The sequence below is a fragment of the Streptomyces sp. NPDC015130 genome, assembly GCF_043080005.1.
GTDB lineage: Bacteria > Actinomycetota > Actinomycetes > Streptomycetales > Streptomycetaceae > Streptomyces.
Map to the genome: position 1 here is coordinate 35,729 of NZ_JBIBVC010000025.1, position 54,879 is coordinate 90,607.

Here is a 54,879-nt window from a genome sequence, read left to right on the forward strand (position 1 = left end):
CGGGTAGGGGACGCGCCCGCTGGGGCGGCCGTTCACGTCCTCCGCGCCCGGGTAGGGCACGCGTCCGCTGGGGCGGTCGCCGAGGTCGCCGGAGCCGGTGCGGGACACGCGGCCGCTCGCGCGGTCGGTCAGGTCGTCGGCAACCGGGTAGGGGACGCGCCCGCTGGGGCGGCCGTTCACGTCCTCCGCGCCCGGGTAGGGCACGCGTCCGCTGGGGCGGTCGCCGAGGTCGCCGGAGCCCGTGCGGGACACGCGGCCGCTGGGGCGGTCGGTCAGGTCGTGCGCGCCCTGGTCGGTGTCGTCGCCGACGCGGAGGGTGCGGCCGCTGGGGCGGCCGTTCAGGTCGTTGGCGCCGGGGTACGGGACACGTCCGCCGGTGCGGGCCCCGAGGTCGTCCGCGCCCGGGTACGGCCGGCGTCCGGCGGTGCGGCCGTTCGGGTCGTCCGTGGCGGAGTACGTGATCCTGCCGCTCGGGCGGCCGCCGAGGTCGCCTTCGGCGGTGCGGGCGCCGTGCGGGCTCGGCAGGGCGCCGATCGTGCCGTCGCCCGTGCGCAGGGTGCGGCCGCTCGGGCGGTCCGGCACGTCGCCCTGGTCGGAGACGCGGACGGTCGCGCGGGCGCCCTGGGGCACGGATTCCGCCGCGCTCGGGGAGCGCTGGCCGATCAGCCGGTCGGCGGCGGTCTGCGCGCCACGCGACCCGCGCCGGTCGGCGAAGTGGCCGTCGCCCAGGATCTCCGCCCGGCGCTTCAGCTCGGCGCCGAGAGCCTGGGCGAACTCCCGCATCCGTACCGGGTCGGAGGCGACGAGGTGCTCCGTGACGTGCGGCAGCTCCGTACAGACCGCGAGGCCCTCGCCGCGATCGCCGCCCGCCCCGTCCACGAGGAGCAGGCCCAGCCGGTCCGGGCGTCCGCCGGCCGCGAGGGACGCGGCGATCGAGCGGAGCAGCTCCGTCCGGCCGCTGCCCGCGGGGCCCTCGATCAGCAGGTGGGGGCCCTCCTGGGTGAGGTCCACCGACAGCGGGCCGCGCGGGCCCGCGCCGAGCACGGCCGTCCCGTCCCCGGCGGAGGCCCAGCGGGCCAGCAGGGAGGCGGGGGTCGCCCGGGCGAGGCCCAGCTCGTCGAGCAGGCGGGCCGACGGGGGCAGCGCGGCGGCCCGCCCGTGCGGCGCCGCGGCCGTCTCGGTGCGCAGCGGGGCGAGGGCGCGGCCGAAGCGGTCGGCCCAGGCGACGGAGACCGCATCGACGACACCGACGGTGCCGTGGCCCGCGACCCGTCCGCCGGAGGTGCGGACCAGGCGCAGCGCCGTCGCCACGTCGCCGCTCAGGAGCGCGGCGGCCCCGCACTCGCGGAAGGCGAGGGAGGCGGCGCAGGCGGCCTCGTAGGTGGCGGCGACCGGGGACTCCGGGGTGGCGGAGGGCGCCTCGGCGAGGCACAGGAGGTGGATGCCCGCCGCCGCTCCGGCACCCGCGAGCCGTGCGACCGTCTCGCGCAGCGCGGCGGAACCGGGGTCGCCGTCGACGATCACGACCGTCGCCGTCCCGGTGTGGCGCGCGGCGGCCTCGGCGACGGACGCGCGGTCGGCGCTGGGCCAGCCGGGCCCGAGGGGGCCGTCGTCGAGCCGCCGGGTCAGCTCGGTCGTCCGGGCGTGGGCCTGCTCGCGGTCGTACGCCAGGAGCAGCCGGCAGTCCTGGCCGTGGGCCGGGCGGACGTGCGGGAGCCAGCCGAGCCAGCCCCAGGCGCGGCGCCGCTCCTCCAGGGGGCGGTTCCGGTCGGCGCTGATCAGCACGATCTCCAGATCGGAGGGGGAGTGCAGGGCGGCGAGCTGGGCCACGACCGAGCGGGCCAGGCCGGCGAGCCGGTCGGCGGGGCCGGCGAGGCCGAGCGACCCGACCTCGCGCAGTCCGACGGTGACCGGTACCCCGGAGAGCTCGGCGCGGTCGGTCGTGCCGAGCCGGACCACCAGGGACTCGGCGTGGTCCTCGGCCCGCTCCCAGAGGCGGGGGCCCGGGCCGAGGGCGGTGAGCAGGACGGTGGCCGGGTCGGGCCAGGTGTCCGCCCCGGGGCCGGGACGGAGACCGCCGCCGGGGGCCGCTTCCGGTCCGGCGCCGGGCCCGGTCGCGGTGTCCCGTCCGCCGGGGCCGCCGAGGGCGCCGGCGGGGGTGCCCGCGTGGGTGTCCGGGGAGGTCCTGGAGCCGCCGTCCTGGGCCGGGAGCTCCTCGCGCCCGCCCGTGAGCCGCCGGGCCCACGCGCCGAGCCCGCGCTTCCCGCCCGCGCGGCCGGACGCGGGAGCCGGTGCGGCGCCCTGGGGGCGGGTCCTGCGGGTCCGGCTGTGGGCCTCGCCGCCCGTGTGGTCGTGGGTGTCCCCGGGCTCCTCCGCGCGCGTGTGGCCGGGGGCGCCGGCGGTCGCGGGGCGGTCGCCGTGGGCCTCGGAGGCGTACGGCCGCGTGTACGGGGCCGGGTGGCCGTCGTCGGGCCGGGTGTCCTGGGACGCGGGGCGAGCGGAGTGCGGGGCGTGGGAGGAGTCGTACGCGACACCGCGCGCGCCCCCGTGCGTGGCGTCGTCGGCGGCGCGTCCCGGGGGCCCGGCGGGCGTCGGCTTCGCGCCCGAGGGCCCGGCCGTCCCGCGCGCGACACGCAGGTGGCCCTCGCCGTCGGGTGCCGTCGCCACCGCCTCCGTGCCGCCGGGCTCGTCGCCGGGGCCGGTGAGGCGGAGGGCGGACTCGCCGAGGCGCAGCAGGGAGCCGGGGAGGAGCCGGACGGGGCGGTCGCCGACGGGGGCGCCGTCGAGCGTCGTCCCGTTCGTCGAGCCCAGGTCGGCGACGGTCACGCGGCCGTCGCCGCCGACGGTCACGGTGCAGTGCGCGCGCGAGACGTCCGGGTCGTCGAGCGGCACGTCGGCGTCGACGGAGCGGCCGATTCTGATCGGTCCGCCGTGCAGCAGGTGCACCCCGCCCGCGTCCGGCCCCGCGACCACGTGGAGCCGGGCGGACGCGGCCTCGTCGACCCGCTCGTCGGGCCCGGGGACCTGGAGCGAGAGGACGGCGCCGTCGACGAGCGGGGGCTCGCCGAGCACGCTGCGCCGGCTGTCGAGCCGGTCCCCGCCCGCGTAGAGCACGGTCGCGCCCGAGGCGGAGGTGTCGGGGCCCGTGACGGCGGCGGCGAGCTGGGAGGCGACGGCGGCGAGCGCCGTCCCGGCGGGGGCCGTGACGAGCACGTCGCAGGCGCGCGCGGCGCCGTGGCCGCCGTGGCCGCCATGGCCCGTGTGCGGCGCGAGGACGGTCAGCCGGATCTGCATCGCCGTCAGCGGTCCCTTCTGCGCGGGGATGCCCGGCAGGGGGACTGCCCTGTGTGACTCCCCCCACCCGGCACGGACGCGTCGTCCGGTACAGGTCGGCACGGCGCGGGGGCTCCCGACCCCACCGATGCGACGTGCTGTAGGCATCCTCGCACCTGCCACCGACAACCCGCCCCCGGGTCGGCCACAAGTGATCTTGATTGGTCGGCTGTGGTCCAAAAAATGCCTGGTTGGGCATGCCTCAGGAGCATGCCGGGCAACCGTCGCACGCCGTGGAGCGTCTTCTTCCGGACAAGTTCCGGGCAAGTTCCGCCTGTGGACGAGCGGCCTGTGACCCGTTCGGCGGCACTAAAGTGGGTCGGACACCCGGACGGGTCACAACAGAGAACAGGGACCCCGGGGACCCATACGAGACCACCCCAGGACCACGATCAGCAGGGAGCGCGTGACGTGCGGCCTATCGGCAGCAAGTACCTGCTCGAGGAGCCGCTCGGACGCGGCGCCACGGGCACCGTCTGGCGAGCCCGCCAGCGGGAGACGGCCGGCGCCGAGGCGGCCGTGGCCGGCCAGCCCGGCGAGACCGTGGCGATCAAGGTCCTGAAGGAGGAGCTGGCCAACGACGCGGACATCGTGATGCGCTTCCTGCGCGAGCGGTCCGTGCTCCTCCGGCTCACCCACCCGAACATCGTGCGCACCCGCGACCTGGTCGTCGAGGGCGATGTCCTCGCCCTCGTCATGGACCTCGTCGAGGGCCCCGACCTGCACCGGTACATCCGGGAGAGCGGCCCGCTCACGCCGGTCGCCGCCGCCCTCCTGACGGCCCAGATCGCCGACGCGCTCGCCGCGAGCCACGCCGACGGCGTCGTCCACCGCGACCTCAAGCCGGCCAACGTCCTGCTCGCCGAGCAGGGCGGCCAGATGCACCCGATGCTCACCGACTTCGGCATCGCGCGCCTCGCGGACTCCCCGGGCCTCACCCGGACCCACGAGTTCGTCGGCACGCCCGCGTACGTGGCGCCCGAGTCCGCCGAGGGCCGCCCGCAGACCTCCGCCGTCGACATCTACGGCGCGGGCATCCTGCTGTACGAGCTCGTCACCGGCCGGCCCCCGTTCGCGGGCGGCACCGCCCTGGAGGTCCTCCACCGGCACCTCAGCGAGGAGCCGCGCCGGCCCTCGACCGTGCCCGGGCCGCTGTGGACGGTCATAGAGCGCTGCCTCAGCAAGAGCCCCGAGCGCCGCCCGAGCGCCGAGAACCTGGCCCGCGGCCTGCGCGCCGTCGCCGCCGGCATCGGCGTCCACGCCACACCCGCCCAGATCGAGGCGGCGGAGGGCGTCGGGGCGCTCCTCGCCCCGGACCCGGCGCCCGCGCCGGTCCCCGAGACCCCGGGCGTGGACCCGGCCGGGGCCACCCAGGTGCTGCCCAGCACCGGCGCCGGTGCCCCCGCGCAGTACGACCCGGCCGCCGCGACCAGCGTGATGCCGACCAGCGGCCCGGCGGGCGGCGCCGACCCGACGGCCGTCATGCCCCCCGTACCGTCCCAGCCGCCGCAGTCCGAGGACCCGCACCCCTGGCAGAGCCAGCTGCGCGCGGCCCGCGACCGCAACGAGCAGACGCAGGTGCAGTACCTCGACCCGAGCGAGGACCCCCTGCGCCGCCGCCCGCAGCGCCCCCAGCAGCAGCCGGGCCAGCAGGGCCAGTACGGCCAGCAGGGCCAGCAGGGCCAGCAGGGCCGGCCCGGTCAGTACGGCCAGCAGGGCCGGCAGGGTCAGTACGGCCAGCAGCGCCCCGCCCCGCCGCAGCAGTACCAGCAGCAGCACCAGCCGCAGCAGTACGCGCCTCCGCCGCCGCCCCCGCAGCAGTACGCCCAGCCCCAGCAGCCGCCCCAGCAGCAGTACACGCCGCCGCAGCCGCCGCCCCAGGCGCCCGCACCGCGTCCGCCGCGCGAGCCGCGTCCGCCGCGCCAGCGCGGTGCGAACCCGATGCGGATCCCCGGCCTCGGCTGCCTCAAGGGCTGCCTGTTCACGATCGTCCTGTTCGTGGTCGCGGGCTGGCTCATCTGGGAGCTGACCCCGCTCCAGGGCTGGATCGCCGAGGGCAAGGGCTACTGGGAGGCCATCGGCGACGGCATCTCGAAGGTCACCGACTGGATCTCCACGATCGGCGAGGCCACCGGCTCCGGGGGTACTACCGGCGGTACGGGACAGTAATACTGCCGATTTATCGACTTCCGAGGGGTGATTTCCGTTCGGAAGTGACGACCGGCGGCTGCGGACGCGTAGCTTTGACGCGCGAACCGCAGCCGCTGAGGGAGCAGTCTTGGCACGGAACATCGGCAGCCGCTACACCACCCACCAGATCCTCGGGCGGGGCAGCGCCGGAACGGTGTGGCTCGGCGAGGGACCCGAAGGGCCCGTCGCCGTCAAACTGCTGCGCGAGGACCTGGCCTCCGACCAGGAACTCGTCGGCCGCTTCGTCCAGGAGCGCACCGCCCTGCTCGGCCTCGACCACCCCCGGGTGGTCAAGGTCCGCGACCTCGTCGTCGACGGGAACGACCTCGCCCTGGTCATGGACCTCGTGCGCGGCACCGACCTGCGCACCCGTCTGGACCGCGAGCGCCGGCTCGCCCCCGAGGCCGCCGTCGCGATCGTCGCCGACGTCGCCGACGCCCTGGCCGCCGCGCACGCCGCCGGGGTCGTCCACCGGGACGTCAAGCCGGAGAACATCCTGCTCGACATGGAGGGCCCGCTCGGCCCGGGCGGCGCACACCCCGCCCTTCTCACCGACTTCGGCGTCGCCAAGCTGATCGACACCCCCGGCCGCACCAAGGCCACCCGGATCATCGGCACCCCCGACTACCTGGCCCCCGAGATCGTCGAGGGCCTCCCGCCGCGCGCCGCCGTCGACATCTACGCCCTCGCCACCGTCCTGTACGAGCTGCTCGCCGGCTTCACGCCCTTCGGCGGCGGCCACCCCGGCGCCGTCCTGCGCCGTCACGTCACCGAGACCGTCGTCCCGCTCCCCGGCATCCCCGAGGAGCTGTGGCAGCTGATCGTGCAGTGCCTGGCGAAGGCCCCCGCCTCCCGGCTGCGGGCCTCCGAGCTCGCCGCCCGCCTCAAGGACGTCCTGCCGCTCCTCAAGGGCATCCCGCCGCTGGACGTGGACGAGCCCGACGCGGAACCGGCCGCGGCGTCCGCGCAGGCCTCGGAGCCGTACGAGGAGGACGCGTACGCGACCGGCACGGGCACCGGCGAGCCCGGCCCGCGCCGCGCCGCCGTCCCGCTCGTCCCCGGCGCCTCCGCCGACTCCAACCGCGACACCCACACCTCCATGCGGGTCCCGGCCCCCGACGAGCTCTCCGGCGGCCCGCTCGGCACCGCCCGGGCCCCCCGCTCGGCGGGCGCCCCGCGCCCCGGCTCGGCCCGCCACAAGGCGGGCGTGGTCCGCAAGCGCAGGATCACGCTGGCCGTCGCGGCGGTCGTGGTCGCCGGAGCGCTCGGTGCCGGCGGCTACCTGGTGGCCTCCGGGGACGGGGACGCGCCGCCGCAGGACTCGAAGCAGTCGTCGCAGCCGTAGCGGGCAAAGGTTCGGCTCCTGGCCCGGAGCCGTTACGCTGGACGCGTGGCAGTCGTCGACGTATCCGAAGAGCTGAAGTCCCTCTCCTCGACCATGGGGTCGATCGAGGCCGTCCTGGACCTCGAGAAGCTGAGGGCCGACATCGCCGTGCTCGAAGAGCAGGCCGCGGCCCCGTCCCTGTGGGACGACCCGGAGGCGGCGCAGAAGATCACGAGCAAGCTTTCGCACCTGCAGGCGGAGGTCCGCAAGGCCGAGACCCTGCGCGGGCGCATCGACGACCTCGCGGTGCTCTTCGAGCTCGCCGAGGAGATGGACGACCCGGACACCCTCGCCGAGGCCGAGACGGAGCTGGGCTCCGTCCGCAAGGCCCTCGACGAGATGGAGGTCCGCACGCTCCTCTCCGGCGAGTACGACGAGCGCGAGGCGCTGGTCAACATCCGCGCCGAGGCCGGCGGCGTCGACGCCTCCGACTTCGCCGAGCGGCTCCAGCGCATGTACCTGCGCTGGGCGGAGCGCCACGGCTACGCGACGGAGATCTACGAGACCTCGTACGCGGAAGAGGCCGGCATCAAGTCGACCACCTTCGTGGTGAAGTCGCCGTACGCCTACGGCACGCTCTCCGTCGAGCAGGGCACCCACCGCCTGGTCCGCATCTCGCCCTTCGACAACCAGGGCCGCCGCCAGACCTCCTTCGCGGGCGTCGAGGTCCTCCCCGTCGTGGAGTCCTCCGACCACGTCGAGATCGAGGAGTCCGACCTGCGCGTGGACGTCTACCGCGCCTCGGGCCCCGGCGGCCAGGGCGTCAACACCACCGACTCGGCGGTGCGCATCACGCACATCCCGACCGGCATCGTGGTCTCCTGCCAGAACGAGCGCTCCCAGATCCAGAACAAGGCGAGTGCCATGAACGTCCTCCAGGCCAAGCTCCTGGAGCGGCAGCGCCAGGAGGAGCGCGCGAAGATGGACGCGCTCAAGGACAGCGGCAGCTCCTGGGGCAACCAGATGCGTTCGTACGTCCTCCACCCGTACCAGATGGTCAAGGACCTCCGGACGGAGTTCGAGGTCGGCAACCCGCAGTCGGTCCTGGACGGCGAGATCGACGGCTTCCTCGAGGCCGGCATCCGCTGGCGCAAGCAGCAGGACAAGTAGCCTTCCCGGCTGACCCGTTCAGCCGTACGAGTCCGGGCCCCGCACCTCCTCGGTGCGGGGCCCGGACTCGTTCCGTACCGGGGCGCGGATTCGCTGACGCAAGCGGAAGCGGGGCCGTCGGGGCGCTTTGTCGACAAGGGAACTGGTCCCGTCGGGCCCGGAGTTACGCGTTTACGTCACAGTTGCATCGTCCGATGCCAGGCACTTGTGGATCTTTCGGGCATCGCACGCGCAACGGCCTTGACGCTTTATCGGAAACTCGGAAGGGTGACGTACTGGCATGCGCATTTCTGGGGCGCGTGTGAACGGGGGCCGGCCCAGTCGTGCGCCGCCCCTGCCGCGCAAGGCCCCGAGCGCTGCCCCATGACGAGTTTGAGCTACTGGGGGTAGCAGCCAGATGACCAAGCAGATGCGAATCCGATTCGCGCGCATCGCCGCCGGAGCGGTGATCGCGGCCGGAGCCTCGCTGACCGCGGCCGGTGCCGCGCAGGCCGTGGGTGCCTTCAACGAGAACGAGCCGACCCCGACGGACACGTGCCTTCCCGGCACCGCCGGTTGCGAAGCCACGCTGCCGCCGACGACCCCGCCGGTGGAGACCACGCCTCCGGTGGAGACGACCCCGCCGGTCGAGACGACCCCGCCGGTGGAGACCACTCCGCCGGTCGAGACCACGCCTCCGGTGGAGACGACCCCGCCGGTCGAGACGACCCCGCCGGTGGAGACCACCCCTCCGGTCGAGACCACGCCTCCGGTGGAGACGACCCCGCCGGTCGAGACCACCGAGCCCGGCACCGGCGAGACCACCGAGCCCGGCCCGGGTGAGACCACCCGGCCCGGCAACGGCAACAACGGCAACGACAACGGTGGCAACGACAACGGCGGCGACATCGGCGACGGCGGCACCGACCCGGGCGCGACCGACAACCCGGTCACCCCCGAGGACGAGTCCGACAGCGGTTCCACCGACTCCGGCTCCGGCGACCCCGGCACCTGCACCGTCGACCTCGACGGCGCCGAGTGCGTGGACACCGGCAACAGCAACACCGACACCAACAACGCCGGCTCGCAGCCCGTGCAGCAGGGCCAGGCCAAGGAGGAGCTCGCCGAGACCGGTGCGGCCGAGACCTCGTTCCTGGTCATCGGCGCCGCGACCATGATCGCCGGCGGCATCGGCTTCCGCATGCTGCCGCGTCTCGTCGGTGGCGGCAACGCCGCCGTCTGATCGAACCGCGGGAGCGCCTGACCGCGCATGCGTGACGAAGGGCCGGGGAGATCGCTCTCCCCGGCCCTTCGCCGTGCTTCCGGCTCGTGTGTGGCGTCCGCCCGGCCCGACGGGGGCTCCGGGGCGGCGAGACCCGCCACAGCAGGCCCTAGGCCGCCTGGACCGCTGCGAGCAGCGCGATCGCGGCCAGCAGGGCGATCGCCAGCGTCAGCAGCATCGCGGGGGTCAGGCCCTGGGGGGTCAGACGCTCCCGGTTCGCGCGGCAGACGGGGCAACGGCCCTCGGCGACCGGGGCCGCGCAGTTGGCGCACACCAGTCGGTCATAGGTCATGCGCTCTCCTCCTCCCGCACAGGGATCCACACCAGGACAACGTCCGGAGGGATCCGGACGTTCCCCCTACCACTCTGCCAGCTCCGGCACGTTTCGGCGCGCCCCACCGGAACGCCCACCGCCCGTCCGAAAGGGCGAAAAGGATAAAGCGCGCAAGCCAGGACCGCGACTGCGCGGGCCTTCCCCGTTCGCGTAAGGTCACGCACACCTACTCCCGGCCGACCGTGGTGCATCCGTGATCCGATTCGACAACGTCTCCAAGTCCTATCCGAAGCAGAACCGCCCCGCGCTCCGGGATGTCTCCCTGGAGATCGAGAAGGGGGAGTTCGTCTTCCTCGTCGGTTCGTCCGGCTCCGGAAAGTCGACCTTCCTGCGACTGCTCCTGCGAGAGGAGCGCGCCAGTCAGGGCCAGGTGCACGTCCTCGGCAAGGACCTGGCCCGGCTCTCCAACTGGAAGGTGCCGCACATGCGGCGCCAGCTCGGCACCGTCTTCCAGGACTTCCGCCTGCTCCCCAACAAGACCGTCGCCGAGAACGTGGCCTTCGCCCAGGAGGTCATCGGCAAGCCGCGCGGCGAGATCCGCAAGGCCGTGCCGCAGGTGCTCGACCTGGTCGGGCTCGGCGGCAAGGAGGACCGGCGTCCGGGCGAGCTCTCCGGTGGTGAGCAGCAGCGCGTGGCCATCGCCCGCGCCTTCGTCAACCGCCCGATGCTGCTGATCGCCGACGAGCCCACCGGCAACCTCGACCCGCAGACCTCCGTCGGCATCATGAAGCTGCTCGACCGCATCAACAGGACAGGGACCACCGTCGTCATGGCGACCCACGACCAGAACATCGTCGACCAGATGCGCAAGCGCGTCATCGAGCTCGAGAAGGGCCGTCTCGTCCGCGACCAGGCGCGCGGCGTCTACGGATACCAGCACTGAGCGGGCCGGCGAAGAACAGGTAGGGGAAGCAGTCACCATGCGCGCTCAGTTCGTGCTCTCCGAGATCGGCGTCGGCCTCCGGCGCAACCTGACGATGACCTTCGCCGTCATCGTCTCCGTGGCCCTCTCGCTCGCCCTCTTCGGCGGCGCGCTGCTCATGCGCGAGCAGGTCAGCACGATGAAGGACTACTGGTACGACAAGGTCAACGTCTCCATCTTCCTGTGCAACAAGACGGACGCGGCCACCGCGCCCAAGTGCGCCAAGGGCGCGGTCACGGCACAGCAGAAGGAGCAGATCGAGGCCGATCTGCGCGACATGACCATCGTGGAGGACGTCCACCACGAGTCCGCCGACGAGGCGTTCAAGCACTACAAGGAGCAGTACAGCGACACCGCCATCGCCTCCGTCATCACGCCGGACCAGATGCAGGAGTCGTTCCGGGTCAAGCTCAAGGACCCGGAGAAGTACAAGGTGGTGGCCACGGCCTTCGCGGGCCGGGACGGCGTGGAATCGGTCCAGGACCAGCGGAACATCCTGCAGAACCTCTTCGACCTGATGAACGGCATGAACATCGCCGCTCTCGGCGTCATGGGTCTGATGCTGGTGATCGCGCTGATGCTGATCGTCAACACCGTCCGCGTCTCGGCCTTCAGCCGCCGCCGCGAGACGGGCATCATGCGGCTCGTCGGAGCGTCCAGCTTCTACATCCAGATGCCGTTCATCATGGAGGCCGCCTTCGCCGGACTCCTCGGTGGCGCCGTCGCCTGTGTGCTGCTGCTCGTCGGCCGGTACTTCCTCATCGACCACGGCATCGCGCTCGCCGAGAAGATGCAGCTGGTCAACTTCATCGGCTGGGACGCCGTCCTCGCCAAGCTGCCGCTCGTGCTCGCCATCGGCCTGCTCATGCCGGCCCTGGCCGCCTTCGTCGCACTGCGCAAGTACCTGAAGGTGTGAGAAGACACCCCTGACAGCGGATGGCGTCGTGCGGGCAAAGCCCGTGCGGCGCCATTGCCTTGTCCTAGAGTGGGCGCCATGCCGGCCGGCGGCGAACGCCACTTCTGTATCCGGCCCCGCGGAGTGCTCCGTGGGGCCGTTCTGTCGTTGGTCTTCACCGGCGTCCTCGCCACTGCCGCCGCCACGGGGTCCCTGCCCCGGCGGGACGTCGCGGGCGCGGAGTCGTCGGACCCCGCCCGTACGGCCACGGTGGACCGCGCCGCCCTGAACCGGGCCGCCGCCGCGGCCATGGCCGACGGGAAGTCGGGCAAGCAGGCCGCCGAGGAGTTCGTCAGCCGCAGCGGCGACCGCTGGGGCGCGGTGTACGACAAGAAGGAGTACGCCGAGTTCGAGCAGGCCCTCGACGGCGCCTACACGGGCGTCGGCCTCTCCGCCGGCCGTGCCGGCGAGGACGGGGTCGAGGTGACCCGGGTCCAGGCCGGCGGCCCCGCCGAGCGGGCCGGGCTCAAGGCCGGCGACCGGCTCCTCTCCGTCGACGGGCGCGCCGTCGGCGGGCTCTCCGTCTCCGAGGTCGTCTCCCTGCTCCGCGGCGACGGCGTCCCCGGCTCGGCCGTCGCCCTCCGGGTCGGGCGCGACCGGTCCGCCTGGACCGAGACCCTGCACAGGGCCCGGCTCGCGACGGACCCGGTGACCGTCCGCCGCCTCGACGACGGGGCCGTACTGATCAAGGTGGCCGCCTTCACCAAGGGCGTGGGCGCGCGCGTGCGGGACGCGGTACGGGACGCGCCCACCGGCGCCGGAGTCCTCCTGGACCTGCGGGGCAACTCCGGCGGCCTGGTCGCGGAGGCCGCCGTCGCCGCCTCCGCCTTCCTCGACGGCGGCCTGGTCGCCACGTACGACGTCGAGGGCGAGCAGCGGGCCGTCTACGCGGACCGGGGCGGCGACACCGGCAGGCCCCTGGTGGCGCTGATCGACGGCGGCACGATGAGCGCGGCCGAGCTGCTCACCGGCGCCCTCCAGGACCGGGGCCGGGCGGTCACGGTCGGTTCGCGGACCTTCGGCAAGGGCTCGGTGCAGATGCCGAGCGCGCTGCCGGACGGCTCGGTGGCGGAGCTGACCGTCGGCCACTACCGCACGCCCGCCGGTCACGCGGTGGACGGCCGGGGCATCACGCCCGACCTGACGGCCGCGGAGAAGGCCGAGGAGCGGGCCCGTACGGTATTGAGTGGCCTCGGAGGGGGCTCGTAGTGCGAAAATGACCGCACTATGGCAAAGGGACTCGTGAACGTGCAGGGCAAGCCTGCGAAGAAGACGACGGACAAGGCGCCCGAGCGCAAGCTGATCGCGCAGAACAAGAAGGCGCGCCACGACTACCACATCATCGACACCTACGAGTGCGGTGTCGTGCTCATGGGCACCGAGGTGAAGTCGCTGCGGATGGGCCGGGCCTCGCTGGTCGACGGCTTCGTCCAGATCGACAACCACGAGGCGTGGCTGCACAACATCCACGTCCCGGAGTACATGCAGGGCAGCTGGACGAACCACTCGGCGAAGCGCAAGCGCAAGCTGCTGCTGCACCGCGCCGAGATCGACAAGCTGGAGTCGAAGGCCTCGGAGACGGGTCACACGATCGTGCCCCTCGCGCTGTACTTCCTGGGCGGCCGGGTGAAGTGCGAGATCGCGCTCGCCAAGGGCAAGAAGGAGTACGACAAGCGCCAGACGCTCCGCGAGAAGCAGGACACGCGCGAGACGAACCGGGCCGTCGCGGCGGCGAAGCGGAGGCAGCGGGCGGCCCAGGCGGCCGAGCGCGGCTAATCGGCTGGCACGCGCGCCCGTCGGTCACGTACGATGGGCCTGCACCCCACAGAGGGTGCGACCTTTGAAAAAACAACATGGGGATGATCGGTTTCGACAGCGGATGCCGAAGCAGTGGGAAGCGTGTCGAGGAAGCGGCAATGATCTCGTAAACCATATGTCGCAACCAATAATCGCCAACACCAAGAGCGATAACTCCCGCTTCGCCCTCGCTGCCTAATTTTAGGTAACGAACAGAAGCCTCTGTGAGGAGCGTCAGCCCGGGGGTGGTCCCGACCCGGATCCTGGCGTCATTAAGGGATCTAAACCTCTAGCCCCGGTCACGGGGGTTGGAGGGAAATCAAACAGTGGCTGAGCCCGTTCCGGACTTGTCTGGGTGATCCGGAGGGCTGAGAAACTCGTACCAGACTGCACACGGAGAAGCCCTGATTCCGCACCGTTGGACGCGGGTTCGATTCCCGCCATCTCCACTCATCCCATGTGGGCGCAGGCCCGGCAGTCGTCACCGACCGCCGGGCCTTCGTCATGTCCGGGCGGGGATGCGCCGGCCCACGCCGGTCGTGGCGCACAGGGCCAGTGCCAGGCTCGCCGCCGCGATCGGGACGAGGAAGCCGAAGGCGGGGAAGGGGGCGTGGTCGGCGGCCCAGCCGCCGGTGGCGGAACCCGCCGCGACACCGGCGAGGAGCGCGGTCACCGCGAGCGTCATGCCCTCGTTGAGCTGGGACGCGGGTGTCAGCCGCTGGACCAGGCCCATGCCGGTGAGCATCGTCGGGGCCGTCGCCATGCCCGCCACCAGCAGGCCGCCCGCGAGCGCGAGGAGCGAGCCGGTCGTGGCGGCGAGCAGCGGCATCGCCATCAGGACGGTCAGTGCGGCCAGGCAGGTGCGGAGCCGGGCGGTGCGGCGGGCGCGGCCGTAGAGGAGGCCCGCCGCGCAGGAGCCGGCGGCCTGGAGGGCGAGGACGGGGCCGGCGACGGGGCCGTCCACGAACGCGAGCGCCACCACCTCCATCGAGCCGAAGATCGCCCCGGTGGCGAGGAAGACCGCGAGGAGCGGCACCATGCCCCGGGTCCGCAGCGGCGAGCCCGCCGCGGTACGGGGAGCGATCGGCGGCTCCGTCGCGCGCTGCCTCGTGAGCAGCAGCGCGCCGCCGAGGAGGAGGGCCGCGGCCACGAGGGTGCCGGCCTCCGGGAAGAGCAGCGAGCAGAGGAACGCGGCGAGCACCGGGCCGAGCATGAAGCAGAGCTCGTCGAGGGCCTGCTCGAAGGCGTTCGCGGTGTGCAGGGCGTCCGGGTCGTCCCGGAGGAGGTGCGCCCAGCGGGCCCGGGACATGCCGCCCATGTTCGGGGCGGTGGCCGTGGTGGCGGTGATGAGGAAGAGTGTCCAGACGGGGGCCTCGCCGTGGACGCAGAGGAGCAGGAGCAGCTGGCCCAGGGCCATGTAGGCCGCGGCCGGGACGGCGACGCGCGCCTGGCCGCGGCGGTCGACCTGCCGGGCGATCCAGGGGGCGGTCAGCGCCCCGGCGGCCAGGCCGGTCGCGGTGACCGCGCCGGCCAGGGCGTAGGAGTCGTAGCGGCCCGCGATCATGATCACGGCGCTGATGCCGAACATGCCGCTGGGCATCCGGGCCATCAGGTTCCCGGCGGTGAAGCCACGGGTGCCGGGAAGGGCGAAGAGGCGGAGGTAGGGGTTTCGGGGGAGGGGCCGGGGGGCGGCGGGGCCGCTGTGCGCGGCCGGGCGGTGGTTCGTCGGGCGGTGGTCGGTGGTCCCGGAGGCGGCGGGGCGGTGGCCGGCCCGCGGGTCGTCGTAGCGCGGGGCGAGGGCCGGGCCCGCCGGGGTGAGGGTGAGGTCCGGTTGCGGCATGGACCAAGGTTCGCGGGCGCGGTCCCCGCCGGTCCAACACTTGATCGGTGGCCATTCACGCATCCGTGTTGTTAAATGCGGCGATGCCCTCCTCGTACGACACCGACCCCCGCCTCCTGCGCGCCTTCACCGCCGTCGCCGAGGAGCTGCACTTCACCCGGGCCGCCGCCCGCCTCTACCTCGCCCAGCAGGCGCTGAGCCGTGACATCCGGCGGCTGGAGCGGGAGTTGGGCACCGAGCTCTTCGTGCGGACCACCCGGCAGGTCGCCCTCACCGCCGACGGCGAGCGGCTCCTCCCGTACGCGCGCAGGGTGTTGGCCGCCCACGACGAGCTCGGCGAGGCCTTCCGCGCCGCGCCCCGGCCGCTGCTCGTCGACCTCAACAGCCCCGGACTCGGCCCGGAGGAGGTCCTCCTCCGGGCCCGTGAACTCGCCCCGGACCAGGAGCTGATGGCCCGCTACGAGAGCGGGCTCACCGGCGCCGTGCGCGAGATCCTCGCCGGCCGGCTCGACGCCTCCTTCGGCCGGTACGGCGGGCTCGACGCCGGGCTGCGGGCGCGGCTCGACTTCGCCTTCGTGCGGTACGAGCCGATGGCCGTGATCCTCCCCGAGGACCATCCGCTCGCCGCCCTGCCCGAGGTCCCGCTCGCCGGGCTCGCCGGGGAGCGGGTCTACGCGGGCGCGGGCAACGACCGCACGCCCGAGTGGACCGACCTCGCCGCCCGGCTCTTCGCCGGGCGCGGGATCGCGATCGCCCCGCCCGCGCCGCTCGCCGTCGGCAAGGAGGAGTTCGGCCGCATCATGGCCAAGCACCGCACCCCGGTCCTCGCCGTCGTCAGCTTCCCGTCCATGCCGGGCAGCGTGCTGCGCCCGCTCGTCGACCCCGTACCCCTGTCGCCCGTGAGCCTGGTGTGGCGCAAGGGGCTGCGCCATCCCGCCCTCGACGCCCTGCGGGCCGCCGTCGCCGAGATCGGCGCCCGGGAGGACTGGCGGACCCGCCCGGCGGACTGCTGGCTGCCGGAGGACGAGCCGGGACTGCCGGGAGCGCCCGCCGCGGGCGGGGACGTCCGCCGGTAGGGCCCGGCGAGTGAGCCGAAGGGGCGCGCCGGGGGAACAGGGTCGAGCGCGCGGAGTCTCCCGAGGGACGAGGAGGGCGAGCACGGTCGGCCCTGTGAGCCCGGCTCGTGCGCCCCGGAGGCGAACCGAGCCGGAAAGAACGGGGGGCGCTCACAGGGACGTCGTACTCCGGGTGAGAGCAAGGTTCCGTCCCCGTCACCTCGCGGCACCGGGCTGAAACGCGACCTCCCTAGCGTCGGTCGCATCAGGGTTCCGACTCCGTGGAGGTGCGTGATGGCTGGCCGATGGATCGAGCAGTGGGAACCGGAGGACGAGACCTTCTGGCGTGAGAAGGGGGAGCGGATCGCAAAGCGGAACCTCATCTTCTCGGTGATCTCCGAGCACATCGGCTTCTCGATCTGGAGCCTGTGGTCGGTCATGGTGCTCTTCATGGGGCCGCAGTACGGCATCGACCCGGCCGGGAAGTTCTTCCTGATCGCCACCGCCACCTTCGTCGGCGCGCTGATCCGGATCCCGTACACCTTCGCCGTCGCCCGCTTCGGCGGCCGGAACTGGACGGTCTTCAGCGCCCTGCTCCTCCTGCTCCCCGCGGGCTTCGCCTTCGCGGTGATGGAGCCCGGCACCTCGTACACGACGTTCGTCCTGGTGGCCGCGCTGACCGGCGTGGGCGGAGGCAACTTCGCCTCCTCCATGACCAACATCAACGCCTTCTTCCCGCTGCGGAAGAAGGGCTGGGCGCTCGGCCTCAACGCGGGCGGCGGCAACATCGGCGTCCCCGTCGTCCAGCTCGTCGGCCTGCTCGTCATCGGCACCGCAGGTGCCATGCACCCCAGGATCGTGCTCGGCGTCTACCTGCCCCTGATCGTCGCCGCCGCCGTGTGCGCCGCGCTCTTCATGGACAACCTCGCCCCGGTCAGGAACGACACCGGAGCCGCCAAGGAGGCCGTCCGCGCCCGCCACACCTGGATCATGGCCTTCCTGTACATCGGCACCTTCGGCTCCTTCATCGGCTACAGCTTCGCCTTCGGGCTCGTCCTCCAGACCCAGTTCGGACGCACCCCGCTCCAGGCCGCCTCGCTCACCTTCATCGGCCCGCTCCTCGGCTCCCTCATCCGGCCCGTCGGCGGCTCCCTCGCCGACCGGCACGGCGGCGCCCGCATCACCCTGGGGACCTTCGCCGCGATGGCCGCCGCGACCGGCGTGGTGATCTACGCCTCGGTGACCGAGTCCCTCACCGTCTTCCTCGTCGGCTTCATCGGCCTCTTCGTCCTCAGCGGCCTCGGCAACGGCTCCACGTACAAGATGATCCCGGCGATCTTCCTCGCCCAGGGGCACCGCAAGGGCCTCGCGGGAGAGGCGGCCGAGGCCTACGGGCGGCGGCTCTCCGGCGCCTCCATGGGCCTCATCGGCGCCGTCGGCGCGCTCGGCGGCCTCGGCATCAACCTCGCCTTCCGCCAGTCCTTCCAGACCGCCGGCACCGGCACCGGAGCCTTCGTCGCCTTCCTCGCCTTCTACGCGGCCTGCATCGTCGTCACCTGGGCGGTATACCTTCGCCGGCCGACCGCCGTGCCCGAGACCGCCGAGGGCGCCGAGGACCCGGAGACCCGGCCCGGATACGCGAAGGTGTGATCCACCGTGCCCGGCGCGGACCGTAACGGCCAGGAAATACGCGCGAACCGAGTCCGACACGCGACCCCGTCAGGCTCAGGCCCCATGGACGAGCAAGAACACGGCCCCCTCGCCGGCTTCACCGTCGGCGTCACCGCGGCGCGGCGCGCGGACGAACTCATCGCGCTGCTGCGCCGGCGCGGCGCGGCCGTCGTCCACGGTCCCGCCCTGCGGATCGTGCCCCTCGCGGACGACACCGAACTCCTCGCCGCCACCAAGGACCTCATCGCCCACGCCCCGGACGTCGTCGTCGCCACCACGGCGATCGGCTTCCGGGGCTGGGTCGAGGCCGCCGACGGCTGGGGGTACGGGGACGAGCTCCTCGCCGTCCTGCGGGAGGTCGAGCTCCTCGCCCGGGGCCCGAAGGTCAAGGGAGCCGTACGGGCCGCCGGACTCACCGAGTCCTGGTCGCCCTCCTCGGAGTCCATGGCCGAGGTCCTCGACCGGCTCCTCGCCGAGGGCGTGGCCGGCCGCCGCGTCGCCCTCCAGCTGCACGGCGAGCCGCTGCCCGGCTTCGTGGAAGCCCTCACGGCCGGCGGCGCCGAGGTCGTCGTCGTCCCCGTCTACCGCTGGATGCCCCCGGAGGACACAGGCCCCCTGGACCGGCTCCTCGACGCGGTCCTCGCCCGCACCCTGGACGCGGTGACCTTCACCAGCGCCCCCGCCGCCGCCTCGCTGTTCTCCCGGGCGGCGGAGAAGGGCGTACGGGCGGAACTCGTCGCCGCGCTCCGGCACGACGTCCTCGCGGTGTGCGTCGGCCCCGTGACGGCGCTCCCGCTCCAGGCCGAGGGCATCGACACGTACCAGCCCGAGCGCTTCCGCCTCGGCCCGCTCGTCCAGCTGCTCTGCACGGAGCTCCCGGCCCGCTCCCGGGTCCTGCCGGTCGCCGGCCACCGGGTCGAGGTCCGCGGCCACGCGGTCCTCGTCGACGGACTCCTGCGCCCCGTCCCGCCCGCCGGGATGGCCCTCCTGGGACTGCTCGCCCGTCGCCCCGGCTGGGTGGTCTCCCGCGCCGACCTGCTGAGGGCGCTGCCCGGCGCGGGCCGGGACGAGCACGCGGTGGAGACGGCCATGGCCCGCCTCCGGGCCGCGCTCGGCACCCCGAAGCTCATCCAGACCGTCGTCAAGCGCGGCTACCGGCTGGCCCTGGACCCGACGGCGGACGACAAGTACGGCACCGTGTGACCAGCTGCGATACGGGAGTTGCCCCGCGGGAGGGACGGGACGGGAGTTACGGTACGGGGATGAGCGCACCCCCCGCCCCGTTCCGCATCCGGCCGGCCGAACCCGCCGACGCGCCCGCGCTCGCCGCCGCCCTGCTGCGGAACCGGGAGCACATGAAGCCCTGGGAGCCGTACCGGCCCGAGCGGTACTACACCGCCGAGGGACAGGCCGAGCGGCTCGCCGACGGCGGCGTGCGGTGGTTCGCCGTCGACGGGGACACCGTGATCGGCTGCGCCATCCTCTCCGGGATCGTCCTCGGCCCCTTCCGCAGCGGCTCCCTCGGCTACTGGGTCGACCGCGAGCACACCGGGCGCGGCGTGGCCACCGCGCTCGTCGAGGAGGCCTGCCGGACCGCCCGCGAGGAGCTCGGGATGCACCGGATCGAGGCGTGCACCGTCCTCGACCACGTCGTCTCCCAACGGGTCCTCGCCAAGAGCGGGTTCGTCCCCGTCGGCACCGCGCCCCGCTACCTCCACATCGACGGCGAGTGGCGCGACCACCACCTCTTCCAGCGGATCCTGCACGACGACCCGCCGCCCGGCTTTCCGGGATCACCCCACGTTGAACGGTGATCGCGCCTGACACGGTGCCATCCGGTGGCGTACGCTCGACGGCTGCCCAGTGCACGTGAGAAGGGGGCCTTAGGTGGCCGCGCAGGAAGCCGTGGACACGGTCAGGGACCGTGAGATCGGTGTCGAGCAGGAACATCTTGACCGGGTCTACCGCCGGCTGGAGGAGAAGATCCACGAGGCGGAGTTCCTGATGAACGACGCCGCCCAGCGGGGCCAGGTCGGCACGCCCGGCGCCCTCGCCGAGCGCGATGCCCAGGTGTTCCGCGCCGGCATCCACCTCAACAGGCTCAACAACGAGTTCGAGGACTTCCTCTTCGGCCGGATCGACCTGTTGTACGGCAAGGACGGCAAGAAGGGCCCCGACGGCGCCTACACCTCCGTCGAGCCCGCCGAGGACGCCGTGCGCGCCGACAACACGGCCGAGATCGGCGAGACCCTCCACATCGGCCGCATCGGCGTCCTCGACTCCGACTACGCGCCGCTCGTCATCGACTGGCGCGCCCCCGCCGCCGCGCCCTTCTACCGGTCGACGCCCGTCGACCCCGGCCGCGTCGTGCGCCGCCGCGTCATCCGCTCCAAGGGCCGCCGGGTCCTCGGCGTCGAGGACGACCTGATGCGCCCCGAGCTGCGGGCCAGCCTCGACGGGCGCGAGCTGCCCGTGATCGGCGACGGCGCCCTGATGGCCGCCCTCGGCCAGGCCCGCAGCCACACCATGCGGGACATCGTCTCCTCCATCCAGGCGGAGCAGGACCTCGTCATCCGCGCGCCCGCCGCCTCCGTCACGTACGTCGAGGGCGGCCCCGGCACCGGCAAGACCGCCGTCGCCCTGCACCGGGCCGCCTACCTGCTCTACCAGGACCGGCGGCGGTACGCGGGCGGCATCCTCATCGTCTCGCCGACCCCGCTCCTCGTCTCGTACACCGAAGGCGTCCTGCCCTCCCTCGGCGAGGAGGGCCAGGTCGCGATCCGCGCCGTCGGCAGCCTCGTCGACGGCGCCGAGGCCACCGCCTACGACGAGCCGGCCGTCGCCCGCGTCAAGGGCTCCTCCCGCATGCTGCACGTGCTGCGGAAGGCCGCCCGCGGCGCCCTGGAGACCCCCGCGCCCCGGCAGCCCGCCGGGGACCAGCTGGAGTTCGGCGAGGAGGCCGCCGCGCCCGCCGGGACGCCCACCCGGCTCCGGGTCGTCGCCTTCGGCCGGCGGATCGAGCTGGAGGCCGAGGACCTCCGGCGCATCCGCCACAACGTCCTCGGCGGCACCGCCCCCGTCAACCTGCTGCGCCCGCGCGCCCGCCGGCTGCTCCTCGACGCGCTCTACGCCAGGTCCGGCGCGGCCGGCCGGCACAGCGACCCCGAGCTCGCGGCCGAGCTGCGCTCCTCCTTCGACGAGGACGTCTCCACCGAGGACTCCTTCCTCCAGTTCCTCGACGCCTGGTGGCCCGAGCTCACCCCGCGCCAGGTGCTCGACGCCATGGCCGACGAGCGGCGGCTCGGCCGCTGGGCCCGCCGGATCCTCAACCCGGGCGAGGTGCGACGGCTCGCCCGCTCGCTGCGCCGCCGGGAGCTCTCCGTCCACGACGTGGCGCTCCTCGACGAGCTGCACACCCTGCTCGGCGCCCCGGCCCGGCCCCGCAAGAAGCGGGAGTACGACCCGCTGGACCAGCTCTCGGGCCTGGAAGAGCTCATGCCCGTACGCGAGGAGACCCAGCGCGAGCGGGCCGAACGGCTCGCCGCCGAGCGCACCGAGTACGCGCACGTCATCGTCGACGAGGCGCAGGACCTCACGCCCATGCAGTGGCGGATGGTCGGGCGGCGCGGCCGGCACGCCACCTGGACGGTCGTCGGCGACCCGGCGCAGTCCTCCTGGTCGGACCCGGACGAGGCCGCCGAGGCGCGGGACGAGGCCCTCGGCAGCCGGCCGCGGCGGCGCTTCGAGCTGACCGTCAACTACCGGAACCCGGCGGAGATCGCCGAGCTCGCCGCCAAGGTGCTCGCCCTCGCCATGCCGGGCAAGGAATCGCCGCGCGCGGTGCGTTCGACGGGCGTCGAGCCCCGGTTCGTAGCGGTTCAGGACAAGGCCGACCTGGCCGAAACCGTTCGGTCCGAGGCGGCGCTGCTCCTGGAGCGGGTCGAGGGCACGGTGGGTGTCGTCGTCGCGATGAACCGGCGCGCGGAGGCCGCCCGTTGGTTGGCCGAGCTGGGCGACCGGGTGGTGGCGCTCGGCTCCCTGGAGGCGAAGGGCCTGGAGTACGACGCGACCTTGGTCGTCTCGCCCGCGGAGATCGCGGACGAGTCCCCGGCCGGTCTGCGGGTGCTGTACGTGGCGCTGACGCGCGCGACGCAGCAGCTCACGGTGGTCGCGGGGCCGGGGGACGTGCCGGACGAGGCGGGGGTGCCGGACCTGCTGCGGGACTGAGCGGGGAGGGGTGTTTCCAGGGCATTCAGGGGTATTCGAGGACCGATTTCCGGTCAACCTGTGGCGCTGGAATCACCAGGCAGGGTGGTTTGTTAGCCTTGTCGTGGCACCGGCTCGATCCAAGCCCCCGGGCCCAACCTTCGTCCCTCAGAGGGACCACTTGCCGCGAGGCGAGCATGGCGGGTCGGTGCCACTTAGACGTACATACGAAGTTGAGGCCCCGGTCACCCCTTGGTGATCGGGGCCTCTTCTGTTTCCCCAGGGTCTCTCGTATGGTGGAAACTACTTTCCGAAAACAAAATGACCGCATTACCGGCTACTCGCGGGTAGGTGCGACCATCGGAGGGCGCCGCCGGGCAACCAGCCGGGGCGGGCGTAGCAATGAAGCTCAGGGAAAGCAGAGGAACTCGGCCATGGCAACGGCGCCCAGCGTCTCGTACTCGATGACGGTCCGGCTGGAGGTTCCCGCGAGCGGAACCGCGGTCTCCCAGCTCACCACGGCGGTGGAGTCCCACGGCGGATCCGTCACCGGCCTCGACGTGACCGCCTCCGGCCACGAGAAGCTCCGCATCGACGTCACCATCGCCGCCACCTCCACGGCGCACGCCGACGAGATCGTCGAGCAGCTGCGGACCATCGAGGGCGTCGTCCTCGGCAAGGTCTCCGACCGTACGTTCCTGATGCACCTCGGCGGCAAGATCGAGATGGCGGCCAAGCACCCCATCCGCAACCGTGACGACCTCTCCATGATCTACACCCCGGGCGTCGCCCGCGTGTGCATGGCGATCGCCGAGAACCCCGAGGACGCCCGCCGCCTCACCATCAAGCGCAACACCGTCGCGGTCGTCACCGACGGCTCCGCCGTCCTCGGCCTCGGCAACATCGGCCCGATGGCCGCGATGCCCGTCATGGAGGGCAAGGCGGCCCTGTTCAAGCGCTTCGCCGACATCGACGCCTGGCCGATCTGCCTCGACACCCAGGACACCGACGAGATCGTCTCCATCGTCAAGGCGATCGCCCCCGGCTTCGCGGGCATCAACCTGGAGGACATCTCCGCGCCCCGCTGCTTCGAGATCGAGGCCCGGCTGCGCGAGGCCCTCGACATCCCCGTCTTCCACGACGACCAGCACGGCACGGCCATCGTCGTCCTCGCGGCCCTGACCAACGCCCTGCGCGTGGTCGGCAAGAGCGTCGGCGACGTACGGGTCGTCATGTCCGGTGCCGGCGCCGCCGGTACGGCCATCCTGAAGCTGCTCATCGCGGCGGGCGTCAAGCACGCCGTCGTCGCCGACATCCAGGGCGTCGTGCACGCGGACCGCGCGGACCTCGTGGACGCCCCCGCCGACTCGCCGCTGCGCTGGATCGCCGACAACACCAACCCCGAGGGCGTCACCGGCACCCTCAAGCAGGCCGTCGTCGGCGCGGACGTCTTCATCGGCGTCTCGGCCCCGAACCTGCTGGGCGCCGAGGACGTCGCCGCCATGGCGGACGGCGCCATCGTGTTCGCGCTCGCGAACCCCGACCCGGAGGTCGACCCGGCCGCCGCGCGCCAGACGGCCGCCGTCGTCGCCACGGGCCGCTCGGACTTCCCGAACCAGATCAACAACGTCCTGGTCTTCCCGGGCGTCTTCCGCGGTCTGCTGGACGCCCAGTCCCGTACCGTCAACACGGAGATGATGCTGGCGGCGGCCTCGGCCCTCGCCGACGTGGTCACCGAGGACGAGCTGAACCCGAACTACATCATCCCGTCGGTCTTCAACGACAAGGTCGCGGGCGCGGTGGCCGGAGCCGTGCGCAACGCGGCCAAGGCCGCGAGCGGTCGCTGACGGCGCGTCGCGATTCGCGGAGCCGCAAACCCGCCTTTAGGGTGGCTTTTCGGCTCCGCACGGAAATCACGGAGTCGACGGAACGTCACCACTACGGGGCTCCGGCGCTTTTCGTGTGACCCCAGGGGGTGCCGGATTGGCGTTCCCGCCGCTGGTGGGGGCAGGATGCGTGTTTGGGCGCGAGGGTCTGTCATTAGACCCGGGTCCGGGGACTGTCCGAAGGCCCTGGCAGCATCGGCTTCGCTGTACCCAATCACGCGGCTTCCGCCGCGTGGCACGCCTCACAGGCAAGAAGAACACGGGAGTAACAACATGAACCGCAGTGAGCTGGTGGCCGCCCTGGCCGACCGCGCCGAGGTGACCCGCAAGGACGCCGACGCCGTGCTGGCCGCTCTCGCCGAGACCGTCGGTGAGGTCGTCGCCAAGGGCGACGAGAAGGTCACCATCCCCGGCTTCCTGACCTTCGAGCGCACCCACCGTGCCGCTCGCACCGCTCGTAACCCGCAGACCGGCGACCCGATCAACATCCCGGCCGGCTACAGCGTGAAGGTCTCCGCGGGCTCGAAGCTCAAGGAAGCCGCCAAGGGCAAGTAAGGCAGCCTAGAGGCGCAGGAAGGGCGGCCACCCTGTCAGGGGGTGGCCGCCCTTTCGTCTGCCCTGTGCGGGCCTCACAGGGGCCCGCACAGGGCCCGCACCGGGGCCGGCACGGGCCCGCCACCGGGGCCCGGACGGGCAAGGACCCCCGGCACACGCGGTGCCGGGGGTCCCGGGGTCGTGCGGGGCGGGCCGGTCAGACCAGCGCGCTGCCCGGGAGCTCGACCTTGGCGCCGAGCTCGACGAGCTTCTCCATGAAGTTCTCGTAGCCGCGGTTGATCAGCTCGATGCCGTGCACCCGGGACGTGCCCTGGGCGGCCAGCGCCGCGATCAGGTACGAGAAGCCGCCGCGCAGGTCGGGGATGACCAGGTCGGCGCCCTGGAGCTTCGTCGGGCCGCTCACGACCGCCGAGTGCAGGAAGTTCCGCTGGCCGAAGCGGCAGTCGGAGCCGCCCAGGCACTCGCGGTAGAGCTGGATGTGAGCGCCCATCTGGTTCAGCGCGGAGGTGAAGCCGAGGCGCGACTCGTACACCGTCTCGTGGACGATGGACAGGCCGGAGGCCTGCGTCAGGGCCACGACCAGCGGCTGCTGCCAGTCCGTCTGGAAGCCGGGGTGCACGTCCGTCTCCAGGTGGATCGCGTTGAGCGAGCCGCCCGGGTGCCAGAAGCGGATGCCCTCGTCGTCGATCTCGAAGGCGCCACCCACCTTCCGGTAGGTGTTGAGGAAGGTCATCATCGAGCGCTGCTGGGCGCCGCGCACGTAGATGTTGCCCTCGGTCGCCAGCGCCGCCGACGCCCAGGAGGCCGCCTCCAGGCGGTCCGGGAGCGCCCGGTGGGTGTAGCCGTCGAGACGGTCGACACCGGTGATCCGGATGGTCCGGTCGGTGTCCATGGAGATGATCGCGCCCATCTTCTGCAGGACGCAGATGAGGTCCTCGATCTCGGGCTCCACGGCCGCGTTCGACAGCTCGGTGACGCCCTCGGCGAGCACCGCCGTGAGCAGCACCTGCTCGGTCGAGCCGACCGAGGGGTACGGGAGGCGGATCTTGCAACCGCGAAGGCGCTGAGGGGCCTCCAGGTACTGGCCGTCGGCCCGCTTCTCGATCGTGGCGCCGAACTGGCGCAGGACGTCGAAGTGGAAGTCGATCGGCCGGCCGCCGATGTCGCAGCCGCCCAGGCCCGGGATGAAGGCGTGGCCGAGGCGGTGCAGCAGCGGGCCGCAGAAGAGGATGGGGATGCGGGACGAGCCGGCGTGGGCATCGATGTCGGCGACGTTCGCGGACTCGACGTGCGTCGGGTCGAGGACGAGCTCGCCGGGCTCCTCGCCCGGGCGGACCGTCACACCGTGCAGCTGGAGCAGCCCGCGGACCACGCGGACGTCACGGATGTCGGGCACGTTGCGCAGGCGGCTCGGGCCGCTGCCGAGCAGGGCGGCGACCATCGCCTTGGGCACGAGGTTCTTCGCGCCGCGGACGCGGATCTCGCCCTCCAGCGGGGTTCCGCCGTGGACAAGCAGGACATCGTCTGTGCCGGTCATGAATCTCGCGTTCCGGAGTCGGTCGGTCGGGTGGCCAGAGAAAAGGGTAAAGGGCCATGAGACCTCTCTTGGGTGCCTCAGGGGGCCTGTCAGATGTAATGAATTCGGCACAACACCCTCTGTTCCCGTGATCTTGCGGAGCGTTACCGTCCGCTTGTGTCGGTTCGTCCGCACCGCGCCCGTACGGAACGGCCTCCCGCGCCCTCCTGAGCTGCGAAGGCCGTCGACTTCCCGCCGGACCTCCGCCGCAGCACCCCGATCGCACCCGACAGCGCCCGCGAACGCCGAAGATGCGGGATCATGTGTCGCATGACCGAGGTGTCCTCGCTCACAGGACGGCTGCTCGTGGCCACCCCCGCGCTGGCGGACCCGAATTTCGACCGCGCGGTCGTCCTGCTGCTCGACCACGACGACGAGGGCTCGCTCGGCGTGGTCCTCAACCGGCCCACGCCGGTGACCGTCGGCGACATCCTCGCGCCCTGGGCCCCGCTCGCCGGCGAACCCGGCGTCGTCTTCCAGGGTGGCCCCGTCTCGCTCGACGCGGCGCTCGGCGTCGCCGTGATCCCCGGCGACGAGGGCCCCCTCGGCTGGCGGAGGGTGTACGGGGCGATCGGCCTCGTCGACCTGGAGGCCCCGCCCGAGCTGCTCGGACCGGCCCTCGGCTCGCTGCGGATCTTCGCCGGGTACGCGGGCTGGGGCCCCGGCCAGCTGGAGTCCGAGCTGGGCGAGGGGGCCTGGTACGTGGTCGAGTCGGAGCCCGGCGACGTCTCCGCGCCGCACCCCGAGACCCTCTGGCGGCAGGTGCTGCGGCGCCAGCGCGGTGAACTCGCCATGATCGCGACGTACCCCGACGACCCGTCCCTCAACTGAGCCCCACGGCTTTCAGTACCCTTGGCGGTTATGAGCACTCTCGAGCCCGAGCGCGGGGCAGGTACGGGAACCCTCGTGGAGCCGACTCCGCAGGTGTCCCACGGTGACGGCGACCACGAGCGCTACGCCCACTACGTCCAGAAGGACAAGATCATGGCGAGCGCCCTCGACGGGACCCCCGTCGTGGCGCTGTGCGGAAAGGTCTGGGTACCGGGGCGCGACCCCAAGAAGTACCCGGTCTGTCCGATGTGCAAGGAGATCTACGAGTCCATGGGCGCCGGCGGTGGCGACAAGGACAAGGGCGGCAAGGACAAGTAAGCGGGTCCTGACGTCGGGGGCGGCCCCCGTCGTGCGTACTTCGGTACGTGCGTCGGGGGCCGTTTCGCGTTTTTCCGCGGTTCCGCGTCCCCCCGCCCCGTTGCACAGGGTGCTTTCGCCGGTCACGGAGTGGTTGAGGTGGTCGAGACCTCTTGTCGGCTCACCGGAACCCCGCCTAACCTCACGCGTGTTGTGCAGAACGAAACGCTCATTGCGTATGTTGCAACGCACCTGGAGGGGATCCGCCCATGAAGCTTCCTGCCCGCCTCGCCGCCCCGGCCGCCGCACTCCTGATCGCCGGCCTCACCGCCACGGCCTGCGCGCCCCAGACCTCGGACGGCAAGGCCGCGGCGGACGAGAAGAGCGGCACCCTGCGCGTCTGGCTCTTCCAGGAGGTGAGCAACAAGCCCAAGGAGCAGGTCGTCGCCCAGGCCGTCGCCGCCTTCGAGAAGCGCCACCAGGGCGCGAAGGTCGAGGTCGAGTACATCCCCGTCGAGACCCGCGCCCAGCGCGTCAAGGCCGCCTTCAACGACCCCAGGTCCGCACCCGACCTCATCGAGTACGGCAACACCGACACCGCCGGATACGTCAAGGACGGCGGACTCGCCGACATCAGCGCCGAGTTCGCGGCCTGGGGCGAGGCCAAGGACACCGACCCGACCGCCCGCAAGTCCGTCACCGTCGACGGCAAGGTCTACGGCTCCCCGCTCTTCGTCGGCCTCCGCGCCCTCTACTACCGCACCGACGTCTTCGAGGAGCTCGGCCTCACCGCCCCCAAGAGCCAGGCCGAACTCGTCTCCACCGCCAAGAAGATCCGCAAGGCGAAGCCCGACCTGTACGGCATCGCCGTCGGCGGCGCCTACACCTACGGCGCCATGCCCTTCGTCTGGGCCGCCGGCGGCGAACTCGCCACCGAGGAGGGCGGCTCCTACAAGGCGGCCGTCAACAGCGAGGCCGCCCGCAGGGGCGTCGCCACGTACGCCTCGCTCTTCGGCGACGACAACTGCCCGGCCGCCAAGTGCGCCCAGATGGGCGGCAACGCGACCGTCACCGCCTTCGCCTCCGGCAAGGCGGCCATGGCCATCGGCGGCGACTTCAGCCATGCGGCCGTCGAGGCCGGCACCGTCAAGGGCAAGTACGCCGTCGTCCCGCTGCCCGGCACGGCCCCCGGCTCGATCGCCCCGGCCTTCGCCGGCGGCAACAACATCGGCGTCCTCAAGAGCACCTCGCACCGCACCCTCGCCGTCGACCTCCTCAAGTCCCTCACCGGCAAGGACACCCAGGGCAAGCTCTTCGACGCGATGGGCTTCCTGCCCACCTACACCGACGTACGCGCCACCGCCGCGCAGCGCCAGCCCTTCGTGAAGCCCTTCATCGACACCCTCGACGCCGGCACCCGGTTCGTCCCGGCGTCACCGGGCTGGGGTCAGATCGACTCCTCGCTCGTCCTGCCGACGATGTTCCAGGAGGTCGTGAGCGGCCGTAAGGACGTCAAGGCGGCGACCGACGACGCCGCGAGGAAGATGGACGCGGCCTTCGCGCCGACGAGCTGAGCGCACGCATGAAGACCCCCGGCACCAGCCCCGACACCCGCCCCGACACGACCTCCGCCAAGCTCCCGGCCCCCCGGGGCCGCACGCGGACCACCCCCCGTGCCCCCGCGCCCGCCCCGGCACGCATCCGCACCGCCCGGCGCCGCACCGGCGCCTGGACCCCCTGGCTGTACCTCCTGCCCGCCCTCGTCGTCATCGGCGGACTCCTCGTCTACCCCGTCTACCAGCTCGGCCTCATCTCCTTCCTGGAGTACACACAGGCCCAGGTCAGCGGCGGCGAACCCACGTACTTCAAGGGCTTCGGCAACTACACGGCCCTCTTCACCGACCCCCAGTTCTGGCAGGTCCTCCTCACCACCGTCCTCTTCGCCGCCGTCTGCGTCGTCACCACGCTCGCCGTCGGCTGCGCCCTCGCGGTCCTCCTGACCCGCGTCCGGGCCCTGCCCCGGCTCGCCCTGATGGTGGCCGCGCTCGGCGCCTGGGCCACGCCCGCCGTCACCGGCTCCACCGTCTGGGTCTTCCTCTTCGACCCCGACTTCGGCCCGGTGAACCGGCTCCTCGGCCTGGGCGACTTCTCCTGGACGTACGGGCGGTACAGCGCCTTCGCCCTCGTCCTCCTCGAAGTCGTCTGGTGTTCCTTCCCGTTCGTGATGGTCACCGTCTACGCGGGCATCCAGGCCGTTCCGTCCGAGGTCCTGGAGGCCGCCGCCCTCGACGGCGCCTCGCAGTGGCGGATCTGGCGCTCGGTCACGGCGCCGATGCTCCGGCCGATCCTGGTCGTCGTCACCATCCAGTCGATCATCTGGGACTTCAAGCTCTTCACCCAGATCTACGTGATGACCAACGGCGGCGGCATCGCCGGCCAGAACCTCGTCCTCAACGTCTACGCGTACCAGAAGGCCTTCGCCTCGTCCCAGTACAGCCTGGGCTCGGCGATCGGCGTGGTCATGCTCCTGATCCTGCTGGCCGTGACCCTGGTCTACCTCCGGCTCCTGCGACGCCAGGGAGAAGAACTGTGAGCGCCCCGACCACCTTCCGCGTCCGGCGGCCCGGGCGGCTCGTCGCCGAGGCGGTCACGCTGCTCGTCGCCGCGGCCGTCGCCTTCCCGCTGTACTGGATGGTCCTCTCGGCCCTCAAGCCGGCGGGCGAGATCCAGTCGGCCCACCCCCGGCCGTGGACGCTCTCCCCGTCCCTCGACTCCTTCCGGCGCGTCTTCGACCAGCAGGAGTTCGGCCGCTACTTCCTGAACTCGCTCGTCGTGGCCGGCACGGTCGTCCTCGCCTCCGCGCTCATCGCCTTCCTGGCGGCGACGGCCGTCACGAGGTTCCGCTTCCGGTTCCGGACGACGCTGCTCATCATGTTCCTCGTCGCCCAGATGGTGCCGGTCGAGGCGCTCACCATCCCGCTGTTCTTCCTCATGCGGGACTTCGGACAGCTCAACACCCTCGGCTCGCTGATCCTGCCGCACCTCGCCTTCTCGCTGCCCTTCGCGATCTGGATGCTCCGGGGCTTCGTCCGGGCGGTCCCCGAGGCCCTGGAGGAACAGGCGCAGATCGACGGCGCGAGCCGTACGCGCTTCCTCTGGCAGATCCTCTTCCCGCTGGTCTTCCCCGGCCTCGTGGCGACGAGCGTCTTCTCGTTCATCTCGACCTGGAACGACTTCCTCTTCGCGAAGTCGTTCCTCATCAGCGACACCTCGCAGTCGACCCTGCCGATGGCGCTCCTCGTCTTCTTCAAGCCCGACGAGAACGACTGGGGAGGCATCATGGCCGGCTCGACCGTGATGACCCTCCCGGTGCTCGTCTTCTTCGTACTCGTACAGCGCCGCCTGGTCTCGGGACTGGGCGGGGCGGTGAAGGACTGACGCGATGACCGCAGAGCACGCCCTGATCCCCGTACCCCTCCTCGTGACGGGCCCGTCCACCGGCGGCGCCGTCCCCCTCGACGAGCGGACCGCGCTCGACGCGGGACCCGGCACCGAATCCACCGCCCGCTGGCTCCGCACCGCCCTGGGCGCCGCCACCGGACTGCCCCTGGCCGACGGCGCGGGACCGCACGCGGTCCGGCTGCGGATCAGCGCGGACGTGGAGCGGGAGCACGGCCCCGAGGGCTACCGCCTCACCACCGAGAGCCCCGGAGCGGCCGTCGTCGTCGAGGGCGGCGGCCCCGCCGGGGTGTTCTGGGGGGCCCAGACCCTCCGGCAGCTCCTCGCCCCGGAGGCGTACCGCAGGGCGCCCGTGACGGACGGGAAGTGGGAACTGCCCCGGATCACCGTCGAGGACCGGCCACGCTTCGGCTGGCGCGGGCTCCTCCTCGACGTCTCCCGGCACTTCCTGCCCAAGGACGACGTCCTGCGCCAGCTCGACCTGCTCGCCGCCCACAAGCTCAACGTCTTCCACTTCCACCTCACCGACGACCAGGGCTGGCGCATCGAGATCAGGCGCCACCCCCGCCTCACCGAGGTCGGCGCCTGGCGGCCCCGCAGCAAGTGGGGCCACCGCGCCTCGCCCCTCTGGGACGACACCCCGCACGGCGGCTTCTACACCCAGGACGACATCCGCGAGATCGTCGCGTACGCCGCCGAGCGGCACATCACCGTCGTCCCCGAGATCGATCTCCCCGGCCACGCGCAGGCCGCCATCGCCGCCTACCCCGAGCTCGGCAACACCGACGTCGTCGACACCGCCGCGCTCACCGTCTGGGACACCTGGGGGGTCAACCCGAACGTCCTGGCCCCCACCGAGGAGGTGCTGCGCTTCTACGAGGGCGTCCTGGAGGAGGTCCTCGGCCTCTTCCCGTCCACCTTCGTCCACATCGGCGGCGACGAGTGCCCCAAGGACCAGTGGAAGGCCTCCCCGGCCGCCCAGGCCCGCATCCGGGAGCTGGGCGTCGGGGACGAGGACGGCCTCCAGTCCTGGTTCGTCCGCCACTTCGACCGCTGGCTCGCCGCGCGCGGACGACGCCTGATCGGCTGGGACGAGATCCTGGAGGGCGGCCTCGCGGAGGGCGCGGCCGTGTCCTCCTGGCGGGGGTACGCGGGCGGGATCACCGCCGCCGAGGCCGGCCACGACGTCGTCATGTGCCCCGAGCAGCAGGTCTACCTGGACCACCGTCAGGCCCCGGGCGAGGACGAGCCCATGCCCATCGGGTACGTCCGCACCCTGGAGGACGTCTACCGGTTCGAGCCCGTCCCGCCCGGTCTCTCGCCGGAGGCCGCCGCCCACATCCTGGGAACCCAGGCCAACGTCTGGACCGAGGTCATGGAGAACCGGGCCCGCGTCGACTACCAGGTCTTCCCGCGCCTCGCCGCCTTCGCCGAGGTCGCCTGGTCCGCGCTGCCCGCCCCGGACGAGCGCGACCTGCCGGACTTCGAGCGCCGGATGCGCACCCACTACCGGCGCCTCGACGCCCTCGGCGTCGACTACCGGCCGCCCGCCGGACCCCACCCCTGGCAGCGGCGTCCGGGGGTGCTCGGCAGGCCCCTGGAGGGGGCGCCCCCGATCGTGTGAGGCAGCTCGCGTCCCCGGTTCACCCAAGAGCGGCGAAAGGGAAGTTACGGTCCCTCCTGGGGCGTCACGGGCGGAACAGTCCTTCGTGGACCCTCGCGCCGGACGGCTCGGAAGATGTGCCAGAGTTGCCACGTCCGGCCTGTGAGCACGTACGGTACGCCCACACGCAGGCGCGACCGCAGACGTGACAGCAGGCGCGACGTCCGGGCACAGTCGGGGACCACCGGGACACCGGGAAGGGGCAGCGGGTTGACCACGCACGCACCACAGACGGCGCAGTCCGTGACGCTGCCCGCCTCGCTCGACGAGGCCGTGGCGGCGCTCACGGCCATGCCGGCCGCCGTGCCCGTCGCCGGCGGCACCGACCTGATGGCCGCCGTCAACAGAGGTCAGCTCCGCCCCGCCGGGCTCGTCGGCCTGAGCCGCATCAACGAGATCCGCGGCTGGCAGTACCAGGACGGCCACGCCCTCCTCGGCGCGGGCCTCACCCACGCCCGGATGGGCCGCCCCGACTTCGCCGCCCTCATCCCGGCGCTCGCCGCCGCCTCCCGCGCGGCCGGGCCGCCCCAGATCCGCAACGCCGGCACCCTCGGCGGCAACGTGGTCACCGCCGCGCCGACCGGCGACTCGCTGCCCGTGCTCGCCGCCCTGGAGGCCGACCTCGTCGTCCTGGGCCCGCTCGGCAGCCGCGAGATCCCCGTCTCCCACCTCCTCGCCGGCCGCGACCTGCTGGCCCCCGGCGAGCTGGTCGGCTTCGTCCGCGTCCCGCTGCTCCACGCCCCCCAGGTCTTCCTCAAGGCCACCGGCCGCACCGGCCCGGCCCGCGCCACCGCCTCGGTCGCCGTCGTCCTCGACCCGGCCCGGCGCGGGGTGCGCTGCGCGGTCGGCGCGGTCGCCCCGATGCCCCTGCGCCCGCTGGAGGCGGAGCGCTGGATCGCCTCGCTGGTGGACTGGGACAACGACCGGGGGCTGGCCCCGGAGGCGCTCACGGCGTTCGGCGAGTACGTCGCCGCCGCCTGCATTCCGGACCCGCAGGGCGACGAACAGCTGCCGCCCGCCGTACTGCACCTGCGGCGCACCGTCGCCGCACTCGCCCGACGGGCACTGGGGAGGGCACTGGCATGAGCGACGACGAACAGCACGGGAACCCGGGCGGCTGGCAGCCGATCCCGCAGAGCGAGGGGTACGACGGCGACGCGACCGCCTTCGTCCAGCTGCCGCCCGACTTCATGCTGGACGGCGTGCCCCTGGAGGCGCCGGGCCACGGCTACGTACCGCCGATGATCATGCCGCTGCAGCCGCTCACCCCGGCGGCGGCGAACGACCCCGCGGCGACGGGCACGTGGAACGTGCACCTGCCGACGGAGGCGGAGCAGGTCCAGCACTTCGACCAGGTCGAGCAGGTGCAGGATTTCGGCCAGGTCGAGCACGCGCAGGATTTCGGCCAGAGCCAGGGCACCGAGTACTTCACGCAGGGCGAGTACGTCGAGCACGGTGAGCACGTCGATCACGGTGAGCACGTCGAGCAGGCGGAGTACGGGGACCACGCGGAGTACGTCCGGCACGCCGAGGCGTTCGGCCGGGACCCGCACGCGACGGCGGAGTGGAACTTCGCGGGCGCGGCGGGCTCCACGGGCCAGTGGGACGTCTCGGCCGCCGTGCAGGAGGCCCCCGCGGCGGAGGCGTTCGCACCGGAGACGGCCGCGCCTGAGGCGTTCGCGCCCGACACGGCCGCACCCGAGCCGGTCGAGCTCCCGCTCGCCCCCTCGTACGACCAGGCCCCGGCGACCCTGCCGGGCGGCGCGCCCGCGCCCTGGGCGCTGCCGGCGGAGCCGGTCGTCGAGGAGCCGGCCGAGGAGAGCGCCGGCGCCGAGGAGCCGGCCGAGGAGGAAGCACCGGCGGAGGACCCGGCGGACGTACGCGCCGAGGCCCCGGCGGACGTCCCGTCCGACGGCACCCCGTCCGACGCCCCGGCCGAGGGGCCCGACGCGGCGGCCGCCGACGAGGCCGTCCCCGCGGCGGCCCCCGCGTCCGCCGCGTACGCCTCCACCGACAGCGACGAGCACCCCCACACCTCGTACACCCTGCGGGTCAACGGCACCGACCGGCCCGTCACCGGGTCCTGGATCGGCGAGTCCCTGCTCTACGTCCTGCGCGAGCGCCTCGGCCTCGCCGGGGCCAAGGACGGCTGCTCCCAGGGCGAGTGCGGCGCGTGCAACGTGCAGGTCGACGGCCGGCTCGTCGCCTCCTGCCTGGTGCCGGCGGCGACCGCGGCCGGCTCCGAGGTGCGGACGGTCGAGGGCCTCGCCACCGACGGCGAGCCGTCCGACGTGCAGCGGGCGATGGCGAAGTGCGGCACCGTCCAGTGCGGCTTCTGCATCCCGGGCATGTGCATGACCGTGCACGACCTCCTGGAGGGCAACCACGCCCCCACCGAGCTGGAGACCCGCCAGGCCCTCGCCGGCAACCTGTGCCGCTGCTCGGGCTACCGGGGCGTCCTCGAAGCCGTACGGGACGTCGTCGCCGAGCGCGAGGCCGCCGCCGCGGCCACGGCACCCCACGGGCCCGACACGGCCGAACCCCGCGTACCGCACCAGATCCCCCACACGCACGACGGAGGCACGGCGTGACAGGCGACGCGACCACCGCCATTCCCGTTCCCCCCCTCCTGGACACCCCCGGGACACCGGACCAGGAACCGGCCGCGCACGGCCTCGGCGCCTCGCTCCCGCAGGCCGAGTCACGGGCGAAGACCGAGGGCACCTTCCCGTACGCCGCCGACCTGTGGGCCGAGGGCCTGCTCTGGGCCGCGATCCTGCGCTCCCCGCACCCGCACGCCCGGATCGTCTCCGTCGACACGACGGCCGCGACGGCCATGCCCGGCGTACGGGCCGTGGTGACGGCCGCCGACGTCCCGGGCGCGGCGACCTACGGCCGCCGCATCGCCGACCGGCCCGTCTTCGCCTCCGACCTGGTCCGGCACCACGGCGAGGCCCTCGCGGCCGTCGCCGCCGACCACCCCGACACGGCCCGGCTCGCCGCGGCCGCGATCAGCGTCGAGTACGAGGTCCTCGACCCGGTCACCGACCCCGAGAAGGCCTTCGCCGCCGAGGCGCTGCACCCCGACGGCAACCTGATCCGGCACATCCCGCTGCGCTTCGGCGACCCGGAGGCCACCGGCGAGGTCATCGTCGAGGGCCTCTACCGGATCGGCCGCCAGGACCCGGCACCGATCGGAGCCGAGGCCGGCCTCGCCGTCCCCCGCCCCGACGGGGGCGTCGAGCTGTACACGGCCTCGACCGACCCGCACACCGACCGTGACCTGGCCGCCGCCTGCTTCGGCCTCCAGCCCGAGCAGGTCAAGGTCGTCGTGACCGGCGTCCCCGGCGCCACCGGAGACCGGGAGGACCCGGGCTTCCAGATCCCGCTGGGCCTGCTCGCGCTCCGTACCGGCTGCCCCGTCAAGCTCACCGCTACGCGCGAGGAGTCCTTCCTCGGCCACGCCCACCGCCACCCCACCCTGCTGCGCTACCGCCACCACGCGGACGCGGAAGGGCACCTGGTGAAGGTGGAGGCGCAGATCCTGCTCGACGCGGGCGCGTACGCCGACTCCTCGTCCGAGTCGCTCGCCGCGGCCGTGGCCTTCGCCTGCGGCCCGTACGTCGTCCCGCACGCCTTCGTCGAGGGCTGGGCGGTCCGGACGAACAACCCGCCGTCCGGGCACGTGCGCGGCGAGGGCGCGATGCAGGTCTGCGCCGCCTACGAGGCGCAGATGGACAAACTCGCGGCCAAACTCGGCCTGGATCCGGCCGAGTTGCGCATGCGGAACGTGATGGCGACCGGCGACATCCTGCCGACCGGCCAGACCGTGACCTGCCCGGCCCCCGTGGCCGAACTCCTCTCCGCCGTACGGGACTTCCCGCTGCCGGCGCTTCCCAAGGACACCCCGGAGGACGACTGGCTGCTGCCCGGCGGCCCCGAGGGCGCGGGCGAACCCGGCGCGGTGCGGCGGGGCGTCGGCTACGCCCTCGGCATGGTGCACATGCTGGGCGCGGAGGGCATGGACGAGGTCTCGACGGCGACCGTACGGGTCGTGGACGGGGTGGCCACGGTCATCTGCTCGGCCGTGGACACCGGTTCGGGCTTCTCGACGCTCGCCCGCCAGATCGTGCAGGAGACCCTCGGCATCGACGAGGTGCAGGTCGCGCCCGTCGACACCGACCAGCCGCCGGCCGGCCCGTCGGCCCACGGCCGCCACACCTGGGTCTCGGGCGGGGCGGTGGAGCGCGCGGCCAAGATGGTCCGCACGCAGCTCCTCCAGCCGCTGGCCCACAAGTTCGGCATGTCGACCGAGCTGCTCCAGATCACCGACGGCAAGATCACCTCGTACGACGGCGTCCTGTCGACGACGGTCACGGAGGCGATGGACGGCAAGGAACTCTGGGCCACCGCCCAGTGCCGCCCCCACCCCACCGAGCCGCTCGACGAGGACGGCCAGGGCGACGCCTTCGTCGGCCTCGCCTTCTGCGCGATCCGCGCGGTGGTGGACGTGGACATCGAACTCGGCGCGGTCCGGGTCGTGGAGATGGCCGTCGCCCAGGACGTCGGCCGCATCCTCAACCCGGCCCAGCTCGCCGTCCGCATCGAGGCGGGCGTCACCCAGGGCGTCGGCGCGGCCCTCACGGAGAACCTCCGCACCGCCCGCGGCCTGGTCCGGCACCCCGACTTCACCGGCTACGCACTTCCGACATCCCTGGATGCCCCGGACATTCGCATCGTGAAACTCGTCGAAGAGCGGGACGTCGTGGCGCCGTTCGGCGCGAAGGCGGCGAGCGCGGTACCGGTCGTCACCTCACCGGCCGCAGTGGCCTCAGCGGTGCGTGCGGCGACCGGACGGCCCGTCAATCGCCTCCCGATCCGCCCGCAGGCGGCGGTCGCCGTACCCAATTCGTAACCATGTGATGTCCGTTGCTTGTGCAACCGGGAGGTGCGCACTGTCGTCGTTCCTGACTACAGTGAACTCCTAGACTTGGTGAGAAGCGCACTGGTGTTCACACGGGGGAGGAGCGCGGGCATGGAAGCCTACGTCGGTGGAATGGCGTCCGGGATGCGGGCGCAGGCCGTGAAGTACAGCGCCGACTCCATGGAGACGTTCAGGAAGCGGGTCGAGGCCCTCATCAAGGAACTCGACGGCTCGGGCGCCGGCGCCGGCCAGCTGAAGGCCGACCCGGTGACCCGCACCCAGTTCGGCGGCGGCGGCGCGGCCTGGGGCGAGGCCCAGGGCGCCTACGCGGCGTACGACGGCACCCTCTCGCGGCTCGTGGAGCTCTCCGGCCTGCTCAACGACTGCCTGGAAGGCCTGGGGATCGCGGTCGTCGCCTCGAAGAACGGCTTCGAGGAGATGGACGACGACATCAAGCGCAAGATGATCGGCATCCACCAGCGGACCTTCGACGCCAAGGAGAAGGCCGACAAGGAAGCGGGCCGCGGCGCGCCGGCGAGCGAGGGCGGCACCGGTCTTGAGGATGGCGGCAGCTTCAAGTAGGCGGTCGTGGACGGAATTTCGGGGACACGGGGAAGAGGCGAGAGATGAGGCCTGCAGAGGGCGGAGGCGGCGGCGGAGGTACCAACTTCCGCGGCATGTCCCATCAGCAGATGCTGGCATGGCTGGACGAGGCCAGCAGTTACTACGTCGGTGACGCGGCGGCGCGACTGAAGTCGGTCGCGGGGCAACTGGAGCGGATCGCCGCCGACCTGCGCACCGCCATGCAGCGCATGGACTGGGAGGGCGAGGCCGAGAAGGCCTTCGCCGAGTGGGCCAACAGCGTGGCCAACTCCACGAAGGGCCTCGCCGACTACAGCGAGGCCGGGGCCAAGTGGATGCAGGAGAACTCCTCCGCCATCGCCTCGGCGCAGAGCGCCATGCCCCGGTACACGTCCCACGAGTCCGCCAAGGCGAACCTCGAGGCGGCGCTGAAGTACCGCAACGACCCCGACTCCCGGACGATCGCGACCAACGCCCGGTCCCAGATGGCGGCGAGCGAGGAGCTTGCGGCCATCGAGGCGAAGGAGAAGGCGAACAAGGAGGCGGCGGCCGCCGAGATGGAGCGCCTCTCGTCCGCTTACCAGTGGTCGAGCTTCAACATGAAGGGCGCCGTCCCGCCGACGTTCCCGCCGCCGCCGGGGGCGTTCGTGCCCGCGCAGGACGGCACTGTCGGTGGCGAGTCCTCGTACGTCGGGTCCTCGAGCCAGCGTGACCGGGGCTCGACGGGTACGGGATCCGACACGGGGACGTCCCACACGCGCACCCAGCCGGACGGCCGGACCACGCCCGACTCGACGGTGACCCCGCCGACGAGCGACCCGACCAGGCCGCCGAACGAGGTCAGGCCCGGCGACAGGCCCGACGTGCCGATCCAGGTCAAGCCCGACGTCCCCCCCGCGGACCTGAACATCGACCGCGTGGAAACGCTGCCGCCCCAGACGCAGACCACGCCCACCCCGCCGACGCAGGGCACGCCGCCGCCGATCACGAAGGACGGCGGTACGCCCCCGTTCGTGACCACGAACATGCCGCCGTTCACGGGCAAGGGCGGCCCTGGGCCTCTGACGCCCACCCCGCCCATCAGCGGAGGCAACGGCAACCCGCGGGGCCCGGTGACCGGCGGCCCGCGCACCTTCGGACCGAACGTTGCCCGCGAGGGCATCAGCGGTGGACGTCAGGTGCAGAGCACGCACGGTCGTCCCGCGACCGGCATTCCCCGCAGCACCGTCATCGGTACGGAGCAGGGCGCGCGCAACGGCACGGGCATGGGCCGCGGCCCCATGGGCGGCGGCATGGGCAGCTCCCTGGGCGGCGGCATGGGCGCCGGCCAGAACGGCGTCACCGGTGGCCGCCGGCTCGCCGGTGAGACCGGCGGGGTCGTCGGCGGCAAGGCCCAGCGCCCCGGCGCTGCCGCGGGCGGTGCGGCCGCGGGCGGCGCACGTCCCTTCACGCCCGGCGGCTCCGGCCTCGTGCGCGGAGCCACGACACCGGCCGGCCGTGAGCGCGAGGACACGAACGGAGAGCGTCCCGACTACCTTGTCGAGGACGAGGAGACCTGGCAGCAGGGCAACCGCCGCGTGGCGCCGCCCGTCATCGACTGATCAGCGCGAGGAAGCAGATGTCTACCAGCAGTATGCGTCGGAGCCGTGCCCGAGCCACCGCCTCGGCCGCCTTGGGGATGCTGCTGGTGGGCATCGCTTCCGTCCCTGCCCAGGCGGCGGGCATCCGCGACCAGCAATGGCACCTGGACGCCATGGGCGCCGAGGAGATCTGGCAGCTCAGCACGGGCAAGGGCGTCACGGTCGCCGTGATCGACACCGGCGTGGAGAAGGGCAACCCCGACCTGCGGGGGCGGGTTCTCAAGGGCAAGGACTTCGCCACGGACAAACCGGGTGACGAGTACACCGACTACAACGGCCACGGAACCGGCATGGCGGGGCTCATCGCGGGCACCGGTGGGCGCGACGGCGGCAACGGCGCGTTCGGTCTGGCCCCCGGGGCGAAGATCCTCCCTGTGCGTGTTCCGGGCGGGGACAGCGGGAAGAAGAGCCAGGCGGCGGCCGACGCGGAGTTCAACCGCGTGGTGCCCGACGCCATCCGCTACGCCGTCGACTCCGGGGCCAAGGTCGTCAACATCTCGATGGCAGTGGGCGAGGGTTCGCCGAAGCTCACGGAATCCGTGAAGTACGCGCTCGACAAGGGCGCTCTGGTCTTCGCCGGTGTCGGCAACGATGCCGAGAAGGGCAACAGGCTCATGTACCCGGCGGCGACGCCCGGCGTCGTCGGCGTCGGGGCCGTCGACAACAAGGGGAACCACGTCCCGATGTCGCAGCACGGTGACCAGGTCGACATCGTGGCCCCGGGCAAGGACACGGTGCATGCCTGCGGTGGCGGTACGGGCGTGTGCAAGTCCAGCGGTTCCAGCAACGCCACCGCCCTCGCTTCCGCCGCCGCCGCTCTCCTCTGGTCGAAGCACCCCGACTGGACCAACAACCAGGTCCTGAAGGTCATGCTCAACACGATCTCCAAGCCCACCGGGGACGAGGCGCGCAGTGACTACCTCGGATACGGGGCCGTCCGCCCGCTCCGTACGCTGAAGACTCCCGGCGACCCCGGCCCGGCCGATGTCCGGCCGATCGACGACCTCACGGAGGCCGCGCCCGAGACCGCGACCGCCGCACCCTCCGCCCCCGAGACCAACCCGACGGACCCGGGGCCGGTGGAGACCTCCGCCGCCCCCGCGCCGGCCCCGCAGGCCGCCGCCGAGGAAGGCGGGAACGCCGGGCTCTGGATCGGGCTGGGGATCGGTGCGGCCGTGCTTCTGGGGGTCGGCGTCGCCGTACCCGTACTGCGTTCGCGGCGGGGCTGAGACCGCCCGTACCGCTGAACGTCCATGACTCACCTGGGGAAGTAGATGTCGTTCGACGAGGAGTGGGGCCAAGTCCGCAGCGAGACAGCTGCCATGAGGCTCAACGGCGTGCCCGCCGAGGGTGGCGGAGGCGGCGGCGCCAGTGACTACAAGGTGACGTCCGCCGACCTGAAGGCCATCGGCAACGAGGCCCAGGAGCTCTTCCACTGGTTCGAGCGGGACGCCTTCCACGCGGGCGCCCAGACCGACGCGGCGGCCAAGAGCCTCGACGGCGACGGGTTCCAGACGGGATCCGCGATGTGGACGATGTGGGACACCTGGCGCGGCCAGGCCGAGACGCTCCTCAGCGCCTGCGCGCACATCCACAACCACCTTGAGGACACGGTCATCAGCCACGCCAACCATGAGGAAGTTCTGGTCACGAACTTCTCCATGTCCACGATCAACGAGCACTTCAAGTAAGCCGACGACGGCACGGCGCACGGCACGGCAACGGCTGACGAGGGACGTTAGATGCTGAAGTTCGACCAGGTTCTCCACGCCAGGCTCGGCAGCCTCAAGGAGGCGGCCACGGTCTGGTCGGAGGCGGTGTCCAAGCTGGAGAAGTCCAAGGAGAAGGCCGAGTCCGGCCTGAAGGGCAAGGCCGACAAGGCCGACTGGAAGGGCGAGAACGCCGGGGTCACCCAGGAGTTCGTCCGGAAGACCGCCAAGGAGTTCGGCGACGCCCTCATCGGGGCGACCAGCATCCGCAACATCCTGCGGGACGCGGAGTCCGAGTTCTCCGCCGCGAAGAGCGAGCTGGAGAAGCTCGTCGCGGAGGCCCCCGGCAAGGGCATCCGCATCGACCAGGACGGTGTCGTCAGCCATCTGATCCACCCCGACCGGCGGGCGAAGGACTACGACGGGCCCAAGCCCGAGCAGGCCGACTTCGAGGCCGTGCGCTCGGCCATCAAGGCCGCCGTCGACCGGGCGAACAACGCCGACGACGTGGCCTCGCGCGCGCTCCGCGGCCTGGTGGGCAACGACAAGAACAACTTCGCCGGCACGAGTTACGACTCGCTCGCCGCCGCCTCGAAGGCGCAGGACGCCGAGGACGCGCACGCCGCCTACGAGCTGTACAAGAAGGGCGACGAGGCCACCCCGGCGGAGATCGACAGGCTCAACGCCCTCTTCAAGGCCAACCAGAAGGACCCGTACTTCGCCGAGAAGTTCGCCCTGGAGGTCGGGCCGAAGGGCAGCATGGAGTACTGGGCCGACATGGGCGACCCGAGCGACGGCTCGCGCCTGGGCGTCGACCACCGCGACAAGCTGAAGGAGCTCCAGACCAACTGGAGCATGACGCTCGCCACCGCCACCCACTCCACCAGCCCCGAGATGGAGCAGTGGAAGTCCGACGTCATCAAGTCCGGCGCCGAGCCGATCCAGACGCGCGGCACCAGCCCGTACGGCTTCCAGGTCATGAGCAACCTGATGCGGGTCGGCGACTACGACGACAAGTTCCTGAAGGACTACGGCAACGGTCTCGTCGTCACCGAGCGGAAGATGACGCACGACGGACGGCTGCCCGCCGACCGCGCCTGGCGGCAGATGAACGGCATGCCGAGCCACCTGAACTGGCAGGGCGGCGACCTGGGCAACGACCCCATGATCGGCTTCATGGAGGCGCTCGGGCACAACCCCAAGGCGTCGACGGACTTCTTCAACAGCGAGATCGACACCACGCCCGAGAACACCAAGGACAACAAGAAGCTCGACCCGTTCGACTACTTCGCCAAGGACCGGCAGTGGCCCGAGGAGCTGAACGACAAGGGCGACAGGACCAAGGAGCCCGGCTACAACGCGCTCGGCCACGCCCTCGAATCCGCGACCACCGGCCATCCGTACGACGCCGAGACCGAGGGTCTCAAGGACGTGCGGACCAAGGAGAACGCGGAGGTCATGCAGAAGGTCGTCGAGCTGTACGGCAGCGACCCGAAGTACATGCACGAGCAGAAGGGCATCGACGACAGCCTCGGCAAGATGGGCGCGGCCTACATCGACGAGCTGAACCGCTCCCTGGAGACGGACAGCGACACCACGATGGAGGAGAAGAAGAACTCCCCCTTCGGCAACAACGACGACAAGGGCAAGTCCCGGTTCGGCGAGGAGTTCGACACCGGGCTCCTCTGGAACCGCGGCGACGCCGTCAACTTCATGGGCATCGTGTCCCAGAGCGAGACCGGGCACTCCACCCTCTCGGCGGCCGAGATGCTCTACACGACGAGCGTCCTGGACGAGGTCGGCCCCAAGCCCGGATCCACCTTCGAGGACCGCGACCTCACCGACGCCCGGACCACTCTGCGCATCGGGTCCGAGGCGCAGGGAATCATGGACGAGTCCCGGATGGCGCAGATCGACAAGGACTACGAGAAGGACTCCGAGGAGCACAAGAAGGCCGTCGGCAAGACGACCGAATGGGTCAAGTTCGGGGTCGGCGCGGTCGCCGCGGGCGGTGTCGTCGCCCTGACCGGCGGCGCGGGCGGCGTACTCGTACCGCTGGCGGCCGAGACCGTGGGCGGGGCCGTGGTGACGTTCATCGGCATGGAGGCCGACGACATGGCCGAGAAATACGAGAAGGACGAACTGCTCAAGAAGAAGTCGGACGACCTCAAGGACGAGGCCCTGGCCATGGGCAAGGAGAACTCGCTCCGGCCCGGCATCGCCTACGCGAACGCCCCCGGCTGGAGCGAGCGGGACCGCAACTACCTCGACGAGGAGCTCGTCAAGTACGTCCGGGACTCGCGCATGCACTCCCGCGACAACTCGCTCCCCGACCCGTACGAGAAGAAGTGACCGGCATGAGGACCCTGGTAGCGGGCATCGGGGCGGCCGTGGCCGTGGCCGCCCTCCTCACGGGCTGTTCCGGAGGGAACGGCGGCGACGGCACCGAGGAGACCGGGGGCCTCACGGCGGCCGAGGCGTGCGGCGGCTTCGCGAAGGGCGCGCCCGTCGCGGCCGCCCTCAAGGCCGTCCTGGGCACCGAGCGGTACGAGGACAACCTGTCGAAGCCGGACGAGGCCCTCACCGCCCTGCGCGACAGCGCCGCCGAGGAGTGGTCCGACTCCTACCGGCCGCAGCCGGTGACGTACTGCGGCCTCCGACCCGCAGAGGGCGGCCAGAAGGACCTCAAGATCGAGGTGGGCGCGGTGGGGAAGGGCCCGTACCTGAACTCGAAGCTTGCCGAGAAGGTGACCTCCTACGACTCGGGACTTGAGGCCTTCTCCTCCTCAGGCCTGGGCTCTGTCTACTTCTCCTGCCGCCCCGAGGCACCTGCCCACGAGATCGTCGTCGAGACGACCGTCTGGGGCCCCGCGGGCGTCCCGGAGACGGACCTGGAGCAGCGCACCCGGCTGATCACGCTGGCCAACGCGACGGCCCGCCAGGTGGCCACCGCGCTGGGCTGCGCCGACCCCGGACTGGTCGAGGGAGTGCCGCCCGCGCGGCGTTCCTGAGCGGGTGGGGCGAGCACGGACCCGCCCCCACCGCTCTACTGGCCGTAGACCGGCATGGCGTAGAGCCGCCCGCCACGGGCGATGAACACGCGGTTGCCGTCGCTCGCCAGCTGGTAGGCGCCGTCGTTCTTCATCTTCGCCTCGAAGAGGTGCTCGTGGGTCTTCTGGTGGAGGACCTGTACGTGACTGTTGTCGGGCGCGTGGACCCAGATCGTCGAGCCCGACACCACAGGGGGATTGACCGTGCCCAGGCCCGTGCCGTCGAGGACGTCGTACCAGTCCGAGACCGGGTGGCGGATGTCCAGCATGGTGCTGTAGCGGTAGATGTTGTAGCCGTCGGCCGCGATGACGAAGTCGCCGTCGACAGCCGGCGTGCTCCAGCCCGGACCCACGTCGTTCCTGGCGTCCTCCTCCCACAGGAAGTCGCCGCGGTCGAGGCGGCGGGCGGTGAGCATGCGGCCGCCGAAGTAGGCGATGTTGTCGCCGAGCACGGGGGCCTGGCCTGCGGTGCCCTGGTTCTTGATCTCCCAGTCCGTCTCGCCGGTCTCGGTGTAGAGCGCGGCGACATGCCCGTCCCGGCCGTGGATGACGAGCCGCTTGCGGCCCACGGCGGCCTTCGCGACGCCGACGGACACGCGAGGCGACGTCATCGGGCGCGTCCAGGCCGTGGCGAGGGTCCACGCGTTGATCGCCCGCAGCTCGTTGTCCTTCGACACCAGGTAGACGTGGGTGTCGTCGGTGGCGAGGAGGTGGTCGACGTCGTTCTGGGTCTGCCAGACGGGCTTGCCGGTGGAGGCGACGAAGGCGTGCGCGACTCCGTTCTTGTCGACGCCCACGACAAGCCGGCCGGCGACAGAGAAGTAACCCGCGGCGGTGTCGATCTCCTCGGCCCGCCACCGCTCCTTGCCGTTCTTGACGGCGAGCGCGAGCAGCCCGCCCGCCTTCGCCTGCACGACCACCACGTCCCGCACAGGCAACGGGAGTTCCGTCTCGTCGGCCGCGATGTCGACAGGTCCCCACAGGGGCTTCGGGACCTCTCCGTACGCCGTGTCGATGATCGAGACGAAGGCCGCTTCCGGGGTCGGAACGGCGGGTGGCACATCGGCCGTCGGTGACTTCTCCTCGCCGCGGTTCAGCCACCAGGCCCCCGCCCCGCCACCGGCGCCCAGGACCGCCACGGTCACCGCCGCGCCCGTGAGGAAGCGGCGCCGGGACGGGCGCCCGCCGGGGACGGCGGTCTCCTCGGGGGCCGCCAGGCGCTTCGTGGAGGTCTCGCGCCGCTTGATGTCCTCGGCGAGCGGGCCCTTGCGCCAGGCGCGGTCGGCGCCCTTCGGCGGGGCGAAGGCCTGGACGACCTGCGGCGGAGCCGGGCGGAACGCCGGGTCCTTCGCCAGGCACGGGCCGATCAGCTCCTGGAGCTCCGGCGGCACCGTGCTCAGGTCCGGGGTGCCGTGGACGACCTCGTACTGCACCGCCGCCACATGCGTGGCATCGAAAGCGCGCCGGCCGCTCGCCGCGTACGCGAGGACCGCGCCGAGCGAGAAGACGTCGGAGGCCGGGCCGACGCGCTGTCCCAGGACCTGCTCCGGTGCCCCGTAGCCGGGGGTCACCGGGATCTGGCCGGTCGTCGTGAGGGTGAGCCCGTGCTCGGGGCGGGCGATGCCGAAGTCGATGATCCGCGGCCCGGTCGAGGTGAGCACGATGTTCGCGGGCTTCAGGTCGCGGTGCACGAGCCCGGCGGCGTGGATGTCGTGGAGCGTACGGGCGAGGTGGGCGGCGAGCGCCCGCACCGTCGGCACGTCCATCGGCCCGTACGAGCCGACGGCGACGTCCAGCGTCGGACCGGCGAGGAACTCGGCGGCGATCCACGGCCGCCCGCCCTCCGTCTGCGCGTCGAGGACCCGGGCCACGCCCGGGCTCGTGACGGCCCGCGCCATGTCGGCCTCGCGGACGAAGCGCTGGGCGAGGTGTTGGTCGTGGGCGAGCTCGGGGCGGAGGACCTTGACGGCCGCGGGCGTGCCGGAGGCGTCCCGGCCGACGTACACCTTGCCCATGCCGCCCTCGCCGAGGACGCCGAGGAGGCGGTACGGGCCGAGCCGGAGCGGGTCGCCGGTGGCGAGGGGCTGCGTGGTCACGAAGGGTCTTTCCGGTAGCTGGGGTGGGTCGGGGGCTGGTGGGCGTCAGACGTACGGGATGGCCACGACGCTCGACGTCCCCGCGCCGATGATGCGGGCCCGGTCCTTGTCGACGACGTAGCGCGTGGCGTCCGTCGGGAAGACCCAGTCCGAGCGGCGGGTCGACAGGTCGACCGCGCTCAGGCCGCCCCGCACCGGCGCGTACGCGTACTTCTTGCCGATGATCGGCCGGTAGTAGAAGCGGGGAGTCAGTGGCCTGCTGCCGGCCTCCTCCGCCCAGAACTCGATGCCCTTCCTCGCGGTGACGGCCACGAGACCCTGACCGTTCACGCTCGTGTAGACGAGGTTGTCCGCGACGACGGGCACCCCGTAGCCCAGGGGGTCCTTGCCGGCGCCGTACTGCCAGGCGATGGCCCCGTCCGTCAGGCGCACGGCACGGAGGCGGTCGCCGCCGGTGTAGACGTGCTGCTCGTCGGTGGAGAGCTGGTACGGGACGAACCCCGCGGACTTCTCCAGCGGCAGCCGCCTCTTCCACAGCTGCCGCCCCGTCCGCACGTCCCTCGCCTGGACGAGGAAGGAGTCGAGGTCGCCGCTGTTCTTGCCGAGGATCAGGCGGTCCCCGACGACCTGGGCGAGCCATGGGCGGACGCCGTCCCATTCGTACGGCTGCCGCCATGCCTCCTTGCCCGTGCGGAGGTTGACGGCGAGGAGGTGCCAGCCGACGTTGTCCGCGTCGGAGTCGATCTCGCGCTTGCCCAGGCGTGAGGCCGTGAACAGGACTCCGCCGACCGCGGTGAGGAGCTCCGTGGTCGTCCCGTCGATGCCCTTCAGCTCGATCTTCGGGGCCGCCTCCTTGCCGGTGCGGGGCGCGAGCGTGCGGATCTTCAGGGCGCCGGGGCCCTCGTAGTTGCCGTCGGACACGTAGTAGTTCGTGCCGTCCGTGGTGATCTGGTGGGGCTCGCTCACCGCGTTGTCGGCCCAGAGTTCGCTGCCGGTCCTCGTGTCGACGGCGCGGAAGGAGACCGTCTCCGCGAAGCCCACGACATCGGCGCCGGCCAGCAGCGGGGGGATCCGCTCCTCGCGGTCGAGGACCTCGTCCTGCCACAGCGCCGCGGGCGCGCCGTCGGGGGACGTCGGGGCGGGGACGGCTGTGGGGCCGGTCGGGGACGGGGAGCCGCCCGCGGCCGTACCGCCTTCCGGGTCACGGGAGTTCAGCCAGGCCCACGCGCCCGCGCCCGCTCCCGCGAGGCCCAGGAGCGAGCCGCCGCCGAGGGTGAGGGCGCGGCGGCGGGAGAGCGGGGTGCTCGGGGCGGTCTCCGCGATCGCCGCTCCCGCCGGGACCGGCAGGCGGTGCGGCGCGTGGACCCAGACGTCCGTCGCGCGCCGGGCGATGTCGGCGAGGACCAGCGGGGGCAGGTGGTCCGCGAACTCGCCGTGACCGTCGTGGAGATGGGCCGTGAGGTAGGCGGTCGTGGGGCGGGCCGCAGGGTCCTTGGCGAGGCAGGCCGTGAGGATCGGCAGCAGCGCCTCCGGTACGCCGGTGAGGTCGGGCTCGGCGTAGCGCACCCGGTACAGCAGGTCCGCCGGGGAGCCCGAGCCGAAGGGGCCGTGGCCGGTGGCGGCGAAGACCAGGACGCCCGCGAGCGCGAACACGTCACCGGCCGGGGGGTGTTCCTGTCCGCTCGCCTGCTCCGGGGACATGAAGGCGGGAGTACCGGCCGCCGCCCCCGTACGGGTCAGGTGCTCGTCACCGGCCGCGCGGGCGATGCCGAAGTCGATGATCTTCGGGCCGTACGCGGTGACCAGGACGTTCGAGGGCTTCAGGTCGCGGTGGACCACGTCCGAGGAGTGCAGCTGGGCGAGGGCCCCGGCGAGCGCGGCGCCGAGCGCGCGGACGGTCGGCTCCGGGAGCGGGCCGCCGAGCGCGACGGCGTCGTCGAGCGGCGGGCCGAGGACGTACTCGGTGGCCAGCCACGGCGTCTCGGCGAGCGGGTCGGCGTCGACGACCGCCGCGCCGTGGCGCGCGCCGATGATCCGCGCCGCGTCCGTCTCCAGCCGGAAGCGGGCCCGGAAGGCGGGATCGGTGGCGAGCCGGGCGTGCACGGTCTTCAGCGCGACCGTACGGCCGCCGGGGGTGCGCGCCAGGTAGACCGTGCCCATGCCGCCGGAGCCGAGGCGGGCGAGGAGGCGGTACGTGGCGACTGCGGCCGGGTCGTCGTGGGTCAGGGGCGACAGCATGAGGTCTGGTCCGTCGGATCGAGGGTGAGGGCGGGGTGACCCACCGGAGGGGAGGGGAGGGGCGGAGGAGGGTGGGGGGCAGGCGCGGGAGGCGTGCGCGGCTCAGGCGTGGGCCGGTGTCGCGTGTTCCGCGCGGCCCTGCTGTTCCGGCAGCTCCGGGAGTTCGGCGGCGAGCAGCTCCGCCGACTGGCGCGCGAGCGCGGCGATCACCCGGCCCGGCAGCCAGCCGGGGGTGAGCAGGGCGCCGGCCGAGTTCAGCACCGTGTGGTGCGCGGTCGGCGGCGCGAGCGAGGTCATCAGGGCGGCGGCCGTCGGGCGGTCGGCCGGGTCGCGGGCCAGGCAGGAGGAGACCACCGGGCGCAGGGCGGGCGGGAGTTCCTCGCGTTCGGGCACGGTGTGGCCGGTGGCGGCGTACGCGAGGACGGCACCGAGCGCGAACACGTCGCCGGGCGGTCGCGGCCGGCCGCCCGCGGCCTGTTCGGGGGCGAGTGCCCCCGGGTCGAGGCCCGGCAGTCCGGTGCGCGGCTCGCCGTCGGCCGCGGCGGCCCGTACCGCGCCGAAGCAGCTCAGCCGGGGGCCGTCGGCGGTGAGGAGGACGGCGGCGGGGGAGACCCCGGCGTGCGTGATGCCCTGGGAGTGCGCGGCGGCGAGGGCCTCGGCGAGCGCGGCGCCGACGGCCCGGACGGTGGCCTCGGGCAGCGGCCCGCCGTGGACGGCGAGGGCCACGGGGAGCGGGAGCGCGGGGACGTAGGGGCTCGCGTACCAGGCGGGGCCGGTGGTCGGGCCCGACGGGCCGGTGGTGGGGCCGGTGGTCGGTCCCGACGGGCCGGTGGCTCCCGGCGCGCCCGCCTGTCCCGTCAGTCCCGGCGGTCCCGCCGGTCCCGCCGGTTCGGACACGTCCGTCACCGGGGCGATCCACGGGCCCAACAGGTACCGGCCCGCGGTCGCCTCCGCGGCGAAGCGTGCCGGGTCGGTGCCGGGCAGCGGGGTGCTCAGGAGGACCGTGCGGTCGCCGTCCGGGGTGCGGGCCACGAAGCGGCGGCACGGGACGGCGGTGCCGGGCGGGTCGAGACGGGTGACGAGCCGGTACGGGCCGACCCGGCGGTCCTGCGCGGAGGGGCGGTCGGGGGCCGTTCGCGGCGCCGCCGGGGTCGCCCCGGATTCTCCTTGCGTGCGCGACCGTTCCACCGGTGACTCCCCCTGTCCGTGCGACCGCCCCGGGGCGGCCCGGGACGGGTCGAGCCTATCGAGGCGGCGGCCCGTCGCGGCGGGGCGGGCCCCGGCGGCGCCCGGGCCGGAGGGGAGCGGGCCCGGAACGTCCGAGGCTGTCCGGGTTGCGAAGGTGAAGCGGGCCTGTGCGTGTCGTGAAGCCTCGTGAAGATCTCGCCCCGCGCGGAAATTACCGGCCGGGAGTGCTCGAACACCTGGTCGTGCGACTACGATCTGCGTGTTTCCGTGGGCACGGAACTTGCTGAGGCGAAGCCGGAAGGATCACGATCGCCGGCGCGAACACCGCACGGGGGAGAGCATGTCGTTCGAAGACGAGTGGGCGTCGGTCCGGTCGGCGTCCGCGGACAGCGTGAGCATGCGGCTGAACCAGGTCGCCCCGGAGCCCGGCGGAGGCGGCGGCAACGCCGACCTCAGCGTCGACCAGGACAAGCTCGGGGCCATCGGCAGCGCCGCCTACGCGCTGCACGGCCGGCTGGTCAAGGACGGCAACCACGCGCGTACGAACACCACGGAGGCAGCGACGGGCATGTCGACCAACGGCTTCCTCACGGGCTCCGCGATGTCGACCGTGCAGGAGACCTGGAGCTCGCAGCTGAACACGCTGCTCGACGCCTGCGCCAACATCTCCAACCACCTCGACTACAGCGCGGCCTCCCACGCGAAGGAAGAGGAAGACATCAGGGCGGCCATGGCGGCCTCCAAGATCGACGAGTACTTCAAGTAGGCCGGGGGCCCCGCTGTGTTGACCTACGACAACGTGCACCACGCGCCGCTCGACAAGATGAAGGCGGCGGCCGACGACTGGTCCGCGATGAAGGGCAAGCTGGACAAGCTCGCCGAGGACGCCCGTACGACGATGGCCGCGAAGGCCAGGGACGACTACTGGCGCGGTGTGAACGCCGAGGTCACGAAGCCGTTCGTGGACAAGACGGCGAAGGAGTTCGAGGACGCCGCCAAGGCCGCCGACGGCATCCACAAGGTCCTGGAGGACGGCTACAACGCCTTCAAGAAGGCCAAGGACGAGCTCAGGACGATCGCCGACACCGACGCCCCCGCCAGGGGCTTCCGGGTGAAGCCCGACGGCACCGTCGAGGCCAGGGAGCCGCTCTCCGCCATCAAGGACCCGGCCGCCCGGCACGACCCCGACTTCCAGGACCTGGTGCGCAAGGAGCGCGCCGACATCCGGGCGATGGAGGAGCGGATCAAGGCGGTCCTGGAGGTCTGCACCGAGGCCGACGTGGCCTGCTCCAACGCCCTCAAGGCCAACATCACCGGGGACAAGCACAACTTCAGCGGGCCGAAGTACACCAGCCTCGACGCCGAGGAGGCGCAGCGCGCCGTCGACCTGGCCAAGAAGGGCCGGGACATCTCGCACGAGGAGCTGATGCGCCTCAACGAGCTGCTGAAGGACAACAGCGGCTCCAAGGAGTTCTCCAGGACCTTCTACGACGGCCTCGGCCCGAAGGGCGCCCTGGAGTTCTTCGGCCAGCTGTCCACGGACACGTACGACTACTCGAAGGTCGACAAGCAGCGCCTCGCGGACGTCCAGGACCTCCAGCGGAACCTGGGCATGAACCTGGCGACGGCCACGCAGGGCGGCGACGCCTGGACCGACAAGTGGTCCGCGGACATGCGCAAGCTGGGCACGGAGCGCATCCCGCTCGTGAAGTACGACAACAACCCGGCCTTCGGCTACCAGCTGCTCGGCGGCATCATGCGCTACGGCAACTACGACCCGAAGTTCCTCGTCCCCATCGCGGAGCACGTCACCCAGCTGCACGCGAAGGACCCGTACCTCTTCGCCAACAGCAAGCCGATGGGCGCCGGCTGGCTGAAGAACCAGTACAACCCGTCCGGCGTCAACGGCTCGGGCTTCGACCCGATGATCTCGATGCTGGAGGCGCTCGGCCACAGCCCCGACGCGGCGAAGGAGTACTTCTCCAAGGAGCCGACCTCGTACAACAAGGACGGCAGCCCCGGCGGGACGGTCGACCTGGACCCGAAGAAGGACGGGAACCAGAAGGGCTACCTGGACTACTTCCAGAACAAGGACTACACCTTCTTCCCCGACATCGAGGGCCACAACCCGGACGACCTCACGAAGACCATGGCGTACATGCCGGACGCCCTCGGCCACGCCCTGGAGGCGGCGACCACGGGCCACGGCTGGGACGACCCGAACCCCCAGCTGCACCGGGACGAGAAGTCCGCCGAGATCATGAAGCAGGTCATCGACACCTACGGGACGAACACCGAACTGCGCGAGCAGCACAAGGCGCTGATGGACAGCCTGGGCAACATGGGCGCGGCCTACATCGACGACCTGAACTACTCGACGTACAACTTCGGCGGCACCGGCGACTCCCTGGGCCGGGACCAGCTCTTCCCGGCGAGCAGCGACGGCAGCTCCCGGACCGACTTCGGAGAGGCCGCGAGCCTCCGGTTCATGAACGCCGTGGCGAGCGACGAGGACGGCTACAAGACGATGTCCGCCGCGCAGCAGGTCTTCGAGGCCAGCGGCATCAAGGCGCTGGAGGGGGACAAGGACTCCGCCCTCACCTTCGCGCACAACGCCACCAAGGTCCACGGAATCCTCGACGAGTCGCGCGTCTCGCAGATCGCCATCGACTTCAAGGACCAGGAAGAGGCCAAGAACCTGGAACTGGAGAAGCAGGCCGAGTGGCGCAAGTCGGCGGTCAGCGGCAGCGTCGCCGTGGTCGTGGGCGTCGGTTCGGCCGTGGTCCTCGGGCCCGCCGCCGGGCTCGTGGCGGCGACCGCGGTCCCGCTCGTCATGGAGACCGTGGGCTCCACGGTCAGCACGGGCTACGCCGCCGACACCCTGCAGTACCTGAAGGACAACGAGTACAAGAACGACGACGAGGCCGACGGCGCCGTCCTGGACGTGAGCAAGGCGGGTGAGGCCGCCGCGGCCGTCCCGATCCTGAACCTCGCCGAGACGCACAACATGACGCAGCAGGAGCGGCGGGACCTGATGGCGGCGGTCGAACACTCCTACGACGCCGGCCGCCTGGACGTGCAGAACCTGACGAGGAACAAGTGACGTTGAAGGCGAAGACGACGAGGTCCGCGGTCGTGGCCGGAGCAGTGGCCCTGGCGGCGCTGGCGGGGCTCACGGGCTGCTCCGGCGGCGGAGGCGACGAGGCCGCGGGGCCCCCGCCGGAGACGGTGAAGGCGCTGGAGGTCTGCGAGGAGGTCCTCGGCGCCGGAGGCGTCTCCGCGGCCCGCGCGATCCTGGGCGACTCCGACTTCCGGGCCGAGAGCCTGCCCCCGGCGGAGGTCCGTGAGGCGATGTTGAAGGAGGCGACGTCGTACGTCGCCGGGAGCGAGGACCTGACGCGCTCCACGTACGAGCCGTGCCGGATGTCCACGGCCGAGGGCGGGAACATCCAGCGGGTCGACGCCCGCGTCCAGTGGTCCGTCCAGACCATGGACTCCGTCTCCGTGGACGACGAGGAGCGGAAGTGGACCAAGGCCGCCGACGACGTCTACGTCCGGTGGGAGCAGGAGCCGATGGACGCCCTCGTCGCGGTGGTCCCCTGCCGGGTCCCCGGGGCGGTGGCCGCCCAGGAGCGCGAACTGCCCCTCCAGGTCTCGGTACGGAGCCAGGGGCTCGGTACGGACAAGGAGGCGCTGTCCGGAAGTCTGCTGACCCCCTTCGTGCGCGAGACCCAGAAGCGGCTGGGCTGCCTGGAGCCTGTGACGGTTCCGGAGTCGCTCCTGCCGGAGACGGGGTGACGGCGTGATGCCGTGACGGGTGATGCCGTGACGGGGTGATGCCGTGACGCCCGTGAAGGGGCGACGGCGTGATGCCGTGAAGGGGTGACCCGCGTCGGCGGGCCACCCCTGGCGGCGATCGAGAGACCGTGGCGGGAATTGAACCCACGTACCTCGCTTTGCAGGCGAGTCCCTGAACCACTCGGGCACACGGTCGTGTTGTGCACTGGTACGACCGTAGGGCGGCGGCCGGGAGGGGCTCAAGGGGTCAGGGGGTCGTGCCATGCGACTGCAACGGGGCTGCCACACCCCGTTCACAGTCGGGCCGGTCCGGGCTCAGGCCGGGGTGTCGTCCCGGGCGGTCTCCGGGGCGGTCTCCTGAGACGTCGCCGGGGGCGTCTCCGAGGTCGAGTGGAGGATCGCGCGGGCCTGTTCGGCGGCGCGGGCGGTGCTCTCGCTGACGTAGTCGAGGAAGCGGGCGATGTTCTCCAGGCGGGTGCCGGCCGGAGTGGCGGCGCCGAGGACGCCCACGCCCTGTCGGGCGGTCTCGACGATCTGTGCCGTGGCCCGGGCGCTGGACATCATCGACTGGTACCAGACGTCGGCGTCGACGGTGTAGCGCTCGCGGCGGCCCTCGTCGCGGTCCCGGCGGACGAGGTTCTGGCTCTCCAGGAACGCGATCGCCTTGGAGACGGTCGCGGGGCTGACGCTGAGCCGCTGGACGAGCTCGGCCGCGGTGAGGCTGCCCGAGTCGCTGATGCAGAGGCACGCCATGACCCCGGACATCATCTTGGGCATGCCGGACTGCATGAAGACCGTGGTCAGGACCTCCTCGTACTCGCGCACGGCCTCGGGGTCGCGCCCGTGGGCCTGCGGGAGCGCCTCGGGGCTCCGGGGCGTGCTCTGCCTGCTCCGGTGCGCGCGGCGCTCGGTGGCACGGTGGGCCAGGTCGGCGCGGTAGGAGGTGGGGCCGCCGTTCCGCATGACCTCGCGCGTGATGGTCGAGGTCGGCCGGTCGAGACGTCGGGCGATCTCGGCGTAGGCGAGGCCGTCGGCCAGTCCCAGCGCGATCTGCTGACGTTCCTGCTGGGTGAGTCTGCCTCCGGGCATCGCCGTCTCCTCTTGGTCGTCCTCGGACGACTCCACCATAGCGTTCACTTCCATTTCATTGCAACGCGAGTGCGATGCTCGTTGCGTTAGTTCCCAGGATCGTTGCAATGAAATCCTGGTACTGACCTGCATTGATGGGCCTTTCGTGCAACACGCTTGTTGCTCGATCTTTGAATGCAACGTAGCGTTTCTCTTGTCGGAAACGGCGCGGGCGAGAGTCCGGCAGCCGCCCAGTCCGCA

At 72.5% G+C, this 54,879-nt stretch carries 42 protein-coding genes, 1 tRNA gene and 1 other RNA gene; 34 read left to right on the forward strand and 10 right to left on the reverse strand.

Translation table 11 applies throughout. The annotated features are described in order from the left end of the window. The coding region (locus ACF08F_RS35105; RefSeq protein ID WP_392302601.1) for an FHA domain-containing protein at nt 1-3,294 on the reverse strand (3,294 nt) is incomplete at its 3' end. A 450-nt stretch (nt 3,295-3,744) separates the two neighbouring features. Between ACF08F_RS35105 and ACF08F_RS35110 the strand changes: the two genes are divergently transcribed. The 4 genes from ACF08F_RS35110 (at nt 3,745) to ACF08F_RS35125 (ending at nt 9,239) form a co-directional block, all read left to right on the forward strand. Beyond that, nucleotides 3,745-5,502: a serine/threonine-protein kinase gene (locus ACF08F_RS35110; protein ID WP_392302602.1), complete on the forward strand. Its 1,758-nt coding sequence runs from the start codon at nt 3,745-3,747 to the stop codon at nt 5,500-5,502. 109 nt (nt 5,503-5,611) lie between these two features. Then, nucleotides 5,612-6,868: a serine/threonine-protein kinase gene (locus tag ACF08F_RS35115; protein WP_392302603.1), complete on the forward strand. Its 1,257-nt coding sequence runs from the start codon at nt 5,612-5,614 to the stop codon at nt 6,866-6,868. Between the two features lie 45 nt (nt 6,869-6,913). Further along, nucleotides 6,914-8,017, forward strand: a complete 1,104-nt coding sequence (gene prfB / locus ACF08F_RS35120) for a peptide chain release factor 2 (protein WP_392302604.1) — start codon at nt 6,914-6,916, stop codon at nt 8,015-8,017. 409 nt (nt 8,018-8,426) lie between these two features. Further along, nucleotides 8,427-9,239, forward strand: a complete 813-nt coding sequence (locus tag ACF08F_RS35125; RefSeq protein WP_392302605.1) for an LPXTG cell wall anchor domain-containing protein — start codon at nt 8,427-8,429, stop codon at nt 9,237-9,239. Between the two features lie 148 nt (nt 9,240-9,387). On the opposite strand, the gene ACF08F_RS35130 is transcribed toward ACF08F_RS35125, so the two are convergent. Continuing rightward, a complete protein-coding gene (locus ACF08F_RS35130) occupies nt 9,388-9,570 on the reverse strand; it encodes a hypothetical protein (protein ID WP_055643192.1) in 183 nt (60 codons plus the stop codon). Nucleotides 9,571-9,805: 235 nt separating this feature from the next. Here ACF08F_RS35130 and ftsE point away from each other — a divergent pair, with 235 nt between their 5' ends. From ftsE to ssrA, 5 genes are all read left to right on the forward strand, one after another. Next, nucleotides 9,806-10,495, forward strand: coding sequence for a cell division ATP-binding protein FtsE (gene ftsE, locus ACF08F_RS35135; protein WP_024761477.1), 690 nt, complete (start codon nt 9,806-9,808; stop codon nt 10,493-10,495). 37 nt (nt 10,496-10,532) lie between these two features. Beyond that, nucleotides 10,533-11,450 carry a permease-like cell division protein FtsX gene (gene ftsX / locus ACF08F_RS35140; RefSeq protein ID WP_392302606.1) on the forward strand — a complete coding sequence of 306 codons (918 nt, stop codon included), beginning with the start codon at nt 10,533-10,535 and terminating at the stop codon, nt 11,448-11,450. Between the two features lie 78 nt (nt 11,451-11,528). After that, the gene (locus tag ACF08F_RS35145; RefSeq protein WP_392302607.1) at nt 11,529-12,698 is read left to right on the forward strand and encodes a S41 family peptidase; all 1,170 of its coding nucleotides are present in this window, start codon (nt 11,529-11,531) and stop codon (nt 12,696-12,698) included. Nucleotides 12,699-12,716: 18 nt separating this feature from the next. After that, nucleotides 12,717-13,265 (forward strand): SsrA-binding protein SmpB, encoded by a 549-nt coding sequence (gene smpB / locus ACF08F_RS35150; protein ID WP_392302608.1) that lies wholly within the window; start codon nt 12,717-12,719, stop codon nt 13,263-13,265. A 79-nt stretch (nt 13,266-13,344) separates the two neighbouring features. After that, nucleotides 13,345-13,738, forward strand: a transfer-messenger RNA (tmRNA) gene (ssrA, locus tag ACF08F_RS35155). A gap of 50 nt (nt 13,739-13,788) precedes the next feature. Here ssrA and ACF08F_RS35160 read toward each other — a convergent pair. Then, complete coding sequence (locus ACF08F_RS35160; RefSeq protein ID WP_392302609.1) at nt 13,789-15,126, reverse strand: MFS transporter; 1,338 nt, start codon at nt 15,124-15,126, stop codon at nt 13,789-13,791. Between the two features lie 83 nt (nt 15,127-15,209). Between ACF08F_RS35160 and ACF08F_RS35165 the strand changes: the two genes are divergently transcribed. From ACF08F_RS35165 to ACF08F_RS35195, 7 genes are all read left to right on the forward strand, one after another. After that, on the forward strand, nt 15,210-16,202 hold the full coding sequence (locus tag ACF08F_RS35165; RefSeq protein ID WP_392302610.1) for a LysR family transcriptional regulator: 993 nt from the start codon (nt 15,210-15,212) through the stop codon (nt 16,200-16,202). 273 nt (nt 16,203-16,475) lie between these two features. Continuing rightward, nucleotides 16,476-17,831 carry a nitrate/nitrite transporter gene (locus ACF08F_RS35170; protein ID WP_392302611.1) on the forward strand — a complete coding sequence of 452 codons (1,356 nt, stop codon included), beginning with the start codon at nt 16,476-16,478 and terminating at the stop codon, nt 17,829-17,831. Nucleotides 17,832-17,915: 84 nt separating this feature from the next. After that, nucleotides 17,916-19,055 carry a uroporphyrinogen-III synthase gene (locus ACF08F_RS35175; protein ID WP_392302612.1) on the forward strand — a complete coding sequence of 380 codons (1,140 nt, stop codon included), beginning with the start codon at nt 17,916-17,918 and terminating at the stop codon, nt 19,053-19,055. Nucleotides 19,056-19,114: 59 nt separating this feature from the next. Beyond that, nucleotides 19,115-19,666: a GNAT family N-acetyltransferase gene (locus tag ACF08F_RS35180; RefSeq protein ID WP_392302613.1), complete on the forward strand. Its 552-nt coding sequence runs from the start codon at nt 19,115-19,117 to the stop codon at nt 19,664-19,666. Nucleotides 19,667-19,739: 73 nt separating this feature from the next. Next, entirely contained in the window at nt 19,740-22,079 is a 2,340-nt protein-coding gene (locus ACF08F_RS35185; protein ID WP_392302614.1) for a HelD family protein, read from the forward strand. A 413-nt stretch (nt 22,080-22,492) separates the two neighbouring features. Further along, on the forward strand, nt 22,493-23,905 hold the full coding sequence (locus ACF08F_RS35190) for an NAD-dependent malic enzyme (RefSeq protein WP_392302615.1): 1,413 nt from the start codon (nt 22,493-22,495) through the stop codon (nt 23,903-23,905). Nucleotides 23,906-24,217: 312 nt separating this feature from the next. Beyond that, the gene (locus ACF08F_RS35195) at nt 24,218-24,499 is read left to right on the forward strand and encodes an HU family DNA-binding protein (RefSeq protein WP_017237029.1); all 282 of its coding nucleotides are present in this window, start codon (nt 24,218-24,220) and stop codon (nt 24,497-24,499) included. A 196-nt stretch (nt 24,500-24,695) separates the two neighbouring features. On the opposite strand, the gene murA is transcribed toward ACF08F_RS35195, so the two are convergent. Continuing rightward, nucleotides 24,696-26,036, reverse strand: a complete 1,341-nt coding sequence (murA, locus tag ACF08F_RS35200; protein WP_266966371.1) for a UDP-N-acetylglucosamine 1-carboxyvinyltransferase — start codon at nt 26,034-26,036, stop codon at nt 24,696-24,698. 309 nt (nt 26,037-26,345) lie between these two features. On the opposite strand from murA, the gene ACF08F_RS35205 reads away from it, so the two are divergent. The 15 genes from ACF08F_RS35205 to ACF08F_RS35275 all read left to right on the forward strand — a co-directional run bounded on the left by ACF08F_RS35205 (nt 26,346) and on the right by ACF08F_RS35275 (nt 44,191). After that, the gene (locus ACF08F_RS35205; protein WP_392302616.1) at nt 26,346-26,906 is read left to right on the forward strand and encodes a YqgE/AlgH family protein; all 561 of its coding nucleotides are present in this window, start codon (nt 26,346-26,348) and stop codon (nt 26,904-26,906) included. 30 nt (nt 26,907-26,936) lie between these two features. Further along, a complete protein-coding gene (locus ACF08F_RS35210; protein WP_024761666.1) occupies nt 26,937-27,224 on the forward strand; it encodes a DUF3039 domain-containing protein in 288 nt (95 codons plus the stop codon). Nucleotides 27,225-27,472: 248 nt separating this feature from the next. After that, nucleotides 27,473-28,777, forward strand: a complete 1,305-nt coding sequence (locus ACF08F_RS35215) for an extracellular solute-binding protein (RefSeq protein WP_392302617.1) — start codon at nt 27,473-27,475, stop codon at nt 28,775-28,777. Between the two features lie 8 nt (nt 28,778-28,785). Beyond that, on the forward strand, nt 28,786-29,796 hold the full coding sequence (locus ACF08F_RS35220; RefSeq protein ID WP_392302618.1) for a carbohydrate ABC transporter permease: 1,011 nt from the start codon (nt 28,786-28,788) through the stop codon (nt 29,794-29,796). After that, nucleotides 29,793-30,641, forward strand: coding sequence for a carbohydrate ABC transporter permease (locus ACF08F_RS35225; protein WP_392302619.1), 849 nt, complete (start codon nt 29,793-29,795; stop codon nt 30,639-30,641). The genes ACF08F_RS35220 and ACF08F_RS35225 overlap by 4 nt, the downstream gene beginning before the upstream one ends. 4 nt (nt 30,642-30,645) lie before the next feature. Next, on the forward strand, nt 30,646-32,286 hold the full coding sequence (locus ACF08F_RS35230; RefSeq protein ID WP_392302620.1) for a beta-N-acetylhexosaminidase: 1,641 nt from the start codon (nt 30,646-30,648) through the stop codon (nt 32,284-32,286). Nucleotides 32,287-32,535: 249 nt separating this feature from the next. Continuing rightward, nucleotides 32,536-33,411 (forward strand): xanthine dehydrogenase family protein subunit M, encoded by an 876-nt coding sequence (locus tag ACF08F_RS35235; protein ID WP_189503526.1) that lies wholly within the window; start codon nt 32,536-32,538, stop codon nt 33,409-33,411. Continuing rightward, nucleotides 33,408-34,916, forward strand: a complete 1,509-nt coding sequence (locus tag ACF08F_RS35240) for a (2Fe-2S)-binding protein (RefSeq protein ID WP_392302621.1) — start codon at nt 33,408-33,410, stop codon at nt 34,914-34,916. The genes ACF08F_RS35235 and ACF08F_RS35240 overlap by 4 nt, the downstream gene beginning before the upstream one ends. Continuing rightward, a complete protein-coding gene (locus tag ACF08F_RS35245) occupies nt 34,913-37,240 on the forward strand; it encodes a xanthine dehydrogenase family protein molybdopterin-binding subunit (protein ID WP_392302622.1) in 2,328 nt (775 codons plus the stop codon). Before ACF08F_RS35240 ends, ACF08F_RS35245 begins: the two co-directional genes overlap by 4 nt. Nucleotides 37,241-37,360: 120 nt before the next feature. Continuing rightward, nucleotides 37,361-37,831 carry a hypothetical protein gene (locus ACF08F_RS35250; RefSeq protein ID WP_392302623.1) on the forward strand — a complete coding sequence of 157 codons (471 nt, stop codon included), beginning with the start codon at nt 37,361-37,363 and terminating at the stop codon, nt 37,829-37,831. Nucleotides 37,832-37,926: 95 nt separating this feature from the next. Further along, entirely contained in the window at nt 37,927-39,432 is a 1,506-nt protein-coding gene (locus ACF08F_RS35255; RefSeq protein ID WP_392302624.1) for a WXG100 family type VII secretion target, read from the forward strand. Between the two features lie 17 nt (nt 39,433-39,449). Beyond that, nucleotides 39,450-40,700, forward strand: a complete 1,251-nt coding sequence (mycP, locus tag ACF08F_RS35260; protein WP_392302625.1) for a type VII secretion-associated serine protease mycosin — start codon at nt 39,450-39,452, stop codon at nt 40,698-40,700. A gap of 93 nt (nt 40,701-40,793) precedes the next feature. Continuing rightward, on the forward strand, nt 40,794-41,162 hold the full coding sequence (locus ACF08F_RS35265) for a hypothetical protein (protein ID WP_392302626.1): 369 nt from the start codon (nt 40,794-40,796) through the stop codon (nt 41,160-41,162). A gap of 51 nt (nt 41,163-41,213) precedes the next feature. Continuing rightward, nucleotides 41,214-43,532 carry a hypothetical protein gene (locus ACF08F_RS35270; protein WP_392302627.1) on the forward strand — a complete coding sequence of 773 codons (2,319 nt, stop codon included), beginning with the start codon at nt 41,214-41,216 and terminating at the stop codon, nt 43,530-43,532. A 5-nt stretch (nt 43,533-43,537) separates the two neighbouring features. Further along, a complete protein-coding gene (locus tag ACF08F_RS35275; protein ID WP_392302628.1) occupies nt 43,538-44,191 on the forward strand; it encodes a hypothetical protein in 654 nt (217 codons plus the stop codon). A gap of 35 nt (nt 44,192-44,226) precedes the next feature. Here the strand turns inward: ACF08F_RS35275 and ACF08F_RS35280 are convergent, their stop codons facing one another. From ACF08F_RS35280 to ACF08F_RS35290, 3 genes are all read right to left on the reverse strand, one after another. Beyond that, the gene (locus ACF08F_RS35280; protein WP_392302629.1) at nt 44,227-46,326 is read right to left on the reverse strand and encodes a PQQ-binding-like beta-propeller repeat protein; all 2,100 of its coding nucleotides are present in this window, start codon (nt 46,324-46,326) and stop codon (nt 44,227-44,229) included. Nucleotides 46,327-46,371: 45 nt separating this feature from the next. Next, on the reverse strand, nt 46,372-48,564 hold the full coding sequence (locus ACF08F_RS35285; RefSeq protein WP_392302630.1) for a PQQ-binding-like beta-propeller repeat protein: 2,193 nt from the start codon (nt 48,562-48,564) through the stop codon (nt 46,372-46,374). A 102-nt stretch (nt 48,565-48,666) separates the two neighbouring features. After that, nucleotides 48,667-49,752, reverse strand: a complete 1,086-nt coding sequence (locus tag ACF08F_RS35290) for a serine/threonine protein kinase (protein ID WP_392302631.1) — start codon at nt 49,750-49,752, stop codon at nt 48,667-48,669. Nucleotides 49,753-50,092: 340 nt separating this feature from the next. Here ACF08F_RS35290 and ACF08F_RS35295 point away from each other — a divergent pair, with 340 nt between their 5' ends. Genes ACF08F_RS35295 through ACF08F_RS35305 form a run of 3 tightly spaced genes read left to right on the forward strand, consistent with a single transcriptional unit; the run spans nt 50,093 to nt 53,550 of the window. Next, nucleotides 50,093-50,518, forward strand: coding sequence for a hypothetical protein (locus ACF08F_RS35295; protein ID WP_392302632.1), 426 nt, complete (start codon nt 50,093-50,095; stop codon nt 50,516-50,518). A 15-nt stretch (nt 50,519-50,533) separates the two neighbouring features. Then, nucleotides 50,534-52,855, forward strand: coding sequence for a hypothetical protein (locus ACF08F_RS35300; protein WP_392302633.1), 2,322 nt, complete (start codon nt 50,534-50,536; stop codon nt 52,853-52,855). Nucleotides 52,856-52,887: 32 nt separating this feature from the next. After that, on the forward strand, nt 52,888-53,550 hold the full coding sequence (locus tag ACF08F_RS35305) for a hypothetical protein (protein ID WP_392302634.1): 663 nt from the start codon (nt 52,888-52,890) through the stop codon (nt 53,548-53,550). A 123-nt stretch (nt 53,551-53,673) separates the two neighbouring features. Here ACF08F_RS35305 and ACF08F_RS35310 read toward each other — a convergent pair. The 3 genes from ACF08F_RS35310 to ACF08F_RS35320 all read right to left on the reverse strand — a co-directional run. Continuing rightward, nucleotides 53,674-53,745: transfer RNA gene (locus ACF08F_RS35310), tRNA-Cys, on the reverse strand. Nucleotides 53,746-53,865: 120 nt separating this feature from the next. Then, entirely contained in the window at nt 53,866-54,639 is a 774-nt protein-coding gene (locus ACF08F_RS35315) for a helix-turn-helix domain-containing protein (protein WP_392302635.1), read from the reverse strand. 55 nt (nt 54,640-54,694) lie between these two features. After that, nucleotides 54,695-54,879 (reverse strand): hypothetical protein (locus ACF08F_RS35320; protein ID WP_392302636.1); only part of this gene is annotated, 185 nt, incomplete at its 5' end.

What these genes read in the sequence shown, in the direction of transcription:
- murA (WP_266966371.1), bottom strand. Translation starts at nt 26,036, where the DNA reads ATGACCGGCACAGACGATGTCCTGCTTGTCCACGGCGGAACCCCGCTG.
- ACF08F_RS35210 (WP_024761666.1), top strand. Translation starts at nt 26,937, where the DNA reads ATGAGCACTCTCGAGCCCGAGCGCGGGGCAGGTACGGGAACCCTCGTG.
- ACF08F_RS35265 (WP_392302626.1), top strand. Translation starts at nt 40,794, where the DNA reads ATGAGGCTCAACGGCGTGCCCGCCGAGGGTGGCGGAGGCGGCGGCGCC.
- ACF08F_RS35285 (WP_392302630.1), bottom strand. Translation starts at nt 48,564, where the DNA reads ATGCTGTCGCCCCTGACCCACGACGACCCGGCCGCAGTCGCCACGTAC.
- mycP (WP_392302625.1), top strand. Translation starts at nt 39,450, where the DNA reads ATGTCTACCAGCAGTATGCGTCGGAGCCGTGCCCGAGCCACCGCCTCG.
- ACF08F_RS35160 (WP_392302609.1), bottom strand. Translation starts at nt 15,126, where the DNA reads ATGCCGCAACCGGACCTCACCCTCACCCCGGCGGGCCCGGCCCTCGCC.
- ACF08F_RS35315 (WP_392302635.1), bottom strand. Translation starts at nt 54,639, where the DNA reads ATGCCCGGAGGCAGACTCACCCAGCAGGAACGTCAGCAGATCGCGCTG.
- ACF08F_RS35205 (WP_392302616.1), top strand. Translation starts at nt 26,346, where the DNA reads ATGACCGAGGTGTCCTCGCTCACAGGACGGCTGCTCGTGGCCACCCCC.
- ACF08F_RS35165 (WP_392302610.1), top strand. Translation starts at nt 15,210, where the DNA reads ATGCCCTCCTCGTACGACACCGACCCCCGCCTCCTGCGCGCCTTCACC.
- ACF08F_RS35175 (WP_392302612.1), top strand. Translation starts at nt 17,916, where the DNA reads ATGGACGAGCAAGAACACGGCCCCCTCGCCGGCTTCACCGTCGGCGTC.
- ACF08F_RS35130 (WP_055643192.1), bottom strand. Translation starts at nt 9,570, where the DNA reads ATGACCTATGACCGACTGGTGTGCGCCAACTGCGCGGCCCCGGTCGCC.
- ACF08F_RS35230 (WP_392302620.1), top strand. Translation starts at nt 30,646, where the DNA reads ATGACCGCAGAGCACGCCCTGATCCCCGTACCCCTCCTCGTGACGGGC.
- ACF08F_RS35270 (WP_392302627.1), top strand. Translation starts at nt 41,214, where the DNA reads ATGCTGAAGTTCGACCAGGTTCTCCACGCCAGGCTCGGCAGCCTCAAG.
- ACF08F_RS35295 (WP_392302632.1), top strand. Translation starts at nt 50,093, where the DNA reads ATGTCGTTCGAAGACGAGTGGGCGTCGGTCCGGTCGGCGTCCGCGGAC.
- ACF08F_RS35195 (WP_017237029.1), top strand. Translation starts at nt 24,218, where the DNA reads ATGAACCGCAGTGAGCTGGTGGCCGCCCTGGCCGACCGCGCCGAGGTG.
- ACF08F_RS35250 (WP_392302623.1), top strand. Translation starts at nt 37,361, where the DNA reads ATGGAAGCCTACGTCGGTGGAATGGCGTCCGGGATGCGGGCGCAGGCC.
- ACF08F_RS35215 (WP_392302617.1), top strand. Translation starts at nt 27,473, where the DNA reads ATGAAGCTTCCTGCCCGCCTCGCCGCCCCGGCCGCCGCACTCCTGATC.
- smpB (WP_392302608.1), top strand. Translation starts at nt 12,717, where the DNA reads ATGGCAAAGGGACTCGTGAACGTGCAGGGCAAGCCTGCGAAGAAGACG.
- ACF08F_RS35180 (WP_392302613.1), top strand. Translation starts at nt 19,115, where the DNA reads ATGAGCGCACCCCCCGCCCCGTTCCGCATCCGGCCGGCCGAACCCGCC.
- ACF08F_RS35145 (WP_392302607.1), top strand. Translation starts at nt 11,529, where the DNA reads ATGCCGGCCGGCGGCGAACGCCACTTCTGTATCCGGCCCCGCGGAGTG.
- ACF08F_RS35275 (WP_392302628.1), top strand. Translation starts at nt 43,538, where the DNA reads ATGAGGACCCTGGTAGCGGGCATCGGGGCGGCCGTGGCCGTGGCCGCC.
- ACF08F_RS35240 (WP_392302621.1), top strand. Translation starts at nt 33,408, where the DNA reads ATGAGCGACGACGAACAGCACGGGAACCCGGGCGGCTGGCAGCCGATC.
- ACF08F_RS35125 (WP_392302605.1), top strand. Translation starts at nt 8,427, where the DNA reads ATGCGAATCCGATTCGCGCGCATCGCCGCCGGAGCGGTGATCGCGGCC.
- ACF08F_RS35170 (WP_392302611.1), top strand. Translation starts at nt 16,476, where the DNA reads ATGGCTGGCCGATGGATCGAGCAGTGGGAACCGGAGGACGAGACCTTC.
- ACF08F_RS35190 (WP_392302615.1), top strand. Translation starts at nt 22,493, where the DNA reads ATGGCAACGGCGCCCAGCGTCTCGTACTCGATGACGGTCCGGCTGGAG.
- ftsX (WP_392302606.1), top strand. Translation starts at nt 10,533, where the DNA reads ATGCGCGCTCAGTTCGTGCTCTCCGAGATCGGCGTCGGCCTCCGGCGC.
- ACF08F_RS35255 (WP_392302624.1), top strand. Translation starts at nt 37,927, where the DNA reads ATGTCCCATCAGCAGATGCTGGCATGGCTGGACGAGGCCAGCAGTTAC.
- ACF08F_RS35220 (WP_392302618.1), top strand. Translation starts at nt 28,786, where the DNA reads ATGAAGACCCCCGGCACCAGCCCCGACACCCGCCCCGACACGACCTCC.